52 protein-coding genes (1 of these 52 running past the window's edge) are annotated in these 55,252 nt (G+C 72.7%); 23 read left to right on the forward strand and 29 right to left on the reverse strand.

Annotation, left to right across the window (positions count from 1 at the left end; genetic code table 11):
- The first annotated feature begins 109 nt into the window (after positions 1-109).
- The gene (locus tag ACFZB3_RS01425) at positions 110-700 is read left to right on the forward strand and encodes a TetR family transcriptional regulator (protein WP_391367866.1); all 591 of its coding nucleotides are present in this window, start codon (positions 110-112) and stop codon (positions 698-700) included.
- A gap of 12 nt (positions 701-712) precedes the next feature.
- Here the strand turns inward: ACFZB3_RS01425 and ACFZB3_RS01430 are convergent, their stop codons facing one another.
- On the reverse strand, positions 713-2,437 hold the full coding sequence (locus tag ACFZB3_RS01430; RefSeq protein ID WP_391367869.1) for a hypothetical protein: 1,725 nt from the start codon (positions 2,435-2,437) through the stop codon (positions 713-715).
- Positions 2,438-2,570: 133 nt separating this feature from the next.
- A complete protein-coding gene (locus tag ACFZB3_RS01435; protein WP_391367872.1) occupies positions 2,571-3,644 on the reverse strand; it encodes an ABC transporter substrate-binding protein in 1,074 nt (357 codons plus the stop codon).
- Positions 3,645-3,755: 111 nt separating this feature from the next.
- Here ACFZB3_RS01435 and ACFZB3_RS01440 point away from each other — a divergent pair, with 111 nt between their 5' ends.
- The gene (locus ACFZB3_RS01440; RefSeq protein ID WP_391367875.1) at positions 3,756-4,271 is read left to right on the forward strand and encodes a MarR family transcriptional regulator; all 516 of its coding nucleotides are present in this window, start codon (positions 3,756-3,758) and stop codon (positions 4,269-4,271) included.
- A gap of 32 nt (positions 4,272-4,303) precedes the next feature.
- Here ACFZB3_RS01440 and ACFZB3_RS01445 read toward each other — a convergent pair whose 3' ends face one another.
- Positions 4,304-5,671: a hypothetical protein gene (locus ACFZB3_RS01445; protein WP_391367878.1), complete on the reverse strand. Its 1,368-nt coding sequence runs from the start codon at positions 5,669-5,671 to the stop codon at positions 4,304-4,306.
- Between the two features lie 113 nt (positions 5,672-5,784).
- Between ACFZB3_RS01445 and ACFZB3_RS01450 the strand changes: the two genes are divergently transcribed.
- Positions 5,785-7,038 carry a molybdopterin-dependent oxidoreductase gene (locus tag ACFZB3_RS01450; RefSeq protein ID WP_391367880.1) on the forward strand — a complete coding sequence of 418 codons (1,254 nt, stop codon included), beginning with the start codon at positions 5,785-5,787 and terminating at the stop codon, positions 7,036-7,038.
- A gap of 313 nt (positions 7,039-7,351) precedes the next feature.
- On the opposite strand, the gene ACFZB3_RS01455 is transcribed toward ACFZB3_RS01450, so the two are convergent.
- From ACFZB3_RS01455 to ACFZB3_RS01465, 3 genes are all read right to left on the reverse strand, one after another.
- Positions 7,352-8,095 carry a methyltransferase domain-containing protein gene (locus tag ACFZB3_RS01455; protein ID WP_391367883.1) on the reverse strand — a complete coding sequence of 248 codons (744 nt, stop codon included), beginning with the start codon at positions 8,093-8,095 and terminating at the stop codon, positions 7,352-7,354.
- Positions 8,092-8,718 carry a DUF2064 domain-containing protein gene (locus ACFZB3_RS01460; RefSeq protein ID WP_391367886.1) on the reverse strand — a complete coding sequence of 209 codons (627 nt, stop codon included), beginning with the start codon at positions 8,716-8,718 and terminating at the stop codon, positions 8,092-8,094. Before ACFZB3_RS01460 ends, ACFZB3_RS01455 begins: the two co-directional genes overlap by 4 nt.
- Positions 8,719-8,888: 170 nt before the next feature.
- On the reverse strand, positions 8,889-9,626 hold the full coding sequence (locus ACFZB3_RS01465) for a glycosyltransferase (RefSeq protein WP_391367889.1): 738 nt from the start codon (positions 9,624-9,626) through the stop codon (positions 8,889-8,891).
- 172 nt (positions 9,627-9,798) lie between these two features.
- On the opposite strand from ACFZB3_RS01465, the gene ACFZB3_RS01470 reads away from it, so the two are divergent.
- Entirely contained in the window at positions 9,799-10,572 is a 774-nt protein-coding gene (locus tag ACFZB3_RS01470) for a response regulator (protein WP_391367891.1), read from the forward strand.
- 2 nt (positions 10,573-10,574) lie between these two features.
- Positions 10,575-11,690: an ATP-binding protein gene (locus tag ACFZB3_RS01475; RefSeq protein ID WP_391367893.1), complete on the forward strand. Its 1,116-nt coding sequence runs from the start codon at positions 10,575-10,577 to the stop codon at positions 11,688-11,690.
- 97 nt (positions 11,691-11,787) lie between these two features.
- Here the strand turns inward: ACFZB3_RS01475 and ACFZB3_RS01480 are convergent, their stop codons facing one another.
- Positions 11,788-12,777 (reverse strand): NAD-dependent epimerase/dehydratase family protein, encoded by a 990-nt coding sequence (locus ACFZB3_RS01480; protein ID WP_391367896.1) that lies wholly within the window; start codon positions 12,775-12,777, stop codon positions 11,788-11,790.
- Positions 12,778-13,002: 225 nt separating this feature from the next.
- Between ACFZB3_RS01480 and ACFZB3_RS01485 the strand changes: the two genes are divergently transcribed.
- Positions 13,003-14,217, forward strand: a complete 1,215-nt coding sequence (locus ACFZB3_RS01485; protein ID WP_391367899.1) for an acyltransferase family protein — start codon at positions 13,003-13,005, stop codon at positions 14,215-14,217.
- Here ACFZB3_RS01485 and ACFZB3_RS01490 read toward each other — a convergent pair.
- The gene (locus ACFZB3_RS01490; RefSeq protein ID WP_391367902.1) at positions 14,207-14,761 is read right to left on the reverse strand and encodes a hypothetical protein; all 555 of its coding nucleotides are present in this window, start codon (positions 14,759-14,761) and stop codon (positions 14,207-14,209) included. The two genes, ACFZB3_RS01485 and ACFZB3_RS01490, sit on opposite strands and share 11 nt — an antisense overlap.
- A 307-nt stretch (positions 14,762-15,068) precedes the next feature.
- Between ACFZB3_RS01490 and ACFZB3_RS01495 the strand changes: the two genes are divergently transcribed.
- Positions 15,069-16,559, forward strand: coding sequence for a subtype B tannase (locus ACFZB3_RS01495; RefSeq protein ID WP_391367905.1), 1,491 nt, complete (start codon positions 15,069-15,071; stop codon positions 16,557-16,559).
- Positions 16,560-16,594: 35 nt separating this feature from the next.
- Here the strand turns inward: ACFZB3_RS01495 and ACFZB3_RS01500 are convergent, their stop codons facing one another.
- From ACFZB3_RS01500 to ACFZB3_RS01510, 3 genes are all read right to left on the reverse strand, one after another.
- Entirely contained in the window at positions 16,595-18,061 is a 1,467-nt protein-coding gene (locus ACFZB3_RS01500; protein WP_391367908.1) for an alpha-amylase, read from the reverse strand.
- Positions 18,058-20,763, reverse strand: coding sequence for a glucosidase (locus ACFZB3_RS01505; protein ID WP_391367911.1), 2,706 nt, complete (start codon positions 20,761-20,763; stop codon positions 18,058-18,060). The genes ACFZB3_RS01500 and ACFZB3_RS01505 overlap by 4 nt, the downstream gene beginning before the upstream one ends.
- Before the next feature lie 128 nt (positions 20,764-20,891).
- Positions 20,892-21,596, reverse strand: a complete 705-nt coding sequence (locus tag ACFZB3_RS01510) for a hypothetical protein (protein ID WP_391367915.1) — start codon at positions 21,594-21,596, stop codon at positions 20,892-20,894.
- 258 nt (positions 21,597-21,854) lie between these two features.
- Between ACFZB3_RS01510 and ACFZB3_RS01515 the strand changes: the two genes are divergently transcribed.
- Both ACFZB3_RS01515 and ACFZB3_RS01520 read left to right on the forward strand, forming a co-directional pair.
- Positions 21,855-23,060, forward strand: a complete 1,206-nt coding sequence (locus ACFZB3_RS01515; protein ID WP_391367918.1) for a nucleotide disphospho-sugar-binding domain-containing protein — start codon at positions 21,855-21,857, stop codon at positions 23,058-23,060.
- Between the two features lie 57 nt (positions 23,061-23,117).
- Complete coding sequence (locus ACFZB3_RS01520) at positions 23,118-23,480, forward strand: signal peptidase I (RefSeq protein ID WP_391367921.1); 363 nt, start codon at positions 23,118-23,120, stop codon at positions 23,478-23,480.
- Between the two features lie 204 nt (positions 23,481-23,684).
- Here the strand turns inward: ACFZB3_RS01520 and ACFZB3_RS01525 are convergent, their stop codons facing one another.
- Complete coding sequence (locus ACFZB3_RS01525; RefSeq protein ID WP_391367924.1) at positions 23,685-24,341, reverse strand: DUF3105 domain-containing protein; 657 nt, start codon at positions 24,339-24,341, stop codon at positions 23,685-23,687.
- Positions 24,342-24,451: 110 nt separating this feature from the next.
- Entirely contained in the window at positions 24,452-24,952 is a 501-nt protein-coding gene (locus ACFZB3_RS01530; RefSeq protein ID WP_391367927.1) for a hypothetical protein, read from the reverse strand.
- Positions 24,953-25,063: 111 nt separating this feature from the next.
- Here ACFZB3_RS01530 and ACFZB3_RS01535 point away from each other — a divergent pair, with 111 nt between their 5' ends.
- Positions 25,064-25,648 (forward strand): GNAT family N-acetyltransferase, encoded by a 585-nt coding sequence (locus ACFZB3_RS01535; RefSeq protein ID WP_391367929.1) that lies wholly within the window; start codon positions 25,064-25,066, stop codon positions 25,646-25,648.
- A gap of 28 nt (positions 25,649-25,676) precedes the next feature.
- Here the strand turns inward: ACFZB3_RS01535 and ACFZB3_RS01540 are convergent, their stop codons facing one another.
- The 4 genes from ACFZB3_RS01540 to ACFZB3_RS01555 all read right to left on the reverse strand — a co-directional run bounded on the left by ACFZB3_RS01540 (position 25,677) and on the right by ACFZB3_RS01555 (position 28,771).
- Positions 25,677-26,984, reverse strand: coding sequence for a cytochrome P450 (locus ACFZB3_RS01540; RefSeq protein WP_391367932.1), 1,308 nt, complete (start codon positions 26,982-26,984; stop codon positions 25,677-25,679).
- Positions 26,985-27,304: 320 nt separating this feature from the next.
- Positions 27,305-27,664: a hypothetical protein gene (locus ACFZB3_RS01545; RefSeq protein ID WP_391367934.1), complete on the reverse strand. Its 360-nt coding sequence runs from the start codon at positions 27,662-27,664 to the stop codon at positions 27,305-27,307.
- Positions 27,607-28,230 carry a hypothetical protein gene (locus tag ACFZB3_RS01550; RefSeq protein WP_391367936.1) on the reverse strand — a complete coding sequence of 208 codons (624 nt, stop codon included), beginning with the start codon at positions 28,228-28,230 and terminating at the stop codon, positions 27,607-27,609. Before ACFZB3_RS01550 ends, ACFZB3_RS01545 begins: the two co-directional genes overlap by 58 nt.
- Before the next feature lie 94 nt (positions 28,231-28,324).
- Positions 28,325-28,771 carry a hypothetical protein gene (locus ACFZB3_RS01555; protein WP_391367939.1) on the reverse strand — a complete coding sequence of 149 codons (447 nt, stop codon included), beginning with the start codon at positions 28,769-28,771 and terminating at the stop codon, positions 28,325-28,327.
- Between the two features lie 188 nt (positions 28,772-28,959).
- On the opposite strand from ACFZB3_RS01555, the gene ACFZB3_RS01560 reads away from it, so the two are divergent.
- Both ACFZB3_RS01560 and ACFZB3_RS01565 read left to right on the forward strand, forming a co-directional pair.
- Positions 28,960-29,496: a DUF664 domain-containing protein gene (locus ACFZB3_RS01560; protein WP_391367942.1), complete on the forward strand. Its 537-nt coding sequence runs from the start codon at positions 28,960-28,962 to the stop codon at positions 29,494-29,496.
- A 227-nt stretch (positions 29,497-29,723) separates the two neighbouring features.
- Positions 29,724-31,625, forward strand: coding sequence for an alkyl sulfatase dimerization domain-containing protein (locus ACFZB3_RS01565; RefSeq protein WP_391369689.1), 1,902 nt, complete (start codon positions 29,724-29,726; stop codon positions 31,623-31,625).
- Between the two features lie 79 nt (positions 31,626-31,704).
- Here the strand turns inward: ACFZB3_RS01565 and ACFZB3_RS01570 are convergent, their stop codons facing one another.
- Together ACFZB3_RS01570 and ACFZB3_RS01575 are read right to left on the reverse strand one after the other, a co-directional pair.
- A complete protein-coding gene (locus ACFZB3_RS01570) occupies positions 31,705-32,760 on the reverse strand; it encodes a tartrate dehydrogenase (RefSeq protein ID WP_391367944.1) in 1,056 nt (351 codons plus the stop codon).
- Between the two features lie 120 nt (positions 32,761-32,880).
- Entirely contained in the window at positions 32,881-33,771 is an 891-nt protein-coding gene (locus tag ACFZB3_RS01575; RefSeq protein WP_391367947.1) for a LysR substrate-binding domain-containing protein, read from the reverse strand.
- 102 nt (positions 33,772-33,873) lie between these two features.
- Here ACFZB3_RS01575 and ACFZB3_RS01580 point away from each other — a divergent pair, with 102 nt between their 5' ends.
- The gene (locus tag ACFZB3_RS01580; RefSeq protein ID WP_391367950.1) at positions 33,874-34,380 is read left to right on the forward strand and encodes an alpha/beta fold hydrolase; all 507 of its coding nucleotides are present in this window, start codon (positions 33,874-33,876) and stop codon (positions 34,378-34,380) included.
- A gap of 93 nt (positions 34,381-34,473) precedes the next feature.
- On the opposite strand, the gene ACFZB3_RS01585 is transcribed toward ACFZB3_RS01580, so the two are convergent.
- Positions 34,474-35,088: a TetR/AcrR family transcriptional regulator C-terminal domain-containing protein gene (locus ACFZB3_RS01585; protein ID WP_391367953.1), complete on the reverse strand. Its 615-nt coding sequence runs from the start codon at positions 35,086-35,088 to the stop codon at positions 34,474-34,476.
- 77 nt (positions 35,089-35,165) lie between these two features.
- On the opposite strand from ACFZB3_RS01585, the gene ACFZB3_RS01590 reads away from it, so the two are divergent.
- The gene (locus tag ACFZB3_RS01590; protein ID WP_391367955.1) at positions 35,166-35,852 is read left to right on the forward strand and encodes an AhpC/TSA family protein; all 687 of its coding nucleotides are present in this window, start codon (positions 35,166-35,168) and stop codon (positions 35,850-35,852) included.
- A gap of 47 nt (positions 35,853-35,899) precedes the next feature.
- Positions 35,900-36,115 carry an HAD-IA family hydrolase gene (locus ACFZB3_RS01595; protein WP_391367957.1) on the forward strand — a complete coding sequence of 72 codons (216 nt, stop codon included), beginning with the start codon at positions 35,900-35,902 and terminating at the stop codon, positions 36,113-36,115.
- Here the strand turns inward: ACFZB3_RS01595 and ACFZB3_RS01600 are convergent.
- The gene (locus ACFZB3_RS01600; RefSeq protein ID WP_391367959.1) at positions 36,055-36,933 is read right to left on the reverse strand and encodes a helix-turn-helix domain-containing protein; all 879 of its coding nucleotides are present in this window, start codon (positions 36,931-36,933) and stop codon (positions 36,055-36,057) included. The genes ACFZB3_RS01595 and ACFZB3_RS01600 overlap by 61 nt on opposite strands.
- 382 nt (positions 36,934-37,315) lie before the next feature.
- On the opposite strand from ACFZB3_RS01600, the gene ACFZB3_RS01605 reads away from it, so the two are divergent.
- Complete coding sequence (locus ACFZB3_RS01605) at positions 37,316-37,651, forward strand: hypothetical protein (protein ID WP_391367962.1); 336 nt, start codon at positions 37,316-37,318, stop codon at positions 37,649-37,651.
- Between the two features lie 43 nt (positions 37,652-37,694).
- On the opposite strand, the gene ACFZB3_RS01610 is transcribed toward ACFZB3_RS01605, so the two are convergent.
- Positions 37,695-40,595, reverse strand: a complete 2,901-nt coding sequence (locus ACFZB3_RS01610; RefSeq protein ID WP_391367965.1) for an alpha-L-rhamnosidase — start codon at positions 40,593-40,595, stop codon at positions 37,695-37,697.
- Positions 40,596-41,189: 594 nt separating this feature from the next.
- Here ACFZB3_RS01610 and ACFZB3_RS01615 point away from each other — a divergent pair.
- On the forward strand, positions 41,190-42,809 hold the full coding sequence (locus ACFZB3_RS01615) for a glycoside hydrolase family 76 protein (protein ID WP_391369692.1): 1,620 nt from the start codon (positions 41,190-41,192) through the stop codon (positions 42,807-42,809).
- A 169-nt stretch (positions 42,810-42,978) separates the two neighbouring features.
- Here the strand turns inward: ACFZB3_RS01615 and ACFZB3_RS01620 are convergent, their stop codons facing one another.
- On the reverse strand, positions 42,979-44,370 hold the full coding sequence (locus ACFZB3_RS01620; RefSeq protein ID WP_391367968.1) for an amidohydrolase family protein: 1,392 nt from the start codon (positions 44,368-44,370) through the stop codon (positions 42,979-42,981).
- A gap of 406 nt (positions 44,371-44,776) precedes the next feature.
- Here ACFZB3_RS01620 and ACFZB3_RS01625 point away from each other — a divergent pair, with 406 nt between their 5' ends.
- Positions 44,777-45,046, forward strand: coding sequence for an Atu4866 domain-containing protein (locus ACFZB3_RS01625; protein ID WP_391367971.1), 270 nt, complete (start codon positions 44,777-44,779; stop codon positions 45,044-45,046).
- A 91-nt stretch (positions 45,047-45,137) separates the two neighbouring features.
- On the opposite strand, the gene ACFZB3_RS01630 is transcribed toward ACFZB3_RS01625, so the two are convergent.
- The 3 genes from ACFZB3_RS01630 to ACFZB3_RS01640 all read right to left on the reverse strand — a co-directional run bounded on the left by ACFZB3_RS01630 (position 45,138) and on the right by ACFZB3_RS01640 (position 48,118).
- A complete protein-coding gene (locus ACFZB3_RS01630; protein ID WP_391367974.1) occupies positions 45,138-46,391 on the reverse strand; it encodes an MFS transporter in 1,254 nt (417 codons plus the stop codon).
- Positions 46,388-47,560 carry a pyridoxal-phosphate dependent enzyme gene (locus ACFZB3_RS01635; RefSeq protein WP_391367977.1) on the reverse strand — a complete coding sequence of 391 codons (1,173 nt, stop codon included), beginning with the start codon at positions 47,558-47,560 and terminating at the stop codon, positions 46,388-46,390. The genes ACFZB3_RS01630 and ACFZB3_RS01635 overlap by 4 nt, the downstream gene beginning before the upstream one ends.
- 117 nt (positions 47,561-47,677) lie before the next feature.
- Positions 47,678-48,118: a hypothetical protein gene (locus ACFZB3_RS01640; RefSeq protein ID WP_391367980.1), complete on the reverse strand. Its 441-nt coding sequence runs from the start codon at positions 48,116-48,118 to the stop codon at positions 47,678-47,680.
- Between the two features lie 575 nt (positions 48,119-48,693).
- Here ACFZB3_RS01640 and ACFZB3_RS01645 point away from each other — a divergent pair.
- From ACFZB3_RS01645 to ACFZB3_RS01655, 3 genes are all read left to right on the forward strand, one after another.
- Entirely contained in the window at positions 48,694-49,083 is a 390-nt protein-coding gene (locus ACFZB3_RS01645; protein ID WP_391367982.1) for a hypothetical protein, read from the forward strand.
- A gap of 289 nt (positions 49,084-49,372) precedes the next feature.
- Positions 49,373-49,861, forward strand: a complete 489-nt coding sequence (locus tag ACFZB3_RS01650; RefSeq protein ID WP_391367985.1) for a hypothetical protein — start codon at positions 49,373-49,375, stop codon at positions 49,859-49,861.
- Positions 49,862-49,864: 3 nt separating this feature from the next.
- Positions 49,865-51,766 carry a copper resistance protein CopC gene (locus ACFZB3_RS01655; protein ID WP_391367987.1) on the forward strand — a complete coding sequence of 634 codons (1,902 nt, stop codon included), beginning with the start codon at positions 49,865-49,867 and terminating at the stop codon, positions 51,764-51,766.
- Positions 51,767-51,897: 131 nt separating this feature from the next.
- Here the strand turns inward: ACFZB3_RS01655 and ACFZB3_RS01660 are convergent, their stop codons facing one another.
- Complete coding sequence (locus tag ACFZB3_RS01660) at positions 51,898-52,641, reverse strand: DUF1775 domain-containing protein (RefSeq protein WP_391369694.1); 744 nt, start codon at positions 52,639-52,641, stop codon at positions 51,898-51,900.
- 203 nt (positions 52,642-52,844) lie between these two features.
- Between ACFZB3_RS01660 and ACFZB3_RS01665 the strand changes: the two genes are divergently transcribed.
- Positions 52,845-53,054 (forward strand): hypothetical protein, encoded by a 210-nt coding sequence (locus ACFZB3_RS01665; protein WP_391367990.1) that lies wholly within the window; start codon positions 52,845-52,847, stop codon positions 53,052-53,054.
- 347 nt (positions 53,055-53,401) lie between these two features.
- Here the strand turns inward: ACFZB3_RS01665 and ACFZB3_RS01670 are convergent, their stop codons facing one another.
- Positions 53,402-53,560 carry a hypothetical protein gene (locus ACFZB3_RS01670; RefSeq protein WP_391367992.1) on the reverse strand — a complete coding sequence of 53 codons (159 nt, stop codon included), beginning with the start codon at positions 53,558-53,560 and terminating at the stop codon, positions 53,402-53,404.
- A gap of 292 nt (positions 53,561-53,852) precedes the next feature.
- Here ACFZB3_RS01670 and ACFZB3_RS01675 point away from each other — a divergent pair, with 292 nt between their 5' ends.
- Positions 53,853-54,929: a cation diffusion facilitator family transporter gene (locus ACFZB3_RS01675; protein ID WP_391367995.1), complete on the forward strand. Its 1,077-nt coding sequence runs from the start codon at positions 53,853-53,855 to the stop codon at positions 54,927-54,929.
- A 77-nt stretch (positions 54,930-55,006) separates the two neighbouring features.
- Here ACFZB3_RS01675 and ACFZB3_RS01680 read toward each other — a convergent pair whose 3' ends face one another.
- Positions 55,007-55,252 carry the 3' portion of a methyltransferase domain-containing protein gene (locus tag ACFZB3_RS01680; RefSeq protein ID WP_391367997.1) on the reverse strand. 402 nt of this gene lie beyond the right edge of the window, so 246 of the gene's 648 nt are visible here — the last part of the coding sequence; its start codon lies beyond the right edge, outside the window; the stop codon is at positions 55,007-55,009.

The raw sequence follows: 55,252 nt of genomic DNA on the forward strand, positions 1-55,252 counted from the left end.
TGGCAGATACCGGAGGATCCTCCGGTAGTAACGACGTTAGTGGAGGATCCTCCGGTAAGCAAGTGGGCAGAATGCCCGGTACGGTGACCGGCCTGGAGGGGAGTACGGCATGAACGAACAGGGACCCGCGCGGCCCGTGCGCGCCCACGCCCGCCGCAACCGCGAGAAGCTGGTGGCGGCGGCTCTGGAGGAGTTCACGCGCACCGGCAAGGACGTGCCGCTGGACAGCATCGCCAAGGCGGCCGGGGTCGGCATCGGCACCCTCTACCGGCACTTCCCGACCCGGGACGCGCTGGTCCTCGCGGCCTATGAGCACGAGGTGGACCAGGTGTGCGCGGACGCGGCCGACCTCCTGGCGACCCTTGCGCCGGACCGGGCGCTGCGCGAGTTCATGGGCCGGCTGGCGGGCCTGCTCGTCACGAAGCAGCACATGTCGGAGGCGCTGCGCTCCGGCGGCACGGAGGGGTCGTACGCGAAGGTCTACGACATCGTCGACACGCTCTTCGCCGCGGGCGTCGCGGCCGGGACGCTCCGGTCCGACATGGAGACGGCCGACGTGGTCCGGGCCATGGGCGGTCTGCTGCGGCTGGACGCGGCCGGCGACTGGAAGGGCCAGGCCGACCGCCAGATCAGGCTCCTGATGGACGGCCTGCAGACAGGAACTCCGGCCCGCGCCGAAGGGCACGGGCCGGAGCGGTAGTCCGGGGAGGGGTCAGTCCGCGGACCGTACCGTCGGCATGGCGAGCGCGACCGGGCCGGTCTTGCAGGAGTCGTGGCAGTCCTTCTCCAGGCTGCAGCACAGCGAGCAGATCGCCCCGGAGTGGAACGGGCAGTTGGCCACGTCCGGCCGCTCGAAGTCGGTCGCGCACACCGTGCAGGTCAGCGTGACCGCCGAGGGCAGCCCGTCCGGGCCGAGCAGCGGCTCCGCGAGGTCGTCGACGCGGGCGATGTAGTACTTCCCCTTGGTCAGCACCGCGAACAGCGGCGAGAGCACCATCGCCAGGAACAGCGCGATGAACGGCGAGTACGCCTTGCCGTACGCCCCGAAGGCATTGAAGTAGGCGGCGATCGAGACCGCCGACGCGATCAGCATCGAACCGAAGCCGACCGGGTTGAAGTTGTGCAGGTGGGCCCGCTTGAACTCGATGTACGACGGGCTGAGCTTCAGCGGCTTGTTGATGACCAGGTCGGCGACGACCGCGCCGATCCAGGCGATCGCCACGTTGGAGTAGAAGCCCAGCACGGTGTTGAGGAAGCCGAAGACGCCGCCCTCCATCAGGGCCAGCGCGATGCCGACGTTGAGGAAGATGTAGACCACGCGCCCGGGGTGACGGTGCGTCAGCCGGGAGAAGAAGTTCGACCAGGACAGCGAACCGGAGTACGCGTTCGTCGAGTTGATCTTTACCTGGGAGAGGATCACGAAGAACGTGGCGAGGCCCAGCGCGACGGGCGCCGCGAACGTCTTGAAGCCCGAAACGTACTGCTGGATCGGCTCGTTGGCCTTGGCGAGGCCCACGCTGCCGGCGATGTAGAAGGCGAGGAACGCGCCGCCGATCTGCTTGGCCGCGCCGAGCACCACCCAGCCCGGACCGGCGCTGAGCACCGCGCCCCACCACTTCCGGCCGTTCTCCGGCGTCTTGTCCGGCATGAACCGCAGGTAGTCCACCTGCTCGCCGATCTGCGCGATGAGCGACAGCGCCACACCGGCGCCCGCGCCCACTCCGAGCATGCTGATGCCCGACCCGGTGGGCGAGTTGCCCGCGAAGTGCGTGAACTGCGAGAACTTGCCCGGCTCCTGGATCGCGATGGACACGAACGGCGCCACCATCAGCACCAGCCACACCGGCTGCGTCCACACCTGCATCTTCGACAGCGCCGTCATGCCGTAGATGACCAGCGGCAGGATGATGACCGAGCAGATCAGGTAGCCGACGGCCAGCGGGATGTGCAGGCCCAGCTCCAGGGCCTGCGCCATGATCGAGCCTTCGAGGGCGAAGAAGATGAAGGTGAAGCTGGCGTAGATCACCGAGGTGAGCGTCGAGCCGAGGTAGCCGAAGCCCGCGCCCCGGGTCAACAGGTCCATGTCGATCGAGTACTTGGCCGAGTAGTACGAGATCGGGATGCCGGTGAGGAAGATGACCACGGCCGCGGTCAGGATCGCCACCATCGCGCTGGAGAAACCGTTGGAGATGGCGATCGAACCGCCGATGGCGAAGTCCGCGAGGTACGCGATGCCGCCCAGCGCGGTGGTGGCCACCACGTAGGGGGTCCAGCGGCGGAAGGACTTCGGCGCGTAGCGCAGCGAGTAGTCCTCCAGCGTGTCGTTCTGCGCCCAGTCGTTGTACGTCCGCCTGCCGTCCGTGCCGCTGCCCGTGCTGCCGTCCGTCCCGCCGTCCGCCACGGCCGGTGGCGCCTCTTTCCCGACGATCTCCGTCACGACTCTTCCCTCTCTCGTCCCCGGTCGTTTGCACGGAAGAGTCGCGGCGCGCTGTTTCCCGAACGTTTCACCCGCTTTAAAAGACAAAGCTTGATACTTCCCATGGGAAGTATCGGCAAGTGGCCTGTGCGTCTCAGAGTTGGGCGACGACATGGAAGTCGAAGGCGTCCGCCCGCGCCAGGTACAGCCGTTGGGCGAGATGGTTGCCGCGCAGCCGTACGACGCCCCGCGGACCCTCGTACGACACCGCGTCCCCGATCGCGCACATCGCCCGTACGTCCAGCGACCGGGCCCGCTCGGCCAGGGCGGCCAGCAGCCGTACCCCCTCGAAGCAGGACTCGCCTAGGCTCCCCACCACCGGGGCGTGCACGCCGAACCGGGCCGCGTGGCGGGCGCCGAAGTCCAGGCTCTCGGCGGTCGCGAGGGTCTCGAAGAAACCGGCCGCCGCCCACAGCCCGTCGGTGCCGTCCGCGCCGGTGGCCAGCAGGATGTTCTCGTCCATGTGGGTGCTCAGCCGCAGACACCGCTGGTGCAGCCCGTATCCGGCGAACGCCCGGTTGAAGCGGGCCGCGTCGGCCCCCACCAGCAGCATCAACACCGCGTCCGCCTCGCACCGCTCGATGCGGCGCAGCACCGGACCGAACTCCTCCGTCCCCAGCGGCACGAACACCTCGTCCCGCACCCGCCCGCCGCACTCCCGCGCGTACGCCCGTGCGGTGCGGGCGGTCACCCGGGGCCACACGTAGTCGTTGCCCACCGTGCACCAGCGCCGCACCCCGGCCGCCTCCGCCAGCAGCCGCATCGCGGGCAGCAGTTGGGCGACGTCGGTCTCACCGGTCAGGAAGACGCCGGGAGTCCGCTCGCCGCCCTCGTACTGCGCGGTGTACACGTACGGCACCCGGCCCGCGATCCGTGGCAGCAGTGCCTGCCGTACCGCCGAGGTGTGCCAGCCCACCACCCCGTCCACGGCGCCCAGCGACACCAGAGCCCCGACCTCGGCGGCGACCCGGGCCGGCGGCGCCCCGCCGTCCACCGTGACCAGCCGGACCTCCCGGCCCAGCACCCCGCCCACGGCGTTCAGTTCCTCCACGGCCAGCCGCGCGGCCGACTCGCACGACGGCCCGAGGACCCCCGCCGGCCCCTGCAACGGCACGACCAGGGCGAGGAGCAGCGTGCCGCTCCCGTCGTGCGGCGGCGCCGGACGCATCGGCCACCTCCGTGCGGGCATGGGGAACGCGGATTCCGGTCCCGGGCCCCGGCGCCGTCGCCAAGACTCGTATTCTGCGCGCACAGTAGACCTACCGGAAGGACACCGGCAATGCCGTCCGTACCCTCCTCGCCGGACCTCGCCCACCTCCTCAGCCATGCCGAGCGGCGGGTCGTGCGGCGGCTGGCCGCGGTGCTGGCCGAGGAGGACTGCACGGTCGAGGAGTGGCGGGTCCTGTCGCTCGTCGGGGACGGCCGCGGGCACCCGATGTCCGAGATAGCCGACCACGCCCTGATGCCGGCGCCCAGCCTGACCAAGCTCGTCGACCGCATGGTCGCGGACAACCTCGTCCACCGCCGCCCCGACCCCCACGACCGGCGCCGCGTGCTGCTCCACCTCACCGCGCGCGGCGAGGAGCTGCACCGGCGCACCGCCCACCGCGTCCGCGCGGACCAGGCCCGCCTGCTCGACGAGACCGACGACGACGGAGCACTGGCCCGCCTGCTCCTCCGCCTCACCGCGGCGGCCGGGACCCCGCTCGCGGCGGCCGGCCCCGGCGTCGGCGCCGACCGTGTCACCCCGCCGCGCGAAGCCGTCGGCAACGGGCTGCCCCGCCCCGGGATCTGACGGGTCGCCGGGCCGGCCACCCGCCGGCCGGGTCACCAGCCCGTGAACAGCAGATGGTTCAGCAGCAGCCCGAGCAGCGCCTGTGCCGTGAGCCAGGCGCGCGGCCGGGGCAGGAACGCGCAGGCCGGCAGCAGCCACATCGCGAACGGCAGCCAGATGCGCTCCGTCTCCGCCTTGCTCATCCCGGACAGGTCGGCGAGCAGGAGGGCCAGCAGGGCGGCGCCCACGAGGAGGGCGAGCCGCTTGTGCGCGGCGGGCGCGGTGCGGCGGTGGACGAGTACGGCACCCGCCCGCCGCAGCCCGGCCACCGTCGCCAGGCCCGTGATGACCACCGTGCAGGCCAGGTTGGCCCACACCCAGTAGCCGTACGGCCGGGTCCCGCCGACGCCCTGGTAGTAGCGGGTGACCAGCAGCCGGTACCCCTGCCACCAGTCGAACCCGGCAAGGGTGAACACGAGCGGGACCACCGCCGCCCCGGCCACCAGCAGCGCGAGGACGACAGGGCGGGCCCGGACCCGGCGCCGGCCGAGCACCAGCACCGCCGCCCCGATCAGCGCGAAGAGCGTCAGGCCGTACGAGAGGTAGCAGGTCAGGCCATACAGCAGCCCCGCACCCGCCGCCCAGGCCACGGACCGGCCGGTCACCGCGAGCGCCAGCAGCGCCACCGCCCAGGCGGCGACCGCCGCGAAGTACCCGTCCGCCGAGGCGCCCACCCACACCGCGGCCGGGGCCATGACCAGGAAGGGCGCGGCCCGCCGGGCGAGCCGCTCGTCGGCCAGCGCCCGCACCGCGACCAGCACGGCGACACAGGCCGTCGACCCGACGGTGATGCACCAGGCCCCCGCCCAGCCGCCGCCGCGCAGCCCGATCCGGTCCAGGAGGACGAAGGTCAGCGTGGCCGCCGGCGGATGCCCGGCGATGTGCGCCGGCCAGGGCTGGGGGGCGCCGCTCACGATGTGGTGGGTGAAGTCCCGCAGGGTCGCCGGGATGTCGTGGAAGCGGCCGATGACCGTCAGGTACTCGTTCGGGCTGGTCAGCCGGCCCGCCACGCCCCGCTGCCAGCCGTCCACCAGCGCCAGCGACCACGTCCAGGCCAGACAGGCGCCCCAGGCCGCGCCGAGCAGCCCGCGCCAGGGCAGCCGCAGGGCCAGGTTCGGCCCGTACACCACCACGGCGACCGCGACCAGCACGGCGGCCGGGGTGCCCGGCCCGACGTGCGGGTCCCAGTCGGCGAACAGCGGCGGCCAGTGCACGAACAGGACGCGGTAGGTGTCCTGGAGGTGCCTGCCGACCAGGACGGCGACGAGCACCAGCAGGGCGGCGGCGAGGACGGCGAGCAGATCGGCGGGGAGACCGGCGGACGGATGCGGCTGCCGGTCACGGTGCGGGGCGCGGGTCACACCGGAACGCTAGGTCGGCGACCGCGCCGAAGTGTGGATCAGGCGGCTGACGTCAGACTTTCGTCATGGGTTGCGCGCCCGTTCCGGGGGTTTCCCCGGCCTACGGTCGAATCATGCGAGACGACGATCCACGGCTCCCCACCTCACCCGGCTTCTGGCGCAGCCCGCTGCGCGGCACCTGGTTCACCTCGGTGCTCGGCCTGGTGCTGCTCGTCGGCGTCACCGTGCTGTTCGTGACCGGACTGGTGTCGTACGCCGCGTACAACCCGGACCTGGCCCCGGTGAACGACCAGACCCCGGACAAGGGCATCCTCGGCTTCTACCTCTTCTCCTGGCCGACGAACCCGTACTGGCTCTACCGGGTCACCCAGGGCCTGCACGTCACCCTCGGCATCGCCCTGATCCCGGTGCTGCTGGCCAAGCTGTGGTCGGTGGTGCCCAAGCTGTTCACGCTGCCCCCGGCCCGCTCGGTGGCCCACGCCCTGGAGCGGATCTCACTGCTGCTGCTGGTCGGCGGCGGCCTCTTCGAGTTCACGACCGGCGTCCTCAACGTACAGCTCGACTACGTCTTCCCCGGCTCCTTCTACCCCCTGCACTTCTACGGCGCCTGGGTGTTCTTCGCCGCGTTCCTGGCGCACGCGGCACTCAAGACGCCGACGGCACTGCGGGCGGTCCGGGAACGCCGACAGCACCGGGACGAGCGGGACGAGGGGGATCTGGCGGCCCCACGGCCGGACGCGCCCACCGTCTCCCGGCGCGGGGCGCTGTGGTTCACGGGCGGCGCGTCCCTGCTGCTGCTCGTCACGACGGCGGGGCAGAGCATCGGGGGCGTATGGCGCCGCACCGCGCTGCTCGCACCGCACGGCGGCGCCGACCCGGGCAGCGGCCCGAACGGCTTCCAGATCAACAAGACGGCCGCGTACGCCGGGATCGACGCGAGGGAGACCGGCGAGGAGGCATGGCGGCTCGTCGTCACCGGACGCGACGGCCGGACGGTCCGCCTCAGCCGCACCGAACTGCTCCGGCTGCCGCTGCACAGCGCCGCGCTGCCGATCGCCTGCGTCGAGGGCTGGTCGACCGCGGACCAGTGGTGGCGCGGGGTGCGGCTGCGCGACCTCGCCGCGCTCGTCGGCTACGACACCGACCCGCCGGACGTGCTCGTCGAGTCCGTCCAGCGGCACGGCGCCTTCCGCCGCGCGGCCCTGCGCGCCAACCAGGTCGCCGACCCGCGCTCCCTGCTCGCCCTCCAGGTGAACGGCGAGGACCTGTCCCCCGACCACGGCTACCCGGCCCGCGTGATCGTGCCCGCCGCACCCGGTGTCCTCAACACCAAGTGGGTGGCCCGGATGACCTTCGGAGACCTGTGATGCGCCCGCGCCCCGTCATCGGCAGCCCCCTTCAGATCCTCCTGCTGGCCTGCTCGTTCGCGCTCGCCGCCTACGCCGGCGTACGGCTGCTGGCCGGCGACTGGCTCGGCGTGGCGCTGTGGGTGGTGGGGGCGGCGCTGCTGCACGACCTCGTCCTGCTGCCGCTGTACTCGCTGGCCGACCGGGCGGTGACGCGGGGGCTGGGCGCCGCCGGGCGCCGGGAGCGGACGATGTACCTCCGGGTCCCGGCCGCGCTCTCCGCGCTGCTCCTGCTGGTGTGGTTCCCGCTGATCAGCGGGATGGTGGCCGGGCACTACCGGTCGGCCACCGGCCGGTCCCCGGACGGCTTCCTGCTCCGCTGGCTGCTGATCACCGCGGTGCTCTTCGGCGGCTCGGCGCTGCTGCTGGCCTGGCGGTTGCGCAGGGCGACGAAGCGGCGCCCGCCGGTCGCCCACTGAGTCTCCGGCTGCCAGCCCCGCGCGTACCGCAGCAGGGCCGGGGTGCCCAGCCGCGCCCAGCAGAAGGGGGCACCGACGGCCTCGTGGGCGTCGGTGAGGTGGACGTCGGCGCGTTCGTCGACGTCCACCGGCGCGGTCTCGGCGATCAGCAGGCCACCGGGGGCGAGGAGCCGGGCCACCCGGCCGAGCAGGGCGTGCGGGTCGCCGCCGATGCCGACGTTGCCGTCCATGAGCAGGACGGTGCCCCAGCGGCCCTCGCCGGGCAGCGCCTCGAAGACCGAGCGGCGCAGGGCCTGGCCGCCGAGCCGCACGGTGTGGTCGACGGCGGCCGCGCTGACGTCGATGCCGAGGACGGTACGGCCCCGGGCGGCGAGTTCGGCGACCAGCCGCCCGGGGCCGCAGCCGACGTCCAGGACCGCGCCCTCGCAGCGGTCGAGGACCGCCCGGTCGACCGGGTCGGCCCCCGCGCACCAGCGCTCGACCTCCAGGGGCAGCAGCCAGCCGTCGGCGCGGCGCAGGAACAGCGGGCCGTGCCCGGCGCGCAGGGCGGCGGCGTAGGGGTCGGCGCCGGTCCAGGGGACGGCCGGCGAGGTGGTCATCGGCGGCCCGTCCCGCTGTGCGCCGTGCACCGGGCCAGCAGGGCGGCGAAACGGCCGTGCGGGACGAGGGCGGCGACGGCGGCCGCGTCGGCCGCGGTGTCCACGTCCCGCAGCCGGGGCAGGTCGCACACCCGCAGCCCGGCGCCGACGAGGCGGTGCCGCTGGACGGCGCCGGTCTCCGGCGTGGACATCGGCACCCCGCGCAGCAGGGCCGGGTCCGGGTCGGCCAGCCCCAGCGCCCAGAACCCGCCGTCCTCGGCGCCACCGAAGTACGCGTCGCACGCCGCGAAGTCCACGCTGAGGAGGGCCGGGGTGACCTGCGGGGTGTCCATGCCGATGAGGAGGGCCGGGCCGGAGCAGTGCGCGAAGGCGTCCGCGAGCCGCTCGTCCAGCCCGCCCGCACACTGCGGTACGACGTCGAAGCCGGGCGGCAGCCAGGGGCCGGGGGCGCCGTCCAGGACCAGGACCCGGCGGGCGGCGGGGGTCGCGGCCACCGCGTCCAGGGTGTCGGCGAGCGACGCCTCGGCGAGGGCGGCGGCCTGCTCGGGGGAGAAGGGCGGGGTGAGCCGGGTCTTGACCCTGCCGGGGCGGGGTTCCTTGGCGATGACGAGGAGGGTGGTCATGGGGGTTCCTTGGGGGTGAGGGTGAGGGTGGTGCGGGGGGTGGGGACGCTCACCGGCGCTTGCCGGGTGCCGCCGCGCCCAGCCGTGCCGCCCCAGCGGCACGACTGCCCGCAGTCATGTGAGACACGGTTGGGCAGTGCGCCCCTTCAGGGGCGCGGGGAACTGCGCGATCAGCCCCCACCGGCCCGCACCCGAGGTGGCTCGTGCAGCACCCGGCTCATGTCCCGCACGGCCTGCCACGTGCCACGCCAGGTCCCCGTCACCTTGGACGTACCGGTGCGCGGCAGGTACGCGACATCGTGCTCGGCGATCCGCCACCCCGCGTCCGCCGCCCGCACCACCATCTGCAGCGGATACCCGCTGCGCCGGTCGTCGAGCGACAGCGCGAGCAGCGCCTCGCGGCGGGCCGCCCGCAGCGGCCCCAGGTCGTGCAGCCGCAACCCCGTACGGCGCCGCAGCATCCGGGCCAGCGCCAGGTTCCCCGCGCGGGCATGCGCGGGCCACGCGCCCCGCCCCTCGGGACGCCGGCGGCCGAGCACCAAGTCCGCCTCGCCGTCGAGGACTTCCCGCACGAACGGCACGAGGAGCCCCGGGTCGAGCGAGGCGTCGCAGTCGCAGAAGCAGACGATGCCGGCGGTCGCCGCGGTCAGCCCCGCGTGGCACGCCGCGCCGAAGCCGCGCCGCGCCTCGTGGACGACGGTCGCCCCGTACGCCCGGGCGATGTCCGCCGAGCCGTCGGTGGAGCCGTTGTCCACCACGAGGGCGCGCCAGCCCGCCGGGATCCGGCCGAGCACCCAGGGCAGCGCCTCCGCCTCGTTCAGGCAGGGCAGGACGACGTCCACGTCCGTCGCCGGAGAAGGGGAAGGGGAGGGAGAGGGGGAGGAAGGTGAGGTGGTCACGGCGTTCACCCTACGAACATGAACCGGACATATCGGGCCTCGGCTGCTTACGAAACGCGGACGTCGGCGCCCGGCGCCGCAGCCGCCCCCGCCTCCCGGGTTTCTTACGAAACGCGAACGTCCCACCCCGAGTCCACGCCCGCCCGCGACACCCGCGACGGCCCGGTGCGAGGGTGGAGGCATGCAGCAGCCGTACGAGCTCACCGAGGCCGGGGCCGAGGCCGGCGCCCAGGCCACCGCAGGTGCCGCCCGGGTCCTGGTCGTGGACGACGACCCGACCGTCGCCGAGATCGTCGCCGGGTACCTGGACCGCGCCGGGTACCTGGTCGACCACGCCGGTGACGGTCCCGCCGCCCTGACCCGGGCCGCCGCCCACTGGCCCGACCTGGTCGTGCTCGACCTGATGCTGCCCGGCATGGACGGCCTGGAGGTCTGCCGGCGGCTGCGCGGCCACGCCCCCGTGCCGGTCATCATGCTCACCGCGCGCGGCGACGAGGACGACCGGATCCTCGGCCTGGAGGTCGGCGCCGACGACTACGTCACCAAGCCCTTCAGCCCCCGGGAGCTGGTCCTTCGGGTGGAGTCGGTGCTGCGCCGCAGCCGCCCCGCCCCCGCCGACCGGTCCTTCTCGTCCGCCGGGCTCACCCTCGACCCCGGCGCCCGCCGCGCCACCAAGGACGGCGCCGAACTCGCCCTCACCCTGCGCGAGTTCGACCTCCTCGCGTTCTTCCTGCGGCACCCGGGGCGGGCGTACGGCAGGGAGGACCTGATGCGCGCGGTGTGGGGCTGGGACTTCGGCGACCTGTCCACCGTCACCGTCCATGTCCGCCGGCTGCGCGCCAAGGTCGAGGACGACCCGGCCCGGCCGCGGCTGATCCAGACGGTCTGGGGCGTCGGCTACCGCTTCGAGCCGAGCGGCCAGGGCGGCCAGGAAAGCCGGGACGGGGTGGCCTGACCATGCGCGACACCTTCCTCATCGCCCTGTACGCCTTCGCCGGCGCCGCCGGCACCGGACTGCTCGGGGCGGCCGCGCTGCGCCTGCTGCGGCGCCGCTCGCTGACCGCGTCCCTCACCGTGGTCGCCGCCGTCGGCGTGGTCGCGATGCTGGCCGGCACGCTGGCCGTCGCCTGGGCGATGTTCCTCTCCTCGCACGACCTCTCGGTGGTGACGACGGTCGTCGCGATGGCGGCCGCGGTGTCCCTCGCGACCGCGTTGATACTGGGCCGCTGGGTCGTCGCCCGCAGCCGTGAACTCGCCCTCGCGGCCCGCTCGTTCGGCGAGGACGGCGACTTCGCCGCACCGCCGGTCCCGGCCACCGCCGAACTGGCCGAGGTGAGCCGCGAGCTGGCGGCGACGAGCGCGAAGCTCGCCGAGTCCCGGGAGCGGGAACGGGCGCTGGAGACCTCGCGCCGGGAACTCGTCGCCTGGATCTCGCACGACCTGCGCACCCCGCTGGCCGGTCTGCGTGCCATGTCGGAGGCCCTGGAGGACGGCGTCGCCACCGACCCCGACCGCTATCACAAGCAGATCCGCACCGAGGTCGAGCGCCTCAACGACATGGTCGGCGACCTCTTCGAACTCTCCCGCATCCACGCCGGCACGCTCGCGCTGAGCCCGAGCCGGATGTCGGTGTACGACCTCGTCGGCGACGCCCTCGCGGGCGTGGACCCGCTGGCCCGGGAGTACGGCGTACGGCTGGTCGGCGACCGGGTGGAGCAGGTGCCGGTCGAGGTGGACGGCAAGGAGATGAGCCGGGTGCTGGGCAACCTGCTGGTGAACGCCATCCGCCGGACGCCGCCCGACGGCACGGTCGCGGTCGCCGCCGAGCGGTCGGCCGAGGGTGCCGTCGTCCTGTCCGTCACGGACGGCTGCGGCGGCATCCCGGAGGAGGACCTGCCCCGCGTCTTCGACACCGGCTGGCGCGGCACCCACGCCCGGACCCCGCCGGCCGGAGCCGGCCTCGGCCTCGCCATCGTGCGCGGGATCGTGGAGGCCCACCACGGGCAGGCCACCGTGCACAACATCCCCGGCGGCTGCCGGTTCGAGGTGGTGCTGCCCGCTGCCGCTTCCTGATCGCGGGCAGCACCACCGGTCCGTGTCACGGGTGGCGGCACCGGTCCCTCCGGGCCTCCGGCCCGTGGCGGGGGCCCGCCGACCCGTGTCCCGGCCCTCACCGGGCGCGCGCGAACTCCCGCATCCCCTCGGCGAACCCGACCTCGGCCTTCCAGCCCAGTTCGGCCCGCAGTCGTGACGAGTCGGCGGTGATGTGCCGTACGTCGCCCAGCCGGTACTCCCCGGTGACCACCGGCAGCGGTCCGCCGTGCGCCTCGGCCAGGGCGCGGGCCATCTCGCCGACGGTGTGCGGCTCACCGCTTCCGGTGTTGTACGCGGTCAGCGCACCCGGCGCGGAGTCCGCCTCCAGCGCCACCGCGTTGGCCGCGGCCACGTCCCGGACGTGCACGAAGTCCCGGCGCTGCCGCCCGTCCTCGTACACCCGGGGCGCCTCGCCCCGGGCGAGCGCGGAGCGGAAGAAGGAGGCGACGCCCGCGTAGGGGGTGTCGCGGGGCATCCGCGGCCCGTAGACGTTGTGGTAGCGCAGCGACACCGCCGACCCGCCCGTCGACCGGGCCCACGCGGCGGCCAGGTGTTCCTGGGCCAGCTTGGTCGTGGCGTACACGTTGCGCGGATCGACGGGCGCGTCCTCACCCACCAGCCCCGGCGTCAACTCCTCCCCGCACACCGGGCAGTTCGGCTCGAACCGCCCCGCGTCCAGATCGGCGACCGCGCGCGGCCCCGGCCGTACGACACCGTGCCGCGGGCACTCGTACCGGCCCTCCCCGTACACGACCATCGACCCGGCCAGCACGAGGCGGCGTACCCCCGCCTCGGCCATCGCGGAGAGCAGTACCGCCGTGCCCAGGTCGTTGCGCGAGACGTACTCCGCCGCGTCCCCGAACCCGACTCCCAGACCCACCATCGCGGCCTGGTGGCAGACCGCGTCCACGCCCGCGAGGGCCCGCCCCACCGCCACCGGACTGCGCACGTCGGCGCCCGGATCGTCCCGGACGTCGAACACGACCGCCTCGTGCCCGCGCGCCGTCAGCGCCTCGACGACATGGGACCCGATGAACCCGGCACCGCCGGTGACCAGTACACGCATGGGGCCACGCTAGGCGCGCGCGGCCCCCGGACCACGTGCCCACGCCCGCACGTCACGACTCCGTAAGACGGCGCGCCGCCCCCCCTCGCGCAGCCGCCACCGCGAGGCCCTGTTGAACGGCCCGGCCGGGGGTCACGTACCTGTTGCCGTGGGGTGGCGCGGTGCTGCCCGACGGCACCGAAGCGCGCGGCGGCCGGTGCCCGGAGGAAGGGTTGCGCCATTTCAGTGGAGACGAGTCGCCCGGCCGGAAGCACCCTCGACCCGGCCGCCCCCGTGCGCCGGGGGGAGGGCGGGACCGGCGACGGCGACGCGGCGCGGGTCCGTCGGCAGGTGCGGGGTCTGGACGGCCTTCGCGGCCTGGCGGCGCTGTACGTCGTCCTGTTCCACTGCTGGCTGTACACCTTCCCTGGCTATCCGCACAGTTCGGCGCCGCCGTGGCTGGGCGGGCTGATGTTCGGGCGCCTTGCCGTCGTCTTCTTCCTGGTGCTGTCCGGGTTCTCCCTGGCGATCTCCCCGGCGCGGCACGGCTGGCGGACGGCCGGTGTCGGCGAGTTCCTGCGCCGGCGCGCCTGGCGCATCCTGCCCCCGTACTGGGCGGCACTGGCCCTGAGCCTGGTGATCTCGTGGTTCGTGGTGCCGGCCTCGCACTTCGGGCCGCCCACCGGTGCGACGGTCCTGGTGTACGGCCTGGTCGCCCAGGACGTGGTCACCGCCCCGACGCCGAACGGCGCGTTCTGGTCGATCGGGGTGGAGGCCGAGCTCTATCTCCTCTTCCCGCTGCTGCTGTTCGTCCGCCGGCGCTGGGGCGCCGTGCTGCTGGCCGTGTGCGTGACGGTCCCGGTCGTCGCCGTCGGGCTGACGGCGCCCGGCGGGACCCCCGTGGAGGGCGACAACTGGCTCGCTCCCCATCTCGCCCCGGTGTTCGCCGCGGGCGTGCTGGGCGCGGGGGTCGTGGCCGCCGGGGACAGGGTGCGACGCCTGCCGTGGGGCTGGTTCGCCGTCCTGGCGGCCCTGCCGGTCCTGGCGGTCGGTGCCGTCCGGGGTTCCGTCTGGACGGTGAACCACTACTTCTGGATCGATCTCGCCATCGCCCCCGCCATGACGATGCTGGTCGCCGCCGTCGCCACCGGAAAGCCCGCCGTCCTCGTACGGCTCCTGACCGCGCGCCCCGTCCACGCCCTCGGCGGATTCTCCTACAGCCTCTACCTGATCCATCTTCCGATCGTCCTGGCCGTGCTGCGCCGAGCGGCTCCGCATTTCGTGTCGCCAGGACTGCCCACCTTCTGGTTCACGCTGGCGGTGGGCCTGCCGCTTTCCGTATGCGCGGCGTGGCTGTTCTCCAGGTTCTTCGAAATCCCGTTCAAGAAGAACAGGTCCTGGAAATCGATCGTCGCGGCCCGTTCCGGAGCCGCGGTCCGATCTCCGGCCGTCAGCCCGTGACGGTGGACTTCTGGCCGGCGGGAGTGACGGCGTACCACTCCCCGCCCTTGCCCTCGCCGTTCGTCTGCCCGGCCGCCGTGTCGCCGACGTACCGGTAGAGCGGCCAGCCGGCGAGGGTGAGCTGTGTCTCGCCGTTGCGGTGGACCGTGCCGAGGAGGCTCTTCTCCACCCCCGAGGTCTGCACGGACTCCGGCACGATCACCGGCAGCCAAGTCTTGGTGCAGGCGCCGGAGCACGTCCACTTGGACGGGTTCGGCTCGTCCTTGTCGTAGCGGTAGAGGGTCAGCCCGCTCCCGTCGGTGACGATGGTGCCCAGACCCTGGGCCGACCTGGCCTGCACGGCGGCGGTGGTGGCCGGCTGCCCGTTCGCGGGGCTGCTGCCGGCGGCCGGCGTGGAGACCGCCGGGTCCGAGGCGGCGGACGTGACCGGGGCGGTCGGCGCCGCGGTGCCGGTGCCGCTGTCGTTCGAGGAGCCGCACGCCCCCAGCAGGAAGGCGGAGGCGAGCCCCAGAGCGAGGCTCGGACCGATGCGTCGCGGGATCAAGGAGGTGCCCTTCGTCGATGTCGCGTCTACCTGCTCCTTCAGTACGTCGGCCGGCCCCCGTCCGCTCAGCCCCCGCGCTCATGTGACGCACTCTTGACCATCGCGCGCGGCCCGCGGCCCGCGGCGTGCGTTTCAGGAATCTCAGGTCGATGAGCTGCCGCTATGGGTTGACCGTGGAGTCGCTGGAATTGTCGACGATATTGTCGGCAGTCGATTACGTTCGCTGCCGAGATCGAGACAAGCGCCCCGTGAAGCCGTTTCAGAGCTCTCCGGGCACCCGCACCAGCGCTCTCGAAGGAGACACGACATGACGCACAAGATGAACCGCAGGGCCCTCATCAAGGGAATGGCCGCCGCAGCGGTCGCCGTTCCGGCGGCGGGGCTCGCCGGCGGCACGAACGCGTCGGCGGCGACCGCCGCGTCCGGCGCGACCACGGCCGACACCCTGGCCTTCGACCCCGACGCGTACACCGAGATCACCACGACCATCTCCACCGACGACGGCGACAAGGAGGTCACGTACCACTTCTGGTCGGCCATCACCTACGTCACCGACCCGGTCGACGAGACCTACCAGAGCCTGACCGTCAGCGTCCCCGTGTCCATCGACGGCACCGCCGTGGACGCCACCGACGCCCCGATCCTCGTCTCCAACTCGATCGGCGGCTACCTCCCCTCCTCGGTGTCGACCAACACGGGCGTCAGCAGCAGCCGGGCCCAACTGGCCATCGCGGCCGGGTACGTCGCGGTGGAGCCGGGCGCGCGGGGCCGGACCCTGGTGGACTCCGCGGGTGACTACTACGGCACCGCCCCGGCGGCGATCGTGGACCTCAAGGCGGCGATCCGGTACGTGCGGTACAACGCGGGCACCATCCCGGGCGACACCGACAGGATCGTCACGGCCGGGACCAGCGCGGGCGGCGCCCTGTCGGCCCTGCTGGGCGCCTCCGGCGGCAGTTCGCTGTACGACGACTACCTCAGTGAACTCGGCGCGGCCGACGCCGACGACATCGTCTACGCCACCGGCGCCTGGTGCCCCATCACCGACCTGGAGAACGCCGACGGCGCCTACGAGTGGAACTGGGGCGGCAACACGCTGAGCAGCGGGGAGGAGGTCGACCAGGACGTCTCCGCGGACCTGATAGCTCTCTTCGAGACGTACCAGTCCGGGCTCGGCCTGACCGCGGACGACTACGGCACTGTCACGGCCGACAACCTCGACGACTACCTCCTGGCGACCTACCTGGAACCGGCCGCCACCAGCTACCTGGCGGACCTGTCGGACGACGACCGGACCACCTACCTGGCCGCCAACACCTTCATCACCTGGGACGGTTCGGCGGCCACGTTCTCCTGGTCCGACTACCTCGACCACGTCGGGTCCCGCGGCAAGGACGCTCCGGCCTTCGACGCCTTCGACCTGTCGGCCGGCGAGAACAACGAGTTCGGCGTCGACACCACCGAGGCCCGGCACTTCACCGACTACAGCCTGGCCAACGACACCAGCGGCTCCGGCGGTTCGTCCCTGGACAGCGACATCCCCGGCAAGCTGGAGATGATGAACCCGATGTACTTCATCGGCGAAGGCAACGACGACCGGGCCAAGTACTGGTGGATCCGCACCGGCACCAAGGACACCGACACCGCGCTGACCGTCGTCGGCAACCTCGCCCTGAGCCTGGAGAACCTCGGCGACGACGTCAACGCCCTCATGTACTGGGACGCGGCCCACGGCGCCGACGAGGACCCGGCCGACTTCATCACCTGGATCGCCGACGTGACCGGCTACACCGGCTGAATCGCGCCTTGCAAGGGGCGCGGGGAACTGCGCGCTCAGCCCCCACCGGGGCCGCGGGGAAGCGAGAGCAGATGCCACTGCCAGGCGTCGAGCGCCACGAAGAGCCCCGGATCGACCAGTTCGTCGCCCGCCCGGTCGTAGGTGCTCCCGTCGAGCAGCCCGGTCAGCTGGCAGGAGCGGCCCCGGAGTCCGTCCCAGGGCAGGGGAACCCGCCCCTGGGCCGGCTCCCCGGAGTAGTTGACCACGACGAGGCAGCGGTCCCGGTCGGTGGTCCAGGACCAGGCGAGCAGATTGCGGTGGCTGTCGTTGTCCGGCCAGCCCGTGCAGTCGAGCAGCCGCCACTCGCCCTCGCGCACGGGGGCCACGGCGGCCACGAGCCGTTCGTGGAAGTCGCGCAGGGACGTGTCGGCCCGCTCCTCGGGCCGACGGGAGAGGAACACGGGCAGGCGGACCCGGCGGCCCTCGAACTGGCCCTCGTGCCAGAGCGTCGCGCCGGGCAGGGTGGCCACGGCCACGGCCGCCGCCCGCTCCCGGTCGCCCGGCAGCGCGGCGGCGGCCCGGGGCTCGTCGTGGTTCTCCAGAAACCGGACGAGCCCGCGCTGGTAACCGAGGTCCGCCTGCACGTGGGCGCGGACGGAACCGGCGTCCTCGTGGACCAGTCGGTCGTAGAGCCGCTTGTCGTAGCAGTGGTCGAAGCCCTGCTGCTGGAGGGCCCGTTCGAGGTCCCAGTACGCCTCCGCGACGAAGAGCAGGCCGGGGTGGCGCTCCCGGACCCGGCCGATGACGTACGGCCAGAAGTCCCCGGCGGGGACCTGCCCCGCCCGCTCGCCCCAGGTCTTCGCGAACACGTCGTTCATCGGGAGCATCGCCATGTCGCAGCGCACGCCGTCGGCCTGGTCGCCGATCGACACCAGCGTCTCCACCGTCGCCGCCCGGAGCCGCTCGCTGAAGGCGTTCAGCTGGACCACGTCCGGCCAGGGCGGGAAGTAGGGGTCGCGGCCCCGCGCGTACACCTGCCCGCCCGCCTCCAGGAACGCCTCCGGTGCGCGGGCCAGGTCGTCCGGTGTGCCCCGGACCAGGCAGTCCGGCCGCTCGGTGAGCCAGGGGTGGTCGGGGGCCACGTGGTTGGGGACGTAGTCCAGGATCAGACGCACCCCGCGCGCCGCGAGTTCGGCCCGTGCCGCGGCCAGCCCCTCCGGACCGCCGAGGGCGTCGTCGACCACGTAGTTCCGGACGCAGTACGGCGACCCGGCGATGTCGGCCTCGGTGAGATCGGGCAGCGCCGCACGGAAGGAGGCGAGCAACTCCTGGTTGCTCAGGGCGATCCGCAGCCCGGCCGGACTGCGCTCCCACACGCCCATCAGCCACACGGTGTCCACGCCCGGCCGCGCGACCTCGTCCCAGACCTCGCCGGGAACGTCCCCGAGGGTGACGGGACGCCCGAACCGTCCGCTCAACTCACCCAGCCAGACAAGGGTGTTGATCTCGTAGATCACCGTCATGACAGCGGCTCCTCGCGCAGGGCGCCCCAGTCTCCCGCGCCGACGACGTGGAACAGGGTGGCGGTGACCGCGGCGAGCCCCGTCCAGCCGGTCTGGTGGGAGGCGCCGAGGCCGGCGCCGTTGTCGCCGTGGAAGTACTCGTAGAACAGGATCAGGTCCTTCCAGTGCGGGTCCTTGGCGAACCTGGGCTGGGCGCCGTGCACCGGGCGGTGGCCGTCGTCGTCGCTCAGGAAGGTCGAGGTGAGCCGTCCGGAGATCTCGCGGGCCACCTCGTACAGGTTCAGCTGCCGGCCGGACCCCGTCGGGCACTCCACGGTGAACCCGTCACCGTGGTAGGCGTGCAGGTTCAGCAGGGCGCGGACCAGCAGGACGTTGACCGGGAACCACACCGGGCCCCGCCAGTTGGAGTTGCCGCCGAACATGCCCGAGTCGGACTCGGCGGGCAGATAGCCGACGCCGTACGTCTCCCCGTGCACGTCGAACGTGTAGGGGTGCGCCGCGTGGTGGCGGGACAGGGAGCGGATGCCGTGCGGGCCGAGGAACTCCTCCTCGTCGAGCATGCGGGCCAGGATCCGGCGCAGCCGGTCCTCGCCGAACAACGCGAACAGGTGCCGTCCCGCCGCGCCCGACCCGAGGACGTCGTGGGAGGCGACCAGGCCCTCGACGGCCGGATGCCGCCGCACGAACTCCTTGGCTCCCTCGACGAGTTCCGGGAACCGTTGGTCGGTCCAGGCGCCGACCACACTGGTCGCGACGAGCGGGATGAGACCGACCAGGGAGCGCACCCGCAGCGGGGTCGCACTGCCGTCCGGCAGCCGCAGCACGTCGTAGAAGAAGCCGTCCTCCTCGTCCCACAGGCTCGCGTTGTCCTTGCCGATGCGGTTCATGGCGACCGCGATCCACGCGAAGTGCTCGAACAGCGTCTGCGCCTGCTCGACGTACACGGGGTTCTCCGCCGCCAGCTCGACGGCGATCTCCAGCAGGTTCTGGCAGTACAGGGCCATCCAGGCGGTGCCGTCGGCCTGGTCGAGGTGGCCGCCGGTGGGCAGGGGCGCGCTGCGGTCGAAGACACCGATGTTGTCCAGGCCGAGGAAGCCGCCCTGGAAGACGTTGTTGCCGTCGACGTCCTTGCGGTTGAGCCACCAGGTGAGGTTCTTCGTCAGCTTCTGGAAGGCGTTCTCCAGGAAGGCGCGGTCCCCGCGGCCGGTGCGGTGCTTCTCCAGCTCGTAGACGAAGAGGACGGCCCAGGCGTGCACGGGCGGGTTGACGTCGCCGAAGTTCCATTCGTACGCCGGGATCTGGCCGTTGGGATGCAGATACAGGCGGCGCAGCAGCAGCTCCAGCTGCGACTTGGCGAACCCGATGTCGACCATGGACAGCGCGATGGTGTGGAAGGCGAGGTCCCAGGCCGCGAACCACGGGTACTCCCAGGTGTCCGGCATCGACATGATCTCGTCGTTGACCATGTGGTACCAGGCGCTGTTGCGGACGTGCGGGTCGGCGGCGAGCGGATCGACGCCGTGCTCGGCGAGCCAGCGCTCCACGTCGAGGTAGTAGTACTGCTTGCTCCACAGCATCCCGGCGAGCGCCTGCCGTACCAGTCGCCGCTCGTCCGCGCCGAGACCGTCCGGGACGACACCCTCGAAGAAGTCGTCGGCCTCGGCCCGGCGGGCGTCCATCACCTGCCCGAACTCCCCCCAGGGGTCCGTGAGTTCACCGTCCGTCAGGCGCAGGCGGACGGTGCCGCTGCCGCCGCCGGGGACGGTGAGCACGTGGTGGACGGACGCCTTGGTGCCGGTCCGCGCGGGATTGACGGCGTCCTGCTCGCCCTCGACGACGTACCGGCCGATGCCGTCCTTGACGTAGGGAGTGGCGTTGGGGCTGCCGAAGATCCGCTCGTTGTCGGTGTCGTTCTCGGTGAACAGGGTCTCCGTCCCGGCCTCGAAGTACAGCCGCCGCGTGCCGAGTTCCTCGTGGTCGGCGAGGATCGCGCCGTCCGTGTGCCGCAGACCGGGCACCGCGGTGCCGCCCGCCCACGACCAGGTGTGCCGGAACCACAGCGTCGGCAGCAGATGGAGCGTGGCCTCGTCGGGGCCGCGGTTGTGCGCGGTGATCTCGACGAGCAGGTCCTCGGGCCCGGCCTTGGCGTACTCCACGAAGACGTCGAAGTAGCGGTCCTCGTCGAAGACACCGGTGTCCAGCAGTTCGTACTCGGACTCGCCGCGCCCGCGGCCCCGGTTGACGGTCACCAGCTCGTCGTAAGGGAACGCCGCCTGCGGGTACTTGTAGAGGAACTTCAGGTACGAATGGGTCGGCGTGCTGTCGAGGTGGAAGTAGTACTCCTTGACGTCCTCACCGTGGTTGCCCTCGGCGTTGGTGAGGCCGAACATCCGCTCCTTGAGGATCGGGTCGCGGCCGTTCCACAGCGCGAGCGCGAAGCACAGCCGCTGCTTGTCGTCGCTGACGCCCGCGATGCCGTCCTCACCCCAGCGGTAGGCCCGCGAACGGGCCTGGTCATGGGTGAAGTACGACCACGCGTCGCCGTCGGGGCTGTAGTCCTCGCGCACGGTGCCCCACTGCCGTTCGCTCAGATACGGCCCCCAGCGCCGCCACGCCTCCCGCCCCGCGTCGGCCGCCGCCAGCCGCAGCCGCTCGGCACCGGCCCCGCCACCGCGCTCCGTGCCACCCGCGCCATCCGCCATCGCACGCCCTCCCTGTACGGCAACTGCACCCGGACTCGGACATCTCGGACTCGGACACCTCGGACTCGGACACCTCTGACTCCGACAGCTCCGACAGCTCCGACTCTGACAGCTTTTGGCCGGACGAATCAGCCCGCGGAGGTGTTGTAGTTGACGATCCCCTCCACCATGAGAGCGATCGCACCCGCCAGCGGACTGTCCACGCCCTTGCCCACCACGTCGGGTAACCGGTGCGCTTCCTCCTCGGTGACCGCCACCATGCCCCAGAAGGCGTTGAAGCCGGACGGATCCACCGGTTTGTCGGCGGCCGCCCCGACGGTCAGCACGCCGCCCTCCTCGGCCACCGCGAGCGCGCCCATCTGCTGCAGCGTGCCGGGATCCCGCCCTTCGGCGGCCACGACGCTCCACCCCGTCACCTCCACGCACCGCAGCGCGGCGAGAAGGCTGCCGGCACTGTCCGGGCCGGTCAGGACGATGTCCGGCAGGACCAGGGCGACCGGCCCCCGGGTCATCGGCAAACCGGAGCGGATCGCGCCTTCGAGGCCTGGTTCGAGCGCCTCGTCCTGGTAGACGAAGACCATCTGAAGGATCTTGGCATACCGTGCGAGATACCCCACCGTGTCGAGTTTGTGTGCTCCGAAGACGACGACCACGCGCACGTTGAGGCCGCTCTTGGCCAGTTCGACGACGGCCTCCAGGCTGCGGTCCAGCACGGTGACACCGGGGGCCAGGCAGTGCAGCTCCTTCGGATAGGGAGCACTGAAACGCGTTCCGAATCCGGCGCAGGGCAGGATGATCGAGACATCGGGGACGGGCGCGGAAGAACGATGCATGGAGTGGCTCTCGGATTCTGTCGTCGACCGGGGAACCTTGCGCGCCTTGCAGGTTGCGTGCGGACATGCTCGCGATCACCGTAGCTCCGCACCCGCCCCGTACGGGAAGACCGCCTTGCCGCCGTCGCGCCCGCATGGAGCCCGGCGTGCCTGGGTATCCAGCACCACGGTGCTCGCGGAACCTCCGCTGCCTCCGGTGCCACACACGTACGGCAAGGGCCGAAACGCAGGGGAAGACAGAGCGAAAGAGGGCGCTGGATGCGGGTGCTGTTGTCCACCTACGGGACGCGCGGTGATGTCGAACCGCTGGTCGCCCTCGCCGTACGGTTACGGGAGTCCGGCGCCGAGGTGCGCATGTGCGCCCCGCCGGACGAGGAGTTCGCGGTGCGGCTGGCGGGGCTCGGCGTGCAGCTGGTGCCGGTGGGGCCGCCGGTGCGGGAACTGATGCGGGGGACGACCCTGCCCTCGGCGGCGGAACTGTCCCGCTACCGGACCGAGATGGTAGGCACGCAGTTCGACGTCTTCCCCGCGGCAGCCGACGGGTGCGACGTGCTGGTGGCGGCCGGCCTGGCGCAGATCGCCGCGCGGTCCGTCGCCGAGGCCGCGGGCATCCGCTACGTGTACGCGTGCTACTCGGCGGTCAACCTGCCCTCGCCCCACCATGCCCCGCCTCCGCGACCGGGCTGGCCGGAGCCGGAGGCGAACGACAACCTGACGCTGTGGGAGCTGGACGCCCACCAGGTGAACACGCAGTTCGGCGAGCCGCTCAACAACCACCGGGCAGCGATCGGCCTGCCGCCCGTGGACAACGTCCGCGACCACGTCTACACCGGCCGGCCGTGGCTGGCGGCGGACCCGGACCTGGGACCGTGGCAGCCGGTCCCGGGCCTCGACGTCGTACAGACAGGTGCCTGGACCCTGCCGGACGAACGCCCGCTCCCGGCCGAACTGGTGGCGTTCCTGGACGCGGGGGAGCCGCCCGTCTACGTCGGGTTCGGCAGCGTACGCCCGTCGCCGGACATCGCCCGCAAGGCCGTCGAGGAGAGCCTTGCCCAGGGGTACCGGGTGCTCGTCTCCCGCGGCTGGGCGGACCTGGACCTGCCCGAGGTCCGGGACGACTGCTTCGCCGTCGGCGAGGTCAGCCACCAGAGTCTGTTCCCCAGGGTGGCCGCCGTGGTGCACCACGGCGGCGCGGGCACGACACTGACGGCCGCCCGGGCGGGTGTGCCGCAGGTGGTGGTGGCTCTCCAGCTGGCGGACAACCCGTACTGGGCCGGCCGGGTCGCGGACCTGGACATCGGCGCCGCACTGGACGAACCGGCTCCATCCGCCGACACCCTGCGCGTCGCGTTCAAGACGGCCCTGGCACCCGGAACGCGGGCCCGTGCCGGGGCGCTGGGCGCCAGGCTCCGCACCGACGGCGCGGCGGTGGCCGCGAGCCTGCTCCTCGACACCCTCCGGTGAGCGGGCCCGGCCCGCGCCCTCGGGCCGTCCGGCGGTCGGCTGTTAGCGTTCGGACGCATGGAAGACAGCGTGTACGTGGGCAACGCGGGCAAGGACGCGGCGACGGACCGGGGATGGCTGCTGGGTCACTTCAAGGAGCACGACGACCCCCGGCACAGCCACGCCGTCGAGGTCAAATGGGGAGTCCACGCACGCGGCGAACAGCGGACGCAGTGGGTGAAGGGCGAGACGCGCACAGCTCTCCTGGTCCTCGTCTCAGGCCGATTCCGGGTGGAGTTCCCCGGCCGTAGCGTGCTCCTGGCGGAGCAGGGCGACTACGTCGTCTGGGGCCAGGGAGTCGATCACTCATGGGTCGCGGAGGACGAGTCCGTCGTCCTGACCCTGCGCTGGCCGTCCGTGCCCGGGTACGCCGCGCCGTAGGACGGCCCGCTGCAACTCGGGAGACGCCGGGACGCGCTGCGGCGACAGCAGCGACCGCGGGGCTGACATGACGAAGGGAAGGCCCCGACCGGAATCCGGTCGGGGCCTTCGCCCGGCGGCGGGGGCAGGGGTGTTGTCACCCGGGGCGGTCGTTGCGCGCGTCGCAGGGGTCGGTGGCGTCCGGCGCGGTGAGCGTCGTACCGGTCATGACGCGGTGAGCCCGTTCGTGCAGGCGGCACCCGGCTCGGGGGTCTGCGGGCCCTGCACGTACTTGGTGAGGAACTGCTCGACCCGCGGGTCGGCGGCCGTCCTCACACTGAGCTGCTGGGCCCAGGCGGTCAGCGTTATCGCTCCGGACTGGGTCCTGTCCGGGCTCATCAGCGTGTACGGGGTCCTGGACACCTTGTCCGTGAGGGTTTTGAGGTCGGCCTGTGTCGCCTTGTCGTTGTACGTGACCCAGACCGCGCCGTGTTCGAGGGAGTGGACGGCGTTCTCGTCCGGGACGGCCTTGGTGTAGACGTCGCCGTTGCAGGTCATCCATGCCGGGGCGTGGTCGCCGCCGACGGGCGGGTTCTCGGGGTAGTCGACCTTGGTCTGGACGTGGTTGCGGGTGAGCTTCTTGGCGTCCCAGACCTTTTCGCCGGATATCGGCTTTGCGGTCTCGGCGGTCTTCTGTTCGCTCTTCCGGTCGGCGTTGTTGACGGCGTAGGCGCCCCAGCCGACCAGTCCGGCGACGATGACGGTGCTGAGGGCGACGGTGATGACGCGGTTGCGGCGTTCGCGGGCTCGTTCGGCGCGGCGCATCGCCTCGATACGGGCCTTGCGGTCGGCTGCGGCCTGCTTCTTGCTGGTCCTGGACATGACTGGGTGTTCCTCGTCCCCGCCGGGCCGGGTCGTCGGGCGGCGGTGGGTGCAGGGTGGATGAACGGACGCTGTGCGCCGTGCGCGTGGGCGCACGGCGCGGCGTCCGGCTATGTCCGCTGCACCTGGAGGACGTGGAGATCGGGAGTGCCGCGGGTGGGCGCGCGGCCGACGGAACAGGCGAGGACGGCCGGGCCGGGGCGGCTGAAGACGCGGGGCAGAGCCGAGGACGCGGGCTGGACCGCCGTGGGGAGCACCGCCCGGACACCACGCGTGTCCTGAGCACAGCAGACGCCACCTGCGGGGCAGTTGCCCGGGTGCGTCACCGCTACCGCGTGGTGGTCGGCCGCATGGCCCGGTGCCGTCGGGGCGGCCGACGTGGCCGTCATCGGTGGTGGCGTCCGGGTGGTCGACGTGGCCGTCATCGGTGGTGGCGTCCGGGTGGTCGACGTGGCCGTCATCGGTGCCGTGGCCAGGTCGGCGGCGGCATGGGCTGCCGGGCCCAGACACATCACCAGCGCCGTGAGCAGCATGGCCAGGGCATGGCACAGCACCGCGGGCCGCGTGGCCCGCCACGCGCCGCGGCGCCCGTGCTGTGTCCGGCCGCTCATCACGGAGATGCTAAGCGGCAGCTGTGAACGGGCCGTTGGCGGGGTCGGGACGGTCGGCAACAGGGCCTTCCCGCAGTGCGACACCTCCCTCGGTGTGCCTCAGCCCCTCGCGTGCACGGCAGCGTGATCAAATGGGGCATGGCATCGTCCTGGACCGGTGATCTGGTACGCCTGCGCGCCGTCGAACCCGACGACTGGACGGCGTTCATGCGCTTCGCCGACGACGACGGGCGGCGAGGGGGCCGGCTGGATCTGCCGCGGTCCGCCGAGGGCTACCGTGCCTGGGCGAGGGAGCAGGCCGTTGCCGAGTGCCGTGACGACTGTTTCCGGTTGGCGGTGGAAGCGACGGTCACGGGAGAACTGGTCGGCGCAGTCGGCTCGCATCGCACCGGCACCCGTTCAGGCTGGTTCGAGTGTGACGTCATGATCGGCGTCGGCCACCGGCGCAAGGGTTACGCGGCGGAAGCCCTGACGCTGCTGCTGCGCTTCATGTTCGCCGAGCGGCGCTATCACAAATGCCTGGCAGCGATCCTCGCCCACAACGAGGCGTCACTGGCGCTCTTCCGCGGGCTCGGCTTCACCGAGGAGGGGCGCCTGCGGGAACACGTCTTCTTCGCCGGCCGGCACCACGACCTCGTCATGACGGGCATGCTCGCCGACGAGTTCGGCCGCCGCCACCCGACGGGCGAGGCGTGAGCCGTCCGCCAGCGGGAGCCGGACGCTCTCAGCCGCGCACGGTGGCGCGCAGCCGCAGGCCGACGGTCGCGAGACCTTCGAGGGTGGCGACCTGGTGGCTGGGTTCCGGTCCGGGCGGTTCGCTCAAGCGGTAGCGGCGGGCGGTCTGCGCAGTCAGGAGCGTCAGCATCGCCATGGCCAGAGCGGTTCCCTCGCAGCCGTGCGGCCCGGTACCGAAGGAGAGGAAGGCCCCGGGCTTCGCCGGTGAGCCCGACTCCGGATCACGGAGCCAGCGCTCGGGCAGGAACCGGTCCGGCTCGGAGTACTCCCGTGCGTCGCGGTGGGCGGTGTAAGGGCAGACGAGAACCGTGGACCCGGCGTCGATGGTGTAGTCGGCGAGCTGGGTCCGGCGCGGGGCCTGCCGGGTCAGCAGCCAGCTCGGGGGGTACAGCCGGAGCACCTCGTTCACCAGTGCCTGGGTGTACTGCAGGCTGCCGAGGTGGGCGCCGGTCGTCGCGGCCGGGTCCGCGGGCAGCGAGCCGGCCTCGGCCGCGACGCGGTCGGCTGCCCGGGGGTGCCGGGCCAGGTGGAGCAGGATCCAGCCGGCTGCCCGGGAGGGGGTCTCGAAGGTGGCGACGGTGATTCCGGGCAGTGTGTCTAGGACGGCTTCTTCCGGCAGCAGGCCGTGGTGGGGGGAGGGACGGAGCATCTGTCCCAGCATGTCGTCACCGAGCCGGCCCGACGAACGGCGCCGGTGGACGACGGGCCGAAGAGCGTCGGTGAAGGCGACTTGCTGCCGGGTGCGGAACCGTCGTGCGGGCGTGGGGATCCAGCGCGGCCACATCCAACGCGAGGGGCGTACGAGCACCTCCCGGGCCAGGAACAGCTGGGTGGCATGGGGCAGCAGGGCGGGAGCGTCCTCGGAGAAGAGGTAGCTCACGCCGATCTCCGCCAGGGCGTGCCGGACCGGGGGCAGGATCTCGACGTCCTGGTCCGTGGGCCACTGGTCGGCGAAACGGGCGGTCCGGGGCGCGATCTCACCGATCCGGGCCGCGACCGCCTGTGCACGCAGTCCGCGCATGCGGGCGGCGTGAGCGTAGGCACGCTCCTCGGGTGTCGGTGCTCCGCTCGACCGTTTCAACGGCGGGAAGAGCGGCGAGCCCGCCTTCGGGAAGTCCTGTGCGCGGCGCAGGACCGCTTCGCACGGCCCGGCCGCGGCGGCCACGTAGACACCCGGCTCCAGCTCCCAGACGTCCCCGCACTCCTCAGCGCCACGCCGCGCCAAGGCCAGCCGGTCGCGGCTCCAGGCCGCGAAGCTGCCATCGGGCAACCGCGGCGGCTCGTTGCTTCGGCCCATGAGATCGTCCCTGGCTCTCGTACCTGGCTCTCGTACCTGTCTGTCCAGGCCGATGTCGTCGGCAGCACGGCCGGGAAACGGCGGGCGCCCAGGGACGGACGCCCGCCGGCAGTACGGTCAGTCCTCAGTCTCCGGCGTACGCGTTCCATTCGTGGGCGCCGTACGCACCGTAGTGGCGGGTGAAGGACAGTTTGCCGAGCAGCTTGGCGATCATGGTGCACTCCTCTCGCCTGTCTTCAGCACCAAATGCCACATATGACATATTGCCACACACGTCACATGTGGGATACAGGGACGATCGGCCGCCGCCTGGAGGGCGGTCAGCCGACGTGCAGGGTGAGGGCCGCGGTGTGGAGCTGGCCGCCGGTCCGGAACTGCAGGAACAGCCGCCAGTTTCCGGACTGGGCGAACTCGGCGTGGAAGGTCAGTGCCGGACCGCCGTGGTCGCCGTCTGCCGCGGTCTCCGGGTGGAGGTGGGCGAAGGCGAGGTCGCCTTCGTGGAAGGCCGTGAGGTGGGCGTAGGTGTCCAGGTAGGGCTGGAGGTCGGTGACCGGCCTGCCGTCCTTGGACACGGTGGCGGTGAGCTGGTGGGCCATGCCTGCCATCAGGTCGCCCCGCACGGTCACGGTGTAGCCGTCGACAGTGGTGGTGCCGGACGCCTTGGGCAGGGGAGTGGCCATCGCCGTGCCGGAGACCTGCACGGTGCGGCTGAGGACGAAGTCCTTGCCTTGCCGGTGCCGCTGTCCGGGGTGAAGGAGGCGTACAGCCGCCAGGTGCCCGGCCGCAGCGCCGCCAGCGGTGCGGTCCACGTGCCGTCCGCGGCCATGACGGGGTGCAGGTGCTGGAAGCCGGTGAGGTCGGAGCGGACGGCGTAGAAGTGCATCCGCTTGGTCTGGTCGACGGCGAAGCCGGTGACCGGGCTGCCGTCCGGGCCGGTGACGGCGAAGCGGTAGCCGGCCGCCTTGCCGGCGGGGAGGCTGCCGGTCGTGGAGGTCATCCGGTAGCCGTCCTGCGCGGCGGCCAGGCCGTTGCCGGTGGCGGCACCGGCCATACCGGGCATCGACGCCATGGCGCCGCCTGAGGCCGGGGCGGAGGGCGTGCTGCCGTGGTTCATGCCGGGCATGGCGGAGGCGTGGTCCGAGCCGGTGCCGGTGCCGGTGTCGGCGCCGCAGGCGGCGAGTGTCACGGTGAGGACAGCGGTGGCTGCCGCGAGGGCATGGCGGGTCGTCCGGGAACGCTTGGACATGGGTGTGTCTTTCCAGGTGGGCGCCGGGAACCGGCGCGGGTGAACGTGAGACCTGTGCCGGGCCGCGGCGCTGAGCCGGCGCCCGGAGGCCTTGTCACGTCCGTGCGACGCACACCTGGAGCAGGAGGCCGCGCCCGTCGGCCGGTGGTCCGCGGCGACGCGCGTCGCCGTACGCCCGCCGGACCCACGGCAGCAGAAGTGCGGCCGGGAGAACGAAGGCGACCGCCGCGAGAGGGGGCAGCGGCATCTCGGAGCGAGGCGTCGTGGCCAGGCACAACGCGCCCCTCATGGCCTCGTCCGCGTGCTCGGCGGCTTTCCACCCCGACGCCTCGGCGTGGCCGGAGCCGTGCGGGGCCATCGCGGCGGGCGCCGGGTGTACGGCCGCCATCTCGGACATGGTCCCGTGGCAGCCGCCGTCGCCCGCGGCCGGGCCGCCGTGCATGAGGAACAGCCCGAGCAGCACGGCGACCAGCACGGCGGGCCGCACCACTCGGCGGTGGCGGACCCCGGCCGTACCGGGAGCGGGCTGCGCGGCGATCACGGCCCCACCTTACGGCGGGCGCGGTGCAGGGAACGCGCGGGCGGAACCGGCAGGGGGCCGAGCGATGAGTTCCGGTACGAGGAGAGGTCTTCCTGGGCGGACGTGCTCGCGAGGTGCCGTCGGAGGTTGAGCTTGGAGGACGAGCTCGAAGGACGAGCTCGAAGGACGAGCGGGGAGGAAGGTCCAGCGTGAACGACATCGTGGTCCAGAAGATCGTCCGGCCCGGACGCGTGGTGTCGGGCCCGTGGCCGGAGGTGATCGCCTCGAACCTCGACTACCACCGGGCGACCTTCCTGTGGAAGTGCGAGGGCCTCTCGGACGCACAGCTGCGGCTGCGTCCGGTGCGGTCGTCGGCGTTGACCCTGCTCGGGCTCATGCGCCACCTGCAGGGGGTCGAGCGTGCCTGGTTCCAGCGGACGTTGGCCGGCGCGACGCCTCGTTTCTTCCCCTATCGGACCTACGTCACCGCTGACGGTGGCGAGTGGTACGACGAGTCGGACGCCGTGCCGGCCGGTGACGTCTACGCGGACTACCTGAAGGCGTGCGAGGAGTCGCGGCAGGTGTTCGCGAAGGTGACCGCCGACCCCGCGCGCATCGTGCCGAACCCGGAGTTCGGTGACACCGACGTGAGGTTCGTCCTTGAGCACGTGATCGAGGAGTACGCCCGCCACGTCGGCCACGCGGACCTCCTCCGCGAGGCCATCGACGGCGCCACCGGCGAGTAGCCGGCCGCTGCGGTCCACCGGTCCACCGGCCCACCGGCCCACGAAGGACGCCCCGGACACTGGCCCGGTTCCCGCAGCCGGGCCCGCAGGGCAGGCGGGACCCTGTTCACTCGTACGGCGTGGACCCGCTCGTGCGGGTGAGGCCGGCGGGGGAGGGTGGGGTGGCACCGGTCGCGTCCGCCGAGGTGGCGGCCGACGCCCTGCCGCCGTCAGCGAGGGAGCTGCCGATGCCCCGGAACACCGAGGCCAGGCCCGCCGAACCGGCCGTCGCGCAGGCCAACGACGCCATCCTGAAGCGCTTCCCGTTCGACGACACCCGGGACCTGGCGGACGCACGGCGCGGCTTCCTGGGCACCGCCGCGGAGAGCGTCGTCAAGGACGCCGACGGGCGGGTGGTCTGGGACCTCGACGCCTACGGGTTCCTCGACGGGGAGTGTCCTGCCACGGCCAACCCCAGCCTGTGGCGGCAGAGTCGGCTCTGCTCCGACCACGGCCTGTTCGAGGTCACCGAGGGCATCTACCAGGTACGCGGCTTCGACCTGTCCAACATGACCGTCGTGGAGGGCGACCGCGGGATCCTCGTCATCGACCCGCTGCTGTGCGCCGAGACCGCGGCCGCCGCGCTCGCCCTGTACCGCGCCCACCGCGGGGACCGGCCGGTGACCGCCGTCCTCTACACGCACAGCCACGTCGACCACTTCGGCGGCGTACGCGGTGTCATCACGGACGAGGACGTGGCGGCCGGCGTGCCCGTCCTCGCCCCGCAGGGGTTCCTGGAGCACGCGGTCAGCGAGAACGTCTACGCCGGTACGGCGATGGGCCGCCGCGCCGCCTACATGTACGGCGCCGCGCTGCCCAAGGGCGGGCGCGGGCAGGTCGGTGCGGGTCTCGGGCAGACCACCTCGACCGGCGCGGTCACCCTGATCCCGCCGACCGCGCACATCACCCGCACCGGGCAGACGGAGACGGTCGACGGCATCCGCATGGTCTTCCAGCTGACCCCCGGCACCGAGGCCCCGGCCGAGCTGAACATCCACTTCCCCGGCCACGCGGCGCTGTGCATGGCCGAGAACGCCACCCACAATCTGCACAACCTGCTGACCCTGCGCGGCGCCCAGGTCCGCGACCCGCGCGTGTGGTCCCGCTACCTCACCGAGGCCGTCGACCTGTTCGGCGCCTCCTCGGACGTGGCCTTCGCCTCCCACCACTGGCCGACCTGGGGCCGCGAGCGGGTGGTGGAGTTCCTCTCCGAGCAGCGCGATCTCTACGCCTACCTCCACGACCAGACCCTGCGCATGCTCAACCAGGGCCTGACCGGCCCGGAGATCGCCGAACGCATGGAGCTGCCCCCGGCCCTGGAGCGGGCCTGGCACACCCACGGCTACTACGGCTCCGTCAGCCACAACACCAAGGCGATCTACCAGCGTTACCTGGGCTGGTTCGACGGCAACCCCGCCCACCTGTGGGAACACCCGCCCACCGAGGCCGCCGAGCGGTACGTCGACTTCATGGGCGGCGCCGCAGAAGTCCTGCGCCGGGCCCGCGGGTCGTACGCCGAGGGCGACTTCCGCTGGGTGGCGCAGGTCGTCGGCCACGTCCTGTTCGCCGACCCGGACAACGCCGAAGCCCGCGAACTCCAGGCCGACGCCCTCGAACAGCTCGGCTACGGCAGCGAGAACGGCACCTGGCGCAACTTCTACCTCATGGGCGCCTACGAACTGCGCAACGGCTCCGTCGGCACCCCCACCGTCACCGCCTCCCCGGACGTGATCGCGGCCCTCACCCTGGACCAGCTCCTCGACGCGCTCGCCATCCGGGTCGACGGGCCGGGCAGCTGGGACACCGACATCACCGTGCGCCTGCACATCGCCAAGGGCGACACCGTGACCGTGCGGCTGCGCAACGGCGTCCTCACCCACGTCACCGGCACCGGACCGGCCGCCGCCGACCCGGACGTCGAGATCACCCTCACCGAGGCAGACCTGCGTGCTCTCCTGCTCGGCACGCTCAAACCCGCCGAACTCGCGGCCCGCGACACCGTCGAGATCACCGGAGACGCAGGCCGGCTCCCCGAACTCGTCGGCCGCCTCGGCATGCCCGACCCGGACTTCGCCATCGTCACCCCGTGAACCGACGGCCCCGCGACCGTCGGCCCGCCCGCCTGTCCACCCCCGGCCCGGGGGAGGCGGCGGCGGAGTCCGACGGGGGTCAGAGGAGTTCGAGCAGTGCCTCGGTGAACTCGCGGGTCGTCGCGGTGCCGCCCAGGTCCGGTGTGCGGACCGGGGTCCTGGCCAGCACGGCCGCGATCGCGTCCGTGACGCGGGCGGCGGCCTCGGGGTGGCCGAGGTGGTCGAGCATCAGGGCGGCCGACCAGATCGCGCCGAGCGGGTTGGCGATGCCGCGTCCGGCGATGTCGGGGGCCGAGCCGTGGACCGGTTCGAACATGGAGGGGTGGTCGCGCTCAGGGTTCAGGTTGGCCGCGGGCGCGATCCCGATGCTGCCGACGACGGCCGCCGCGAGATCGCTGAGGATGTCGCCGAAGAGGTTGGAGGCGACGACGACGTCGAAGCGCGCGGGATCCAGGACGAACTTGGCGGCGAGCGCATCGATGTGCTCCTGATCCCACGTCACATCCGGGTGGTCGGCGGCCCGTTCGGCGACGAGTTCGTCCCAGAAGGGCATGGTGTGCACGATGCCGTTGGACTTGGTCGCGGACGTGAGGTGCCTTCCGCGCCGCTCCGCCAGGCGGAACGCGTGGTCCAGGACCCGGGTGACGCCCTTGCGGGTGAACACGGCCTCCTGGACGGCCGTCTCCTCCGGCAGCCCGCGCCCGAGGCGGCCGCCGATCTCGCCGTACTCGCCCTCGACGTTCTCCCGGACGACCACGAGGTCGACCTCGCCGGGCCGGGCGTCCCGCAGCGGGCTGGGGACGCCCTCGAAGACCCGGATCGGGCGCAGGTTGACGTACTGCTGGAAGCCGCGGCGGATGGGGATCAGCAGCCCCCACAGCGAGACGTGGTCGGGAACGCCGGGGTGGCCGACCGCGCCGAGCAGGATCGCGTCGTGACCGCGCAGCCGCCGCAGTCCGTCCTCGGGCATCATCGCGCCGAGGCGCGCGTAGCGCTCGCACGACCAGTCGAACGACTCGTAGGTGAGACGGATGCCGTGCTGAGCGGCGACAGCGTCCAGGACCCGGCGTGCGGCGGGGATCACCTCGGTGCCGATGCCGTCGCCGGGGATCAGCGCGATGCGGTGGTTCGTCATGTCCGGGATTGCAGCAACCCGGCCCCGCCCGCGTCCAAGACGGATCTCCCATGTGCCTTATAGGCGCTCCTTATAGCCACTGCTCATAGGTGCTGCACAGCCACTGCTCATGGGTGCTGCTCAAAGGCGCTTCTTGTCGGCGGCGAGGGCGTCGTCCAGGAAGGCCGCGGCCGCCGGGGTCAGCGGCGCGCGTCGGCTGACCAGGGCGACGTGCAGACTCGTGCCCGGTTCCAGGTCCAGGACCAGCGCGCCGGACCGCTCGGCCCAGCCGCGCCACGAGTCCGTGACCACGGCCAGCCCCGCGCCGCCGAGGACGAGCGGCAGAATGGCGACCCGGTGCTCGGTCTCGACCCCGACGGTCAGCGCGACACCCTCCGACAGCAGGTCGTCGACGAACCTGCGCATCCCCGTCCCCTGCTGCCCCGCGATCAGGCGGTGACCGGACAGCTGGTCGTGGCGTACGGGCACACCGGGCGGGAACGGGCCGTCCGGAGGCGCCAGCAGGACGAACCGCTGGTCGGACAGCGGATAGGTGCGCACATCGCCGTTGGCCAGGCCGACCGGGGACGCGAGGAGCCCCAGCTCGGACGCGCCGGTCCGCACCATCTCCGTCACGTCGCGTGGCGTGAAGGCGGCCTGCACCCGCACGGACACGGAGGGGTGGGACCGCGCGAAGGAGCGGATGAAGCCCGTCAGCGGCTCGATGGCCTGGGAGGGCATGGCCGCGATGTCGACCCGCCCGCTGCGCAGGCCGTGCACCGACTCCACGCTGGCCCGCGCCAGTTGGAGACTGCGCACCGCCTCCCTGGCCGGTTCGATCAGCGCCCTGCCCGCTTCGGTGAGCACCGCCCGGCGGCCGATCCGGTGGAACAGCTCACTGCCGAGATCCCGCTCCAGAGCCCGGACGGCCTGGGACAGGGACGGCTGGGACAGGTACAGCACCGAGGCCGCGCGGTTGAACCCCCCGTGGTCCACCACGGCCAGGAAGTACTCCAGCTGCCGTACGTCCATCACCCGTCACCTCGCCCTCTCCCGTCCTTATAGGTCGAGCCTATAAGGACGGCCGCCACCTGGTCTTGGACGCGGCCCGCGACGCTCTGCTGGGATCGGAGCATGAGCGCCCCCCTGCTTCCCGGTGTCGGCCGCCGCGCCGACGCCGACTTCGGCACGGGCTACTACCACTGGTTCTTCCTGGCCGTGGGCAACGGCATCCCGGAGCACCTCATCGGCCAGGACCCCGAGTTCTGGATCCGGGCCCGGATGGCAGCACGCCACCACGGCGGCACCCCGTTCAGCGAGCGGGCGATGAGCGAGTACGTGCGCTGCTTCTGCGACCCGGCGGCCATCCACGCCTCGTGCGAGGACTACCGCGCCGCCGCCTCCGTCGACCTGGCCCACGACGACCAGGACGCTGCCGCCGGCCGCCGGGTGCACGCCCCCGTACTGGCCCTGTGGGGAGCGCACAGCTTCGTCGGCCGCCACTACGACGTCCTCGACACCTGGCGCGGCTACGCCGACGACGTCCGCGGACAGGCGCTGCCGTGCGACCACTACGTCCCCGAGGAGGCTCCCGCCGAGACCGCGGCACAACTCCTGGCATTTCTCACCGACGCGCCCTGAGCCGGTTGGGGAAGCCGTTGTCCTGGCGAATCCGACGGCCGTCCCCTCGCCGGGCAGACGTGCTGTCGCGGCCGCCGCCGCGCATGCGCCGTCTCATACGCCGAGGCCGTCGAGCAGCAGGGCGAGCCCCGCCAGGAACTCGCGGTCCGGGTCGACGCTGCGGGCACTCCGGGCGGTCTCGGTCAGGTGCGGGAACTCGGTGGGCGGCAGTTCGGTGATGGCCGCCGTCCCCGGACCGGACAGCGGGCCGAGGTGTTCCAGCTGGATCGCTCCGATGACGTAACTGAGCAGACCGCGCAGGGCGATGACCCGCCGTTCGCCCTCGACCCCCGCCTCGGTGAGGACGGCGAGCACGGATTCCGACCAGCGCAGGACACCGAGGGAGCGGTGCCGGTGGGCGATGGTCAAAGGGACCACCGCCGGATGGGCGCCCACCGTGTCGCGCAGCCGTCGTGCCATCGCCTCGATCCGCTCGCGCCATGACGCGGCGGGATCCGGTGGCTCGGCGTCCACCCCGCCCAGTACGAGCTCGACGACGAGCCTTTCGAGCTCCTCGCGGTCGTGCACGTACCGGTAGAGCCCCATGGTGCTCATGCCGAGCTCCTGGGCGACGGCGCGCATCGACAGCCCGGCGAGTCCGTCGCGGTCGATGACGGCGAGGGCGGCGGAGGCGAGTCGGTCGGGGGTGAGGGAACGCGGGCGCGGCATGACGGTTGACAGCGTACGGCATACGCCTACGCTGGTAGGCGTATGCCGTACGCTTACGGAGGGGGAATCCCATGCGTATGAGCCGTCGTCCGGTGGAGCCCGGCGCCACCGTGACCGAGCGCGACCTCACCACCGTCTCCGGCGACCAGGTCGCCGTTCCCGCCCCCGACCGGCTGGTCCACCTCCAGTTCCGGCGGTTCGCCGGCTGCCCGGTCTGCAACCTGCACCTGCGGTCGGTGACAAGGCGGCACCAGGAGATCGAGGCCGCGGGTGTGCGCGAGGTCGTGGTCTTCCACTCGCCTGCCGAGGAGCTGCTGCCGCACACGGCCGCGCTCCCGTTCGCCGTCGTCGCCGACCCGACGAGGCGGCTCTACGCGGAGTTCGGCGTGGAACGGTCACCCCGCGCCCTGCTCGGCCCGCGCGCCTGGGGACCCATCGTCCGGGCGGTCCTGAGCGGCACCCGGGAGGTTCTCCGCGGGCGGGAGCACCTGCCCGCGACCAGCCCGCACGGCGGCCGGCTCGGCCTCCCGGCCGACTTCCTCCTCGCACCCGACGGCCGCGTGCTCGCCGTCAAATACGGTGAGCACGCCTACGACCAGTGGTCCGTCGACGAGTTGCTGGACCTGGCGGCCCGCACACCGGTGCCCGCCCGACCACACCGCCCCGGCTCGCCACCGAACCACCGGCCGCCGTCCTCACCGGCACCCCCGGAACCGGCAGCACCGCCGCCGGCACACGGCAGCGAACCGCCGCCGAAGGCTTGAGGCACCTGCGAAGCCGGGACCGGTCGCCGAATCCGGCTGACGCGGTCGTGAACACCGCCCGCATCGGCGTCGCGAAGCCCGATCCGAGGGTCTACCGCGCGGCCGCGGAACGCCTCGGGGCCGCGATCGACCGCTGCCTGTTCATCGACGACACCGAAGCCGACGTCGTGGCGGCTCGCGACGCCGGAACGGCCGCCCTCCGCTACCGGCGGTCCGAAGATCTGCTCAAGGCTCTCGCGCCGCTTCTCGGCGGGTCGGGCTGAGGGCGGGCCGTCATGGCCCTCAGTGTCTCGAAGGCGGTCGCCGTCGGGCTGGACGGCTCGGCCTGGTAGACCACCAGCTGCTGGTGCGGGGCTCCGTTGACCGTGAAGGCCGCGGACCTGATGTGCAGGTCCCCGACCTGGGAGTGTTTGAGGTGCTTGCCCTGCTGGGACTTGCCCCTGACGTCGTGCCGTTGCCAGAGCGCGGCGAACTCCTCGCTCCGGGCGGACAGTTCCGCCACGACCTCGGCGATGCGGGCGGACTCGGGGTCATGGCCGTAGGCGGCCCTGATCTCGGCGGCACAGGAGTGCGCGGCCCGCTCCCACTCCTGGTAGAAGTCACGTCCCGCCGGGTCGACGAACACCATCCGGGCGAGGTTGTCGAACCTCTCGAAACCGCTGTGCAGCGCCGTGGCCAGGGAGTTGGCCGCCATGATGTCGAGGGCCGGGCCCACGACGAAGGCCGGAGTGCGGTCCCATCCGTCCATGAGCTCCAGCAGTTGCCGGCTGACGTCCGCCGAGCCCCGGTCGCGGGGGCGTTGCGAGGCGGTCAGGCAGAGACGGTTGAGGTGGTCGGTGGCCTCGGCGTCCAGCCTCAGTGCGTGCGCCACGGCATCGAGGACTTGGGGGGACGGGCTGTTCTCGCGCCCCTGCTCCAGCCTGATGTAGTAATCGGAGCTGACTCCGGCGAGCAGCGCGACTTCCTCTCTGCGCAGCCCCGGTACCCGGCGTCGTCCGTGTTCGGGGAGCCCGACGTCGTGCGGCTTCAGGGCTTCCCTGCGGGCTCGGAGAAAATCACCCAAAGGCGTCCCATTGCTCATGCGACAAGACTAGATGGATTTCGGCCGGTGAGAAGCGCCGGTCAAGCGGTACGGCAGACCGCCGCGAGCACCCCGCAGGACCCCGCACCTGGACCTTCGGCATGAGGTCATGCACATGCCCGGCGTCCCGGGACGGCAGCTCGTCGTCCTCCGGAGGCCGGGCCGAGCCGGGCCGAGCCGGGTCGGGGCTCCGTCGACTGCCAGGCGCGCCTGATCGACGTCACCTCCCGCACGCCGGCGTCGTCGTAGCCGTCCCGGCCGGCTCATCGGTGCTGCGCTGCGTGGTGTCGCCGGACCCGACGGCCGGGTGAGCGTCGGCGGCACCTCTGAGCCTCCTCAAGTCGCTTGGCGCGCACCGGCCATGGCCGTCAGGCTGACGCTCATGACAGGAATCACGGGACTGGGCAGGAAGAACACCTTCGTGCTGACCATCCGGGACACCGACGAGGTCGCGGCGGCCCTGCGCCAGGCGCTGGCCGAGGCCTCGCCGGAGGAACGCCCGGGCCTGGAACGCGCCGTCGCACTGGTGGAGTCCACCGCGGCCGCCACGGAGACCCGGCTGCGTGCCCGCTGGGTCCGCACCCGGCTGGCCGCTGCCGGCTTCACCGGGGACGTCGGTTCGGTCGCCGCGGTGAAGGCCCTGCGTCAGGCGGAGCCGGGGCTCAGCCTGCTCGCGGCGGTGCAGCTCCAGAGGGAGGCGGTGGCGCACCCCGAGTGATCCGGCAGCCCGCCCAAGTGCGCCGGGCGGGCTGCCGGAGTACTCAGGGGGTGAGGTAGCAGCCCTTCCGTACGCCCGGCAGCGGATCGGTGCCGCCGAACGCCGCGGTCGTGCAGGCGGTGCCACCGGTGAACGTGCGGTAGACGAAGGTTCCCCGGGCACCGTAGGCCACGGTCTGCTGTCCGCTGAAGGCGCAGGTCCCCGTCTCGTCCGAGCAGTTCGTGGCGTAGCCGGCCGGGCCGCCCGTGGCGGTGTAGCAGGCCTTCGACTCGCCCGGGATCGGGTCGCCGAACTTCGCGTCGGTGCACGGGGTGTCGCCGGTGGCCGTGAGCGTGGTGAACGCTCCGAACGCGCCGTACATCACCGGCTGCCCGGCGGCGGCCGGGCAAGTGCCTTTCTGGTCCGCACACTTGGCCCAGCCCCCGGCCGGTGCCCCGGTGGACGGTAGGTAGCAGGACTTGGCGACGCCGTCGACGGGGTCGCCGAAGTGCGCGTTGGAGCAGGTGACGGTCCCGTTGGTGACCTGGTGCACGAAGTTGCCGTTGGCGCCGTAGACGACGTCACGGTTGTAGCCGGGCACGGCGCAGGTGCCGTTCTCGGCCACGCAGACGGTGTATCCGGGCGGGCCGCCCGCGTCGGCGACATAGCAGGACTTCACGAGATTCGGCGCCGGGTCGCCGCCGAAGGACTCGTTGGAGCAGGCGGTGCCGCTGGTCACGGTCTTGTACGTGTACGTCCCGGCGCCGTAGGCCACCGAACGGGTGCCGCTGAAGGAGCAGGTGCCGGCCTCGCCCGCGCACCGGGTGTAGCCCGCGCGCAGCGCACCGGTGGTGGCCGGGTCGGCGGGTGCGGCCGGGTTGCCGAGGCCGGTGGCGGTCACGGTGTAGGTGCCCGGGGCCACGCCGGTGAGGTAGACGTAGGTGTCGTCCTGGGTCGCGCCGGTGATGCCGGCGGCGGGCGTGAAGGAGCCGTCGCGCCAGACGGCCGTGCCGTTCACGGACACCGAGACGTTGCCGCCGCCGGACTTCGGGACGCCGATACGGCCGGTGGAGCCGGACGGGCTGGTCAGGTGCGCGGTGTAGGTACCGGCGGCGGGGTCACGGGACCAGGAGGCGTCGACGGCGCCCTGCGGCAGGGTGATCCGGCCCTCGGCGCTGGTCAGGTCGCCGGGGTGCGGGACGAAGCGGTAGCCGCCGGTCGCCGACTCCGGTGCGGTGCCGAGCACGTCGAAGGTGAGCGCTGAGGTGGGCGCGGAGGACCAGCCGTGCGCCAGGCTCATGAACGAACCGCCGTACGCGAGACCGCCGTCGGCCTTGACGCCCTCCCAGAAGGTGCTCTTCGTGCCGATGTCGCTGTCGAGCATGTGACCCCAGGTGCGGCGGATCTGGTCCAGGGCGGTGTGGTCGTCGTTCGCCGTGAAGCGGGCGTTGAGTTCCATGCCGCCCGCGAACGGCGAGACGTTGCCGCCCCACTCGGGGGTGGTGGGGCCGTACGCGCCCCAGTTCCTCCCGAGCCCCGCGACGATGCTCTGCGCCTTGGCCGCGGAGTCGGTCAACCCGTACCAGACCGCGAGGGAGTTGCCGTCCTGCGGATACAGAGCGCTGGTGGGATTGTCCTTGTACATGCCCTTCGAGGCGTCCCACAGACGGGAGTTGGCCGCCGCCCTGAGCGCGTCCGCCCTGCCGGTCCAGCCGGCGGCGAGCGTGCTGTCGCCCTCGGCCGCGGCCAGGGTCGCGCCGCCCCTGAGCGCGGCGTACAGCAGCGCGTTGGCGGAGATGTTCTCCCCGCCCTGTCCGACCCGGGCCCAGTCCTGGGTGCGGGTCACGTCGAGCAGTCCGTTGCCGTCGATCTTGTCGGTGATGAAGGCCATCCCGCGCTTGTAGTTCGCCCACTCCGAGTCCAGCCACGCCCGGTCGGCGGTGTACGTGTAGTACGTCGACGTGCCCAGCAGCGTCCAGGTGTGGTAGGTGTCCGAGCCGGTGAGGTCGAACGGCGGCCCCGACCACGGGATTTCACCGTCCGCCGACTGCGCGTCGTACATCGTCGTGAGCGCGTTGCGGGTCGAGGTGAGGTCGGCCGAGTACGCGTACTGCGTGGGCACGGCGATACCCATGTCACCGGGCCACACGGTGCGGTCGCGCTTGGCGCCGTCGACCAGGACGGAGTCGCCCACGCCGACGGTCGCGCCGTTGTCCCAGGCCGAGGCCGGTGGCGGCCAGGCCCGGCCCTGGTCCGAGGCGATCGTGTCGAGCTGCACCGTGTAGGCCCCGGCGTACCAGATGCGGTTGAGCAGGTCGTCGCTGGAGTGGAAGTAGTTGGGGTAGTCGGCCGGGTCGGACTTCCCGGGCGCCGCGGTGAAGGCGAGGCTGACGCCCTTGAGGTCCGTCCAGCCGGAGGTGTCCAGGAAGACGGTCAAGTAGCGGAAGCCGCCGCGGAGTTGGGCGGTGGGCACCGTGTAGGTGCCGTTGGCGGGGACCGTGGCGTAGAGGGCCCCGTCCTCGCCGTCGCGGCCGCTGCTGCGATCGCTGTTGTCGCCCGCGTACAGGGACGACTCGCTGAAGGCCAGCCCGACCCGTTGCCCGCTGTCGCTCGCGCTTCCGAAGGACAACGTTGTCACGCCGCCGACCTCTTTGCCGAAGTCGAGGGTGACGGCCGACTGCGAGCCGGAGATCCGGGTCGGCTGTCCGCTCAGCACGTTCTGCGGGTTCGCGACGCTGCCGGAGGTCCGGTAGACGGCGGTCGGCTTGAGGACGCGTGAGGCCGGCGAGTAGTTCAGGGGGTCGGCTGCCGCGGTCCGGGCGTCCGTCGGGGTCTCCCTGGCGGACACCGGTACGGCGTCGGTGGCGGGGGCCGGGCCAGTGGCGAGCACGGTGGCTGCGAGGACGGCGAGGCCGAGCAGGCGGTGCCGGCCCGGCGGTCTGCTCGGCGGTGGGCGACGGCGCATGGAGACCTCCTGGGTGGGGGACGCGGGTGCCTGGGAACGCGACTCCTGAAACGATTCAAAAGCGTGCCGTACGAAGTCCCGTGTCTGTTGCGGCAGCTGGATGTACGAGGAACCTCGCGGAAGTTCCACCGATGATGGGCGCCCGAAAACCGGGTGTCAACCCGTCACGGACGTCTCCCAACTCCCCTGGAGCGATGGGCCCTTACGGCATTGACAGGACCTCGCCAAGCCGGTTCACTGCCTCCCGGACAGGTATGGACCAGTGCCCGATTCCGGCCCGGCTCGACCCGAGCCGCCGGCCCCCGTCACGTGCGCCGACCGTCATCCCCCATCGTGAAATCGAGGCGAGCCCCGGTGCCCCCACTCCGCTCGGACATCGTTGTCGTACCCCGCCTTCTCGGCCTTCTCCTCGCGGCCGCGCTCGCGTTCGCCGCCCTGGTGCCGACCGCGACCCCCGTGTCCGCCGCCACCCAGGTCTGCGTCCTGGCCTGCGACACGCTCGACCCTTCCCAGGCCCGGCAGGAGACCTTCCCCGTGCCCGACAAGGACCTCAACGGCCGCCGCCTGGAACTGCACGTGTCCGACGCGGACGACATGGCGTGGGCCAGCATCGACGACGGCGTGACCGGGGACTCGGTGTGGCTGGACCGGTCCTGGGACGGCGGCGCCACCTGGGAGGGGCTGCTCGGCAAGGCGAGCATCCCGGGCACCTGGACCGGCACCAGAACGCTGATGTACAACATCACCGACCCCCGCAACCACCGCCGCGGACTCGTCAGGGCCTGCGGCGACGCGGCAGGCGTCGGCTGTACGAACTGGATCCATCCCACCGTCTGCGACACCCTCTGCGACGGCACGAGCGCGGGTCAGGCGGCCGGCGACGACCAGCCGGTACCGTCCACCACCCTCTACGGCCGCACCATCCGGCTCCACCTCGACCAGCGGAACTCCATGGCCTGGGCGAGCATCGACAGCGGCGGCGCCGGTGACGAGATCTGGCTCGACCGCTCCTGGGACGGCGGCTCGACCTGGCCGGACGGCTCCTCCCTCGGCCGTACCGCCACCCCGTCCGGTGCCACCGGCACCCGTACCGCGATGTACGCCACCCGCGACCCGCGCGGCCTCCTCTACGGTGGCGCGGTCCGCGCCTGCGGCCGGGAGGCGAGCCACAACGAGGGCAGCTGCACCGCATGGGTCAGGCCCGCACCGTCCAGGACGCGCGCGGCGGCGGACGCACTGATGATGTCGTACGACCCCTACAACGGCTGGTGGCCCAGCAGTTGGTGGAACTCGGCGGCCACCCTCACCGCTCTCGTCGACTTCGCGAGGACCACCGGCACGCACGACTACGACTGGGTGATCGCGCGCACCTTCGACCGGAACAAGGGCGTCTTTGCCGCCGGGGTGCGCAGTTCGGACGCGATCGAGGGCGACTTCATCAGCCGGTCCATCGACGACTCGGGCTGGTGGGCCATCGCCTGGATCGACGCGTACGACTACACCGGCGACTCCCGGTATCTCGACGAGGCCGTGACCATCGCGAACTACGTCCAGCAGTACTGGGACACCGGCACCTGCGGGGGCGGCGTGTGGTGGGACCGTGAGCGGACCTACAAGAACGCGGTGACGAACGGGCAGTACCTGTGGCTGACCACCGCGCTGCACCAGCGCATCCCGGGCGACACCGTGTGGCTCCAGCGAGCGAGGACGTCAGCCGCCTGGTACCGGGCCAGCGGGATGATCGACCCGTCGGGTCTGGTGAACGACGGCCTGACCTCGGCCTGCACCAACAACGGCTCTACCGTGTGGAGTTACAACCAGGGGCTGGCCATCGGCGGCTTCACCGAACTGTGGAAGTCGACCGGCGACAGCACCCTGCTGACCACCGCGCGGACCCTCGCCGACGCCGCGATCGGCAACTCGGCGCTGACCGTCGGCGGAGTGCTCACCGAGTCCTGCGACGTCGGCTCGGCGGCCTGCGACGACAACCAGAAGCAGTTCAAGGGCATCTTCATGCGGAACCTCGCCGACCTGGCGACCGCCACCGGCTCCGGCACGTACCGGAGTTACCTCCAGAAGCAGGCGGACACCCTGTGGGCACAGGACCGGACCCCCCTCAACACCCTCGGTGAGCGCTGGGCAGGTGCCGGCCCGAACCAGAGCGACTGGCGGACCCAGGCCAGTGCCCTGGGAGCGCTCACCGCCGCGGGATGACGGTGACGGCGGGCCGCAACCGGCCGTCGAAGGGCTCTCCTCGCCCCCTCGGCCGGACCTCCGCCACGCCTCCGCCACGCCTCCGCCACGCCTCCTCCATGTCCTCCTCCACGTCCTCCGCCCCGTCGGGCCTGCGCCGGACATTCCGCGGAACGGGGCGGAACTGCGCTCAGGCTGCCGGGGTGTTCAGTACGTACTCGCGTGAGGCGTGCACCTCGCCGCGCAGGGCGGCGAGGTCGACGCCGAGGACCTGTCCGGCCCACTTGCGGGGCTCGCCGTCGACGAGGACGGCGCTGATGTTGCGGGCGTCGGAGCCCAGCACGATGGTGCCGATCGGGTCGTTGAGCGGCATGTTGTTGAGGTCCTCGGCCCGGATGACCAGCAGGTCGGCCTTCTTGCCCGGGGTGAGCGAACCGGTGACGCCGGCCAGGCCGTTGGTGCGGGCGCCCTGGAGGGTGGCGAAGTCGAGGACGTCGTGGGTGGTGATGCGGGAGGGCTGACGGCCTGTGTCGTAGGCGGCGTTGACCGCGCGCATCCGCTGGATGGCGTGCAGGGCCCGCATCTGGGTGAACATGTCGCTGGCCAGGGCGACTTCGACGTCGATGCTCAGTCCGGGGCGGATGCCGGCGGACAGCGCCTCGTCGACGGCGGGGATCGCGGTCTCCAGGCCGATCTGGGCGTCGGAGGTCGGGGCGAGGGCCACGGTGGTGCCGGACTCGCCCATCGCCTGCCACGCCTCGGGGGTCAGCCCGGTGGCATGGATGAGGGTGACGTCGGGGCCGAGGATGCCGTCCTTGGCCCAGCGCAGGACCGCGTCGGAGGAGGCGGTGCCGAAGACGGCGTCCACGCTCACCCCGATGCCCAGTTCCCGGGCGACACGGGCGAGTCCGGGGCCGTAGGCGAGCGCCGGTCCGGCGATCTCGTCGGTGGCCAGGGTCGCCAGGCGCAGCGTGAGCAGCTGGTCGTCGCTGCTGAAGTACTGCTCCCTGAGGCGGGTCAGGTCGCCGGGCCACTGCCGGTCCCAGTCGCCGAAGTGCGGGCCCATGGAGGCGTGCACGCCTCGGATGCCGGTGTCGCGCAGGGCCTCGACGGCGGCGTCGGAGTGCTCGCGGGTCCGGGAGTTGTGGGAGAAGTCGAGCATGGTCGTGATGCCGCTGTCGATCGCGGTCAGGGCGGCCAGTCTGGTGCCGATGTACATGTCCTGGGGCCGGTAGACCGTGGCGTAGCCGGCGAGGGTGGCCATCACGTAGCCGCCGAGGTCGTCGACGTCCGGCATGATCCGGCGCAGCTGGGTCTCCCAGGCGTGCCGGTGGGTGTCGACGAAGCCGGGGGACAGGATCGTGCCGGTGGCGTCGACGACCACGGCGTCCGCCGCGTCGAGGTGACGGCCGACGGCGGTGATCGTGTCGCCCTCGACGAGGACGTCGCCGCCGTCGACGACACCGAGGCCGGGGTCCATGGTGACGACGGTCGCGCCGGCGAACAGGATGCGCCGCCGGCCGGCGGGCCGGCGCCGTAGCTCTTCGAGGACGGCGGCGCTGGTGGTGTCGTTGAGGTTCATGAGGCTCTTCTTTCGGTACGGCGCAGAGGGTCGTTCCGGTCGATCCTGCTTCGGGCGGGTCGGGGCCTCAGGGCCTCGGGACCTCGGGGTTCCGGCGCACCGTGCCGGTGCCGGCGCCAGCGGCGGCGATGGCCAGTGCCTGCTCCTCGGCGGAGTCGCCTCATCGGTGGGTGCGCTGCGGGAGTGCGCGTCGAAGCGGGTCCGAGGCGAGTGCCCGGCGGCTGTGGCAGCCGCCCGGCCATCAGGTTCGTCGCACGGCGGAGCCGGAACCAGGCCGCTCTGTCCCTAGGTGTCGGGCACCCACGATCCGGCCGGTTCGCGAAGGTGGGTGCGCGGTACCCAGGAAGCCCCCACCTGGGGAGACGGCGGCCTGGCCGGTCCCGGCCGGCGGCCCGATCGTAGAGACATGACCAGCAACGACACGCCTCGCGACCCGCACCCGTACGTCGGGATGTGGGTGACCGCCGACGGGTTCATCCGCCAGGAACTGCTGCCGGACGGCCGCTACGACGAAGCCCGCGGCAACCGCCCGAGCGCCTACACCGGCAGCTACACCGTCACCGGCAACCACCTCGACTACGTCGACGACACCGGCTTCACCGCCACCGGCGACATCCGCGACGGCGTCCTCTACCACGAGCACCTGGTCCTCCACCGCGAGAGCGGGGCTTCATGACACGGACGTCGAGGCGGCACAGGGGCGTCACTGTTCGTGACCAGTCCCGGTGAGGGCCGGGGCGGAAGCCGCCGGCAGTCGCTGCCCGTTGTCAGGCCGTGGCGAGCCGCGGTTCCTCGTGCAGGGCCAGGCCTCCGCCGCGGGCGAGTGCGGCGACCGAGGCCGCGCACGCGAGTCCGGTGGCGGTCAGTGCGCACCAGGTCAGCCAGAGGGCGTCGTGGCGGGTGGCGAAGTCCCACAGGGCACCGGTGGCGAGGTTGCCGAGGGTGATGCCGAGGCCGGAGACGGTGTTGTAGAGGCCGTAGTGGGTGGCGACCAGGCGGTTGCCCGACAGGGTGACGACGGTGTCCATCTCGAACGGGTAGACCACCGCGCTGCCGGCCGCGAGCAGCGCCACCGCCAGCGCGAGGGCGGTGAGGACGGCGGCGGTGGCGGTGGGCGGGGTGAGGGCCAGGGGGAGGAAGGCCAGGCCCATCGCGGCAAGACCGCGTACCAGCGCCTGGTCGGGACTCCAGCGTCGCTTCGCCCATCCCGTCAGCCGCAGTTGTCCCGCGACCGCGACGACGGCGGAGACCACGAAGAGGCCGCTGGTGGCCCAGGTGCCCTGCGCGCCGAGTGTGTGCTGGGCGGCGAGGGGGAGGGCCAGGTAGACCTGGAAGGTCAGGACGTACGAACCGATCATGGCGGTGGCGAAGAGCAGGAAGGGCCGGTTGGCCACGACCGTGCGCCACTGCGCGAGTACGTTTTCCGACGCCGGGCCGGTGGCCTCGCTGTGGCGGGCGGGCAGGGCGCGCCACTGGAGCAGGGTCAGTACGGCGAAGATCGCGGCGGCGATCGTGCAGACGAGGCGGAAGTCGGCGGCCAGCAGGGCGAGTCCGACGAGCGGGCCGAGGAGCATGCCGGCCTGGTAGTGGACGTTGAAGGTGGCGAAGGCGTCCACGCGCCGCTCGCCCGCCTCCGCGGCGAGGTACGCGCGGACCGCGGGGTTGAAGAGGGCGCCGGCGAAGCCGGTGGCGGCCGAGGCGGCGATGAGGGCGGGCAGGTTGTCGACCCAGCCGAGCAGGCCGAAGCCGACGGTGCGCAGCAGGCAGCCGACCATGATCGGTGTCTTGTAGCCGAAGCGGTCGGCGATCGTGCCGCCGATGAGGAACATGCCCTGCTGGGAGAAGTTGCGTACACCCAGGACGAGGCCGACCGCCCAGGCGGCCAGGCCGAGGCCGCCGGACAGGTGGGCGGCCAGGTAGGGCATGAGCATGTAGAAGGCGAGGTTGATGGCGAACTGGTTGGCCATCAGCAGCCGTGCGGCGGGCGGGAAGGAGAGCGTCTGGCGCCGGAGGGACTTCATCGGGCGGCTCCGGCGAGGACGTGTCCGGCGACGGCGTCGCGTCGCGCGGCGGAAGCGAGGGGGCCGGTGGCGAGAGGGTCGGTGACGTGGGTGCAGCGGGTCCAGCGGGTGACGACCCGGTCGCCGGGGTGGGCGATCTCGTCGGGGTCGTCGGCGGGCAGCCGGCCGAGCAACTGGTGCTCCCGGCAGTAGGCGTCGTCGAAGACGGTGCCGACGTAGCGCTGGGGGCCGTCGGGGAACACGGCGACGATCCGGTCTTCGGCGGGCAGGGTGCGGGCCAGCCAGCGGGCGACGAGCGAGACCGCGCCGACGCTCCAGCCGCCGGTGGCGTAGTGGTCGCGGGCCAGGCGGCGGGCGGCCCAGACCGCCTCCGGCGCGGCGATCCAGTGGACCTCGTCGAAGAGGTCGTAGGCGACGTTGCCGGGGTAGATGCTGCTGCCCAGACCGCGCATCAGCCGGGGTGCGGCGGGCTGGCCGAAGATGGTCGAACCGGTGGTGTCCACGCCGACGACGCGCAGGCGGGGGAAGAAGCCGCGCAGCACGGAGGCGATGCCGGCGGAGTGGCCGCCGGTGCCGACGGAGACGACGAGGGTGTCGACGCGGCCCAGCTGGGCGACGAGTTCGTGGGCCAGCGGGGCGTAGGCGGCGACGTTGTCGGGGTTGTTGTACTGGTCGGGGCACCAGGCGTCCGGGTGCGCGGCCAGGCGTTCGGCGACGCGCCTGCGGCGCGCTTCCTGCCAGCCCCCGGTGGGGTGCGGGACGTCGACCAGGTCGATCTCGGCGCCGTACGCGGTGAGCAGCCCGGTCATCAGGGGCTCCATCCCGGGGTCGGTGACCACGGTGACGGGGTGGCCGTGGCTGGCGCCGGCGAGGGCCAGCCCGAGGCCGAGGGTGCCGGAGGTGGACTCGACGATGCGGGCGCCCGGGACGAGCCGGCCGCGTTCGCGGGCGGCGCGGACCATGTGCAGGGCGGTGCGGTCCTTGATTCCGCCGGGGTTGTGGCCTTCGAGCTTGGCCCAGAAGCCGCGGCCCGCGGCGGTGAACGGATCGCCGATCCAGAGCACGGGGGTGTCGCCGACCAGGCCGGCGGGGGTGTGCATCGGGCGCTTGGCGTCGGCCAGTAGCTGGGCGGGGGAAGTGGGCACGGTGACGCGGGTGGTGTGGTTCATGGCGTGCTTCTCCTGCGGCCGGTGCCGAGAACGCGGACCGGCCGTGGGTCGGGGGAAGAGGCGGAGGTGCTCGGCTGCGCGCCGCGCTCGCGGGTCGGAGAGCGGCGGCGGGGCCGGTCAGGTCCGCCACACGCCCAGACGGGCCCGGGTCTCTCCCGGGGAGGCCGCGTCGGGGGCCGGGCGCGCGTGCCGAGGGGCCGGACGTGCGGGCGGCGGCGCGCCGGGATGCGGGGCGGCCGGCGTGCCGTGGGCCGTGGCGGGGACGGCCAGGGCCACCTCCCGCGGCGGCTGGAGCGTCGGTTCGTCCGCGCCGCAGCAGTGTCCTGCGCCCTCCTGCCCGGGGGCCGTCTGCTGAGCGGTCGTCCGCTGCATCGGGCCGGGTGCCGGTGCGCAGCTCGCCGACGAGGCCGGCAGCAGGGTGTCGGTTCGCCCCGACGGGTCGGCGTTCGGTCCGTGTGCGCAGTCCAGGACGTGCAGGAGCGCGGCCAGCAACAGCAGGAGCACCGCTCCGGCACGTGCCACGGAGCGGCTGCCGTCGGAGACCGGGCCAGCCCTCATGAACACAAAGGGTAATCAGGTGACTGCGTAAGGTTCCCGTCAGGACTCGGCGTCGTCAACCGGCGTCCAGCAGGGCGCAGAGGCCGTTTTCCGGCCGCATCCGGTGTTCGTACGCGCCCCGGGCGGACGCCCGTGCGGGCAATTTCTGTCGCCCTCGATCACCGCATCGGATGAAGCTGGGCTCCGATCGGCCGCAGCCGGGCCCCGCCGCCCGCCGTCCGCCGTCCGCCGTCCGGGGTTCCCCGGGCGGGAGGACACCAGGAGGCATGCGCATCATTCGGCCCCGGCTCGTCGCGTCTCTCCGCCGTCGACCTGGACAGCTGCGGGACGCATCTCGTCACCACGGACCCGCACCGCCCCCCCCGGCGGACAACGCCCGCTCCTCCCCGAGCCTCACCCGCGCCCTACATCCGGCAAGCTCCGCCGAACCGGGTGATTGCCGGTGGAGCAGGCGCGCGGGTGTTGCTCATGTCACCCTTTCCGCCGGGGAGTTCACCATGGCCGAGGGCCGCGGACCGGTAGCGTCTTGGCGTCGGTTCGAGAGACACGTCGGGAGTCCAGTGGTGATGCGGCGCGTGGCGGCAGCGGTTGTGCTGCTGGCTGCTGTCGTCCTGCTGCACTTCGGGACGCCCCACCATTCCGGGGACACGTCGAGCACGGCGTCCGTCGTGGCTCCCGTAGCCGAATCCGAGTCCCGGAAGGCGCAGCTCTCCGCACCGGCCGCACTGCACGCCGACGGAGGCCCGCTGCACCACGAGACCGAGACCGAACCGCTCGCTCTCGCACCACGGACCGGCCAGCCGGTGGAGGCGCCGCGGGCGGCCGCCGACGCGACCGCGGACGAGGCGCTCGACGTTCCTGCCTCGGTCGCCGGCCCGGCGCATCCCCGCACCGCCAGAGACGCCTGGAACCCGGGCGCCGGACTCACCCCCACCCCCGGCACCCTGCAGACCTTCCGCTGCTGATCGGCAGCGTGCTGCGCGCCACCTGACCCGTCCGGTACGCGCGGTCGTCTCCCTGGGCCGACCGGCTGCCCAACAGGCCGTTCGCCACTACCGTTTGCGCCCGCCCGGACTCGCGCAGCACGCCCACTTCGCGCCCTTGGGCATGAGCCCGACCCGTGGGGCGGCGTCCCTGCCGCCCACGGGCTCACCGTGACAAACGGGGTGAACGAGCACCGATGTTCACCCGTACCCCATGTCGTACGCCTGGCCGCCGGCCGCGGACAGGACCACCCGGAAACGGAGAGGCAACGTGCCACAGCAGCCACGAGCCCAGTACCCCGGCCGCCTGATGCGCGGCGCGACCCTGGCCGCGACCCTGGCGATCGCCCCCTTGACCGCGGCCTGCAGCGGCGGCGACGGCGACGCCGGCACGGAGCGCAAGCAGTCGAAGGTCGCCGTGTCGGACGCCCCCGCGAACGGCGTCGTGGCCCCGGCCAAGGTCGAGGTGATCGCCCGCCTGACCGGCTGCAAGCCCAAGATCCGCATCAACGCGGCGGAACTGCGCCAGGGCGTCTGCCACACCAAGGAGGTCGACTACCTCATCACCACCTTCCCCAGCGACGAGCTCAAGGAGACCTGGCTGGACTCCGCCTCCGGCTACGGCGGCAAGTACCTGGTCGGCACGGAGTGGATCGTCAGCGCCCAGCCGCAGATGCTGGCCGGGTTCCAGGACAGGCTCGGCGGCACGATCCGGCAACTGCGCGGGTTCGGCCCGGCAGCGCAACCGAGCGCGTCGTAGCGCATGAGGACTCCCGCCACACCGACGGCAACCGTCCGCCGCCCCAGGACCTCCCGTTCCGCCCTGCTCCTCGTGGGCGCCGTACTCGCCCTCCTCCTGGGCGGCGCCGGAACCGCCTCCGCGCACGCCACCCTGAACCGCTCCGACCCGGCCGACGCCGCCCTCCTCAAGACGGCCCCGCAGCAGATCACCCTCACCTTCAGCGAATCCGTCAGCCTCTCCGACGGCTCCCTGCGCGTGCTGTCCCCGAAGAATCTCCGGGTCGACCGGGGAACCGTCGGGCACGCGGCCGGGAAGGGCGACACCGCCCGGGTCGGGCTGGCCGGGAAGCTGCCCGAGGGCACGTACACGGTCGCGTGGCGGGCCGTCTCCTCCGACAGCCACCCGATCTCGGGCGCGTTCACCTTCTCCATCGGCCGGCCGTCCGCCACCGCCGTCGCGCTGCCCACCGGCTCCCCGGACGACACGGCGGCCTCCCGCCTCTACAGCTTCTTCCGCTCCATCGCCTACGGCGGCTTCGCCCTGTTCGTCGGCGCCGCGCTGTTCACCCTCCTCCACCGGCCGGCCGGTACGGCACTGCCGCCACTGCGGCCCCTGCGCAGGCTGGTCCTGGCGGGCTGGACGGCGCTGTTCGCCTCCACTGCCGTGCTGTTGCTGCTGCGCGGCCCGTACGAGAGCGGCCGGGGCCTCACCGCCGTGTTCGACGTGTCGCTGCTGGGCAGCACCGTCGCGGGCCGAGCCGGGCTGGCCCTGGGCGTACGGCTGTTGCTGCTGGCCGCGGCGGGTGCGCTGCTGGCCGGGTTCGCCGCCCGGCCAGGCCGGGCGGTGCGGGTGACCGGTGCCCTGCTCGCCGTCGGCCTGGCCCTGACCTGGGCGGGTGCCGAGCACGCCTCCGCGGGGCTCCAGGTCCCGCTGGCGATCCCCGTCGCGGTGCTCCACCTTCTCGCCATGGCGGTCTGGCTGGGCGGTCTGCCCGCGCTGCTGGTCGTCCTGTTCCGGGCTCCCGCCGGTCAGGAGATCCCGTCAGCGGTGGTCACGCGGTTCTCCCGGCTGGCGTTCACCGCGGTCGCCGTGCTGGTCGCCACCGGCGTCTACCAGTCGTGGCGTCAGGTCGGTTCCTGGCAGGCCCTGTCCACCACCGAGTACGGCAGGCTCCTCACGCTCAAGGTCGTCGCCGTGGTGCTGGTGCTGACCGCAGCGTCGTTCTCACGCCAGTGGGTCGACCGGATCGTGCAGGACCGCGCGACGGAATCGCTTCCGGCGACGACACCGGAACTCAGCCGCGTGACGCAGACCGTCGGCGCCGGAGCAGCCCCGGGCGGGGACACGGCCGAGGGGGCGCGCAGCACCCACGAGCCACCGGCATCGCGTGAGCGTGCGGAGCCGCCGGACGCCCCCGACTCCGACCCGCACCGCCGTGCGCTGCGCCGGTCGGTCGCCGTCGAGGCCGCCCTCGGTGCCGTCGTCCTGGCGATCACCACGCTCCTGACCGGCACCCAGCCCGGCCGTGCCGCCGTGGCGAGCGCCGCAGCGGTCGAGGCGGCCCGGGAACCCACGGCCACGGTGGCGATGGTTCCCTTCGACGTCGGTACGCCGAACGGCAACGGCACGGTCCAGATCACCATCGCCTCAGGACGCGTCGGCGACAACACCGTGCAGGCCGTGGTGTACGGGCCCGACAAGGGCTTCGTCACCGTTCCCGAGCTGCGCCTCACCCTGACCCGGAAGGCCCAGCGGATCGGCCCGCTCGACGCCCGGCTCACCGACCGGCACGGCTACTGGGCCACGGACCGCCTGCGGCTGCCGCTGGCCGGCGTCTGGACGCTGCACGTCACGGTGCGCGTCACCGACATCGACCAGGTCACGGTCGCCCAGGACGTGCGCATCAGGCCGTCCCCCGCCTGACCGGCCGTCCCGGCCGACCCGGCAGTTCGGGCAGGCCGGGACGGCCGGCATGTCCAGGAGGGAAGTCACGACGGCGCCGGCCGGTCCGCACTGCTCGGACCGACCGGCGCCGCGCTGCCCATGAGTGCAGGTCAGCCCTGCGACGACGACGGAGGCGGCGTGCTGCGCCGCTTCACCAGCCACCACGCCCCGGCGACGAGAAGTGCCACCGCGGCGAGAACGACGCCGATGATCACGCCGGTCGAGCTGTTGTCGTCCTTCTGCGCGACCTCGGCGGTGGTGTCCGAACCGGCGCCCGTTGCCTCCGATTCGGTGGCGGACGGCGTGGGCGTCGCGCTCTCGACCGGGCTGGGGGAGGCGCTCACCGCTGTGGCGCCCGCAGCCGCCGCCTTCAGCTTCAGGACCGGTGCGGGCTGTTCCGACTCCGCTCCGCCGCTGGGCAGTTCGATCCAGCGGGAGACCGTGCCGTCGCTGTACGTCTCGACCGTCTTGAAGACGATCTGCTTGGCGTCCGGCAACTGCCGGACCTTGATGGTGTGTTCGGCGTCGACGCCGGCCTTCAGCGCTGGCCCGGCGACGCTGTATCCGTCGCCGGTGGCCGTCAGCTTCCAGCCCTTGGGGGCTTCGCCGAGGGTCACGTCAGCGGGGGCGATGCCCTCGGGCAGCACGATGCGCAGCCGGGTGAAGCCGGCCGTGCCGGACTCGGCCTCGGAGACGAAGCTGAGGGTGACGTTCTCGGCCAGGGCCTGCGGGGTGTCGGCCTCGACCTCCGCGTGGGCGGCGGCCGGTGCGGCCAGGGCGAGCGTGGCCGTCAGCGCGACGGCACCGGCGAGAGCGATACGGCGGCCGGCGCGGGCCACCGGGGTAAGGGGCATGGGTGTGGACACAGGGAACTCCTTGCAGGTACGGGAAGCACCGGTCCCGTAGCCGCCGGGACCGGAAGACGGACTGGAGGCGTTCCCGTCGTGGTGGTCCCCTGCGCACCACCGCGTGCTCCAGTACGTCGTCCCGTGGCGTCGCCGCCGTCTCGAAGGCGGCGCCCGGCCACCGGCCGGGCGGCGTGCACTCCGTGCGGCCGGTGGCGCGGACCGGGCGCAGCACCATCTGGGCCAGGGCCGCCACGGCAGCCCTGGCGACGGTGCCCAGCGCGGCGAGCGCGGCCGTCATCCGGGCGTCCGCCCGGCACAGCAGCCAGGCCACGACCAGCGCGGCGACCACGTGGACGGTGGTCATCGCCGCCCCGGCGTGGTGCCACGCGTGCCCGTCCCCGGCCTCGGCCGCGGTATGACCGGCGTGCATCGGGTGCCCCGGCATCGCCGCCGACGCGTCACCGTCCACGCGGGACAGGGCAAGGTGCAGCGCACCCTGCACGGCCAGCGTGCACAGGACGGTGGCGGCGGGCGTGTAGCGGCGGCGGGCCAGCGGCCAGACGGCCGTGAACTGGAGCACGGCCATCACCCCCACCGACCGCCAGGGCACCGCGCCCTCGGCGACCGCGTGATGGCCGAAGGCCGCGAGCACGGTACCGAGCACGGCGAACAGACCGGCCCGCACGCAGGTCCCCGCGCGACTGGTCCGGCCTGTCCCGGCACGCTCCTCGTGGCCGGTCACGTGATCACGTGGCACGGTCGTCCGTCATCCCTCACCGAGTGCCTGGGCGAGGCGCTCCGGGGATCGGGTGGCCGGGCGGAGGCAGACCAGGGCCATGGACACGCCGAAGGGACCGGCGATGCCCCACCGCGTGCCGGGTGCGGTCGGCCGTTCGTCGCGGACGAGCCGGGAGGGCGAGGTCACGGGCGTTCACCTTGTCGTATACGTGGCGTCGGACGGGGCTGTTCACAGGGGCAGGAAGGTGCCGGCGCGGGGGTGGTGGGCCAGGGGCGCGCCGGTGCCGGGTTCGCGGCACCGGGCGTGCGTGCCAGTATCCGGCGGCGGTGACGTCCCCGCTCTGCTGTCCCGACTCTTTCCGCAGGTCAGCAGTCGGCAAACGGACATGACAACGGTCACCGGTGCAGTCTTTGGCGATTCGCGGACGTGTGCGTTTCACTGCAGGCAAGGGACCCGTCGCGAGGGGAAAGACGTCAGCATGAGCGATCACGGCCACGGTCGCGACCACGGGCACGGCTCGGGGCACGCGCACGGCTCGGGGCACGCGCACGACGAAGGACACGGCGCGGGCGGGCATGCCGGGCACTCCCACGGCGTCTCGGCGGACGCCGACCGCCGCTGGCTGGCCATCGCCCTCACCCTCATCACCGCGTTCATGGCGGTCGAGGTCGTCGTCGGCATCGTCGCCAGTTCGCTGGCCCTCATCTCCGACGCGGCGCACATGCTCACCGACGCCGCCTCGATCGTCCTCGCGCTGATCGCCATGCGGCTCGCGGCCCGGCCGGCCAGGGGCGGGTTCACCTACGGCCTCAAGCGCGCCGAGATTCTCTCCGCCCAGGCCAACGGGCTGACCCTGCTCCTGCTCGGGGCGTGGCTGGCCTACGAGGCGGTACGCCGACTGGTCTCCCCGCCGCAGGTCGAGGGCGGCCTGATGCTCGCCACCGCGCTCGCCGGCATCGTGGTGAACGTGGCCGCGACCTGGTGCCTGTCCAGGGCCAACCGGTCCTCGCTCAACGTGGAGGGCGCCTACCAGCACATCCTCAACGACCTGTTCGCCTTCATCGGCACCGCGATCGCCGCGCTGGTCGTCGTCCTGACCGGCTTCGCCCGCGCCGACGCCATCGCCACCCTCGTGGTGGTCGCCCTGATGGTGAAGGCCGGCTACGGGCTGCTGCGCGAGTCCGGCCGCATCTTCCTGGAGGCGGCACCGGCCCACGTCGACCCGGACGCCCTCGGCGACAAGCTGGTCGCCGAGCCGCAGGTCGTCGAGGTCCACGACCTGCACGTCTGGCAGATCACCTCCGGCCAGGCCGCCCTGTCCGCGCACATCCTGGTCGAGCCTGGCGGCGACTGCCACGCCGTCCGCCGCGACCTGGAGGAACTGCTGCGCCACGACCACGGCATCACCCACACCACCCTCCAGGTCGACCACGCCCCCGCCCCGGTACTCGGGAGCGCCCAGCCCGGCGACCGCGACCTGCTCCCCCTGGACGCCGACGGCCACTGCGAGGAACCGCACGGCCCCGTCCACCGCGACGAACCACACGAACACTGAGCCGGCATGGGCGTGCCGGCCACTGCCTCCGACACCGCCGCCCCGGCCCGCTCCGCGGGGCCGGGCGACTGCGAGCATCACCGCCTGCGGCCCAGCAACTGCACCGCCCGGGACCGATGGCCGTTCATCGTGGCGACCTCGATCTCGTGCTCCTCCACCAGGTCGAAGTCCGCCAGCAGGGCGCGCAGGTGGGCGATGTCGTGGTGCCGGCAGACCGCACCGTCGTCCGTGGCGAAGATCCCGTACGGGGTGCCGAACCGCCGGGCGCGGGCGGCGTAGCGGGCGCGGTTCCGCTCGTCGTCCTGGAGGACGAGGTCGCTGAC

Source organism: Streptomyces sp. NPDC008092 (assembly GCF_042957285.1).
Lineage (GTDB): Bacteria > Actinomycetota > Actinomycetes > Streptomycetales > Streptomycetaceae > Streptomyces.

Coding starts and splice junctions, on each gene's coding strand:
- ACFZB3_RS01425 (WP_391367866.1), top strand. CDS start 110: ATGAACGAACAGGGACCCGCGCGGCCCGTGCGCGCCCACGCCCGCCGC.
- ACFZB3_RS01435 (WP_391367872.1), bottom strand. CDS start 3,644: ATGCGTCCGGCGCCGCCGCACGACGGGAGCGGCACGCTGCTCCTCGCC.
- ACFZB3_RS01440 (WP_391367875.1), top strand. CDS start 3,756: ATGCCGTCCGTACCCTCCTCGCCGGACCTCGCCCACCTCCTCAGCCAT.
- ACFZB3_RS01450 (WP_391367880.1), top strand. CDS start 5,785: ATGCGAGACGACGATCCACGGCTCCCCACCTCACCCGGCTTCTGGCGC.
- ACFZB3_RS01455 (WP_391367883.1), bottom strand. CDS start 8,095: ATGACCACCTCGCCGGCCGTCCCCTGGACCGGCGCCGACCCCTACGCC.
- ACFZB3_RS01460 (WP_391367886.1), bottom strand. CDS start 8,718: ATGACCACCCTCCTCGTCATCGCCAAGGAACCCCGCCCCGGCAGGGTC.
- ACFZB3_RS01470 (WP_391367891.1), top strand. CDS start 9,799: ATGCAGCAGCCGTACGAGCTCACCGAGGCCGGGGCCGAGGCCGGCGCC.
- ACFZB3_RS01475 (WP_391367893.1), top strand. CDS start 10,575: ATGCGCGACACCTTCCTCATCGCCCTGTACGCCTTCGCCGGCGCCGCC.
- ACFZB3_RS01480 (WP_391367896.1), bottom strand. CDS start 12,777: ATGCGTGTACTGGTCACCGGCGGTGCCGGGTTCATCGGGTCCCATGTC.
- ACFZB3_RS01495 (WP_391367905.1), top strand. CDS start 15,069: ATGACGCACAAGATGAACCGCAGGGCCCTCATCAAGGGAATGGCCGCC.
- ACFZB3_RS01500 (WP_391367908.1), bottom strand. CDS start 18,061: ATGACGGTGATCTACGAGATCAACACCCTTGTCTGGCTGGGTGAGTTG.
- ACFZB3_RS01505 (WP_391367911.1), bottom strand. CDS start 20,763: ATGGCGGATGGCGCGGGTGGCACGGAGCGCGGTGGCGGGGCCGGTGCC.
- ACFZB3_RS01510 (WP_391367915.1), bottom strand. CDS start 21,596: ATGCATCGTTCTTCCGCGCCCGTCCCCGATGTCTCGATCATCCTGCCC.
- ACFZB3_RS01515 (WP_391367918.1), top strand. CDS start 21,855: ATGCGGGTGCTGTTGTCCACCTACGGGACGCGCGGTGATGTCGAACCG.
- ACFZB3_RS01520 (WP_391367921.1), top strand. CDS start 23,118: ATGGAAGACAGCGTGTACGTGGGCAACGCGGGCAAGGACGCGGCGACG.
- ACFZB3_RS01525 (WP_391367924.1), bottom strand. CDS start 24,341: ATGTCCAGGACCAGCAAGAAGCAGGCCGCAGCCGACCGCAAGGCCCGT.
- ACFZB3_RS01530 (WP_391367927.1), bottom strand. CDS start 24,952: ATGAGCGGCCGGACACAGCACGGGCGCCGCGGCGCGTGGCGGGCCACG.
- ACFZB3_RS01540 (WP_391367932.1), bottom strand. CDS start 26,984: ATGGGCCGAAGCAACGAGCCGCCGCGGTTGCCCGATGGCAGCTTCGCG.
- ACFZB3_RS01545 (WP_391367934.1), bottom strand. CDS start 27,664: ATGGCCACTCCCCTGCCCAAGGCGTCCGGCACCACCACTGTCGACGGC.
- ACFZB3_RS01550 (WP_391367936.1), bottom strand. CDS start 28,230: ATGTCCAAGCGTTCCCGGACGACCCGCCATGCCCTCGCGGCAGCCACC.
- ACFZB3_RS01565 (WP_391369689.1), top strand. CDS start 29,724: ATGCCCCGGAACACCGAGGCCAGGCCCGCCGAACCGGCCGTCGCGCAG.
- ACFZB3_RS01570 (WP_391367944.1), bottom strand. CDS start 32,760: ATGACGAACCACCGCATCGCGCTGATCCCCGGCGACGGCATCGGCACC.
- ACFZB3_RS01575 (WP_391367947.1), bottom strand. CDS start 33,771: ATGGACGTACGGCAGCTGGAGTACTTCCTGGCCGTGGTGGACCACGGG.
- ACFZB3_RS01580 (WP_391367950.1), top strand. CDS start 33,874: ATGAGCGCCCCCCTGCTTCCCGGTGTCGGCCGCCGCGCCGACGCCGAC.
- ACFZB3_RS01585 (WP_391367953.1), bottom strand. CDS start 35,088: ATGCCGCGCCCGCGTTCCCTCACCCCCGACCGACTCGCCTCCGCCGCC.
- ACFZB3_RS01590 (WP_391367955.1), top strand. CDS start 35,166: ATGAGCCGTCGTCCGGTGGAGCCCGGCGCCACCGTGACCGAGCGCGAC.
- ACFZB3_RS01600 (WP_391367959.1), bottom strand. CDS start 36,933: ATGAGCAATGGGACGCCTTTGGGTGATTTTCTCCGAGCCCGCAGGGAA.
- ACFZB3_RS01605 (WP_391367962.1), top strand. CDS start 37,316: ATGACAGGAATCACGGGACTGGGCAGGAAGAACACCTTCGTGCTGACC.
- ACFZB3_RS01610 (WP_391367965.1), bottom strand. CDS start 40,595: ATGCGCCGTCGCCCACCGCCGAGCAGACCGCCGGGCCGGCACCGCCTG.
- ACFZB3_RS01615 (WP_391369692.1), top strand. CDS start 41,190: ATGGCGTGGGCCAGCATCGACGACGGCGTGACCGGGGACTCGGTGTGG.
- ACFZB3_RS01620 (WP_391367968.1), bottom strand. CDS start 44,370: ATGAACCTCAACGACACCACCAGCGCCGCCGTCCTCGAAGAGCTACGG.
- ACFZB3_RS01625 (WP_391367971.1), top strand. CDS start 44,777: ATGACCAGCAACGACACGCCTCGCGACCCGCACCCGTACGTCGGGATG.
- ACFZB3_RS01630 (WP_391367974.1), bottom strand. CDS start 46,391: ATGAAGTCCCTCCGGCGCCAGACGCTCTCCTTCCCGCCCGCCGCACGG.
- ACFZB3_RS01635 (WP_391367977.1), bottom strand. CDS start 47,560: ATGAACCACACCACCCGCGTCACCGTGCCCACTTCCCCCGCCCAGCTA.
- ACFZB3_RS01640 (WP_391367980.1), bottom strand. CDS start 48,118: ATGAGGGCTGGCCCGGTCTCCGACGGCAGCCGCTCCGTGGCACGTGCC.
- ACFZB3_RS01655 (WP_391367987.1), top strand. CDS start 49,865: ATGAGGACTCCCGCCACACCGACGGCAACCGTCCGCCGCCCCAGGACC.
- ACFZB3_RS01660 (WP_391369694.1), bottom strand. CDS start 52,641: ATGCCCCTTACCCCGGTGGCCCGCGCCGGCCGCCGTATCGCTCTCGCC.
- ACFZB3_RS01675 (WP_391367995.1), top strand. CDS start 53,853: ATGAGCGATCACGGCCACGGTCGCGACCACGGGCACGGCTCGGGGCAC.